The sequence below is a fragment of the Arenibacter lacus genome (assembly GCF_008711145.1).
Classification (GTDB): domain Bacteria; phylum Bacteroidota; class Bacteroidia; order Flavobacteriales; family Flavobacteriaceae; genus Arenibacter; species Arenibacter amylolyticus.
The window spans coordinates 1-53369 of sequence record NZ_VVIN01000022.1; the positions used below are offsets into that span (position 1 = coordinate 1).

At 40.5% G+C, this 53369-nt stretch carries 52 protein-coding genes and 1 pseudogene; 22 read left to right on the plus strand and 31 right to left on the minus strand.

Annotated elements, in window-relative coordinates; all coding sequences use genetic code 11:
• Positions 1-297 precede the first annotated feature (297 nt).
• The 3 genes from F1E73_RS08385 to dnaA are packed head-to-tail and all read right to left on the minus strand — an operon-like array spanning position 298 to position 2926.
• On the minus strand, positions 298-1020 hold the full coding sequence (locus F1E73_RS08385; RefSeq protein ID WP_086478034.1) for an SAM-dependent methyltransferase: 723 nt from the start codon (positions 1018-1020) through the stop codon (positions 298-300).
• On the minus strand, positions 1021-1488 hold the full coding sequence (locus F1E73_RS08390; RefSeq protein ID WP_086478035.1) for a low molecular weight protein-tyrosine-phosphatase: 468 nt from the start codon (positions 1486-1488) through the stop codon (positions 1021-1023). It lies immediately after the preceding gene.
• 13 nt (positions 1489-1501) lie between these two features.
• On the minus strand, positions 1502-2926 hold the full coding sequence (gene dnaA, locus F1E73_RS08395; protein WP_086478036.1) for a chromosomal replication initiator protein DnaA: 1425 nt from the start codon (positions 2924-2926) through the stop codon (positions 1502-1504).
• Between the two features lie 199 nt (positions 2927-3125).
• On the opposite strand from dnaA, the gene F1E73_RS08400 reads away from it, so the two are divergent.
• Entirely contained in the window at positions 3126-3524 is a 399-nt protein-coding gene (locus F1E73_RS08400; RefSeq protein WP_086478037.1) for an acyl-CoA thioesterase, read from the plus strand.
• On the opposite strand, the gene F1E73_RS08405 is transcribed toward F1E73_RS08400, so the two are convergent.
• Genes F1E73_RS08405 through ribD form a run of 4 tightly spaced genes read right to left on the minus strand, consistent with a single transcriptional unit; the run spans position 3513 to position 6649 of the window.
• Positions 3513-4127, minus strand: a complete 615-nt coding sequence (locus F1E73_RS08405; protein ID WP_086478038.1) for an IMPACT family protein — start codon at positions 4125-4127, stop codon at positions 3513-3515. The genes F1E73_RS08400 and F1E73_RS08405 overlap by 12 nt on opposite strands.
• An 8-nt stretch (positions 4128-4135) precedes the next feature.
• The gene (locus F1E73_RS08410) at positions 4136-5005 is read right to left on the minus strand and encodes an EamA family transporter (RefSeq protein WP_150451657.1); all 870 of its coding nucleotides are present in this window, start codon (positions 5003-5005) and stop codon (positions 4136-4138) included.
• The gene (locus F1E73_RS08415; RefSeq protein ID WP_086478040.1) at positions 5005-5607 is read right to left on the minus strand and encodes an HAD family hydrolase; all 603 of its coding nucleotides are present in this window, start codon (positions 5605-5607) and stop codon (positions 5005-5007) included. The genes F1E73_RS08410 and F1E73_RS08415 overlap by 1 nt, the downstream gene beginning before the upstream one ends.
• Positions 5600-6649 carry a bifunctional diaminohydroxyphosphoribosylaminopyrimidine deaminase/5-amino-6-(5-phosphoribosylamino)uracil reductase RibD gene (gene ribD, locus F1E73_RS08420; protein WP_150451658.1) on the minus strand — a complete coding sequence of 350 codons (1050 nt, stop codon included), beginning with the start codon at positions 6647-6649 and terminating at the stop codon, positions 5600-5602. The genes F1E73_RS08415 and ribD overlap by 8 nt, the downstream gene beginning before the upstream one ends.
• 154 nt (positions 6650-6803) lie before the next feature.
• Here ribD and prmC point away from each other — a divergent pair, with 154 nt between their 5' ends.
• From prmC to F1E73_RS08440, 4 genes are all read left to right on the plus strand, one after another.
• Positions 6804-7655, plus strand: coding sequence for a peptide chain release factor N(5)-glutamine methyltransferase (prmC, locus tag F1E73_RS08425; protein WP_150451659.1), 852 nt, complete (start codon positions 6804-6806; stop codon positions 7653-7655).
• Between the two features lie 182 nt (positions 7656-7837).
• A complete protein-coding gene (gene ligA, locus F1E73_RS08430) occupies positions 7838-9835 on the plus strand; it encodes an NAD-dependent DNA ligase LigA (RefSeq protein ID WP_150451660.1) in 1998 nt (665 codons plus the stop codon).
• Between the two features lie 10 nt (positions 9836-9845).
• Positions 9846-10679, plus strand: coding sequence for a fumarylacetoacetate hydrolase family protein (locus F1E73_RS08435; RefSeq protein WP_150451661.1), 834 nt, complete (start codon positions 9846-9848; stop codon positions 10677-10679).
• A gap of 17 nt (positions 10680-10696) precedes the next feature.
• Positions 10697-11005, plus strand: coding sequence for a hypothetical protein (locus tag F1E73_RS08440; protein WP_086478045.1), 309 nt, complete (start codon positions 10697-10699; stop codon positions 11003-11005).
• Positions 11006-11137: 132 nt separating this feature from the next.
• Here the strand turns inward: F1E73_RS08440 and F1E73_RS08445 are convergent, their stop codons facing one another.
• The 7 genes and pseudogenes from F1E73_RS08445 to F1E73_RS08475 all read right to left on the minus strand — a co-directional run bounded on the left by F1E73_RS08445 (position 11138) and on the right by F1E73_RS08475 (position 18587).
• Positions 11138-11740, minus strand: coding sequence for an NIPSNAP family protein (locus F1E73_RS08445; RefSeq protein WP_223883394.1), 603 nt, complete (start codon positions 11738-11740; stop codon positions 11138-11140).
• 148 nt (positions 11741-11888) lie between these two features.
• A pseudogene (locus F1E73_RS08450) lies at positions 11889-12921 on the minus strand (IS1595 family transposase).
• A 174-nt stretch (positions 12922-13095) separates the two neighbouring features.
• On the minus strand, positions 13096-15420 hold the full coding sequence (locus F1E73_RS08455) for an FdhF/YdeP family oxidoreductase (protein WP_150451663.1): 2325 nt from the start codon (positions 15418-15420) through the stop codon (positions 13096-13098).
• An 82-nt stretch (positions 15421-15502) separates the two neighbouring features.
• Positions 15503-15868 (minus strand): DUF7009 family protein, encoded by a 366-nt coding sequence (locus F1E73_RS08460; RefSeq protein WP_150451664.1) that lies wholly within the window; start codon positions 15866-15868, stop codon positions 15503-15505.
• Between the two features lie 67 nt (positions 15869-15935).
• A complete protein-coding gene (gene fdhD / locus F1E73_RS08465) occupies positions 15936-16769 on the minus strand; it encodes a formate dehydrogenase accessory sulfurtransferase FdhD (RefSeq protein WP_150451665.1) in 834 nt (277 codons plus the stop codon).
• A gap of 139 nt (positions 16770-16908) precedes the next feature.
• A complete protein-coding gene (locus F1E73_RS08470; RefSeq protein ID WP_150451666.1) occupies positions 16909-17820 on the minus strand; it encodes a bifunctional metallophosphatase/5'-nucleotidase in 912 nt (303 codons plus the stop codon).
• A gap of 2 nt (positions 17821-17822) precedes the next feature.
• Positions 17823-18587, minus strand: coding sequence for a 5'-nucleotidase C-terminal domain-containing protein (locus F1E73_RS08475; RefSeq protein ID WP_150451667.1), 765 nt, complete (start codon positions 18585-18587; stop codon positions 17823-17825).
• Between the two features lie 72 nt (positions 18588-18659).
• Between F1E73_RS08475 and F1E73_RS08480 the strand changes: the two genes are divergently transcribed.
• The 13 genes from F1E73_RS08480 to F1E73_RS08540 all read left to right on the plus strand — a co-directional run bounded on the left by F1E73_RS08480 (position 18660) and on the right by F1E73_RS08540 (position 31670).
• Positions 18660-19193, plus strand: coding sequence for a DUF6913 domain-containing protein (locus F1E73_RS08480; protein ID WP_150451668.1), 534 nt, complete (start codon positions 18660-18662; stop codon positions 19191-19193).
• Between the two features lie 2 nt (positions 19194-19195).
• Entirely contained in the window at positions 19196-20086 is an 891-nt protein-coding gene (gene dapA / locus F1E73_RS08485; protein WP_086478052.1) for a 4-hydroxy-tetrahydrodipicolinate synthase, read from the plus strand.
• A 408-nt stretch (positions 20087-20494) separates the two neighbouring features.
• Positions 20495-21304, plus strand: a complete 810-nt coding sequence (locus tag F1E73_RS08490) for an outer membrane protein assembly factor BamD (RefSeq protein WP_223883395.1) — start codon at positions 20495-20497, stop codon at positions 21302-21304.
• A gap of 13 nt (positions 21305-21317) precedes the next feature.
• The gene (locus F1E73_RS08495) at positions 21318-21650 is read left to right on the plus strand and encodes a DNA-directed RNA polymerase subunit omega (protein ID WP_086478055.1); all 333 of its coding nucleotides are present in this window, start codon (positions 21318-21320) and stop codon (positions 21648-21650) included.
• A gap of 3 nt (positions 21651-21653) precedes the next feature.
• Complete coding sequence (gene coaBC, locus F1E73_RS08500; protein WP_150451669.1) at positions 21654-22859, plus strand: bifunctional phosphopantothenoylcysteine decarboxylase/phosphopantothenate--cysteine ligase CoaBC; 1206 nt, start codon at positions 21654-21656, stop codon at positions 22857-22859.
• Positions 22852-23739 carry a type IX secretion system protein PorD gene (gene porD, locus F1E73_RS08505; protein WP_086478057.1) on the plus strand — a complete coding sequence of 296 codons (888 nt, stop codon included), beginning with the start codon at positions 22852-22854 and terminating at the stop codon, positions 23737-23739. Before coaBC ends, porD begins: the two co-directional genes overlap by 8 nt.
• A gap of 165 nt (positions 23740-23904) precedes the next feature.
• Positions 23905-25557 (plus strand): DNA repair protein RecN, encoded by a 1653-nt coding sequence (recN, locus tag F1E73_RS08510; RefSeq protein WP_150451670.1) that lies wholly within the window; start codon positions 23905-23907, stop codon positions 25555-25557.
• Positions 25558-25778: 221 nt separating this feature from the next.
• The gene (locus F1E73_RS08515) at positions 25779-26591 is read left to right on the plus strand and encodes an enoyl-ACP reductase FabI (RefSeq protein WP_086478059.1); all 813 of its coding nucleotides are present in this window, start codon (positions 25779-25781) and stop codon (positions 26589-26591) included.
• Between the two features lie 151 nt (positions 26592-26742).
• Positions 26743-27750 (plus strand): glycosyltransferase, encoded by a 1008-nt coding sequence (locus tag F1E73_RS08520; protein WP_086478060.1) that lies wholly within the window; start codon positions 26743-26745, stop codon positions 27748-27750.
• A 57-nt stretch (positions 27751-27807) separates the two neighbouring features.
• A complete protein-coding gene (locus F1E73_RS08525) occupies positions 27808-28710 on the plus strand; it encodes a YbbR-like domain-containing protein (RefSeq protein WP_150451671.1) in 903 nt (300 codons plus the stop codon).
• Complete coding sequence (gene coaE / locus F1E73_RS08530; RefSeq protein WP_150451672.1) at positions 28707-29294, plus strand: dephospho-CoA kinase; 588 nt, start codon at positions 28707-28709, stop codon at positions 29292-29294. The genes F1E73_RS08525 and coaE overlap by 4 nt, the downstream gene beginning before the upstream one ends.
• 79 nt (positions 29295-29373) lie before the next feature.
• On the plus strand, positions 29374-30948 hold the full coding sequence (locus F1E73_RS08535; protein ID WP_086478063.1) for a sensor histidine kinase: 1575 nt from the start codon (positions 29374-29376) through the stop codon (positions 30946-30948).
• 8 nt (positions 30949-30956) lie between these two features.
• Positions 30957-31670 (plus strand): response regulator transcription factor, encoded by a 714-nt coding sequence (locus F1E73_RS08540; RefSeq protein WP_150451684.1) that lies wholly within the window; start codon positions 30957-30959, stop codon positions 31668-31670.
• A gap of 47 nt (positions 31671-31717) precedes the next feature.
• Here the strand turns inward: F1E73_RS08540 and F1E73_RS08545 are convergent, their stop codons facing one another.
• The 7 genes from F1E73_RS08545 to F1E73_RS08575 form a co-directional block, all read right to left on the minus strand.
• On the minus strand, positions 31718-32215 hold the full coding sequence (locus F1E73_RS08545; RefSeq protein WP_086478064.1) for a gluconokinase: 498 nt from the start codon (positions 32213-32215) through the stop codon (positions 31718-31720).
• Positions 32212-33123 carry a tRNA (adenosine(37)-N6)-dimethylallyltransferase MiaA gene (miaA, locus tag F1E73_RS08550; RefSeq protein WP_150451673.1) on the minus strand — a complete coding sequence of 304 codons (912 nt, stop codon included), beginning with the start codon at positions 33121-33123 and terminating at the stop codon, positions 32212-32214. The genes F1E73_RS08545 and miaA overlap by 4 nt, the downstream gene beginning before the upstream one ends.
• Before the next feature lie 2 nt (positions 33124-33125).
• The gene (locus F1E73_RS08555; RefSeq protein ID WP_086478066.1) at positions 33126-33959 is read right to left on the minus strand and encodes an ion transporter; all 834 of its coding nucleotides are present in this window, start codon (positions 33957-33959) and stop codon (positions 33126-33128) included.
• The gene (locus F1E73_RS08560; protein WP_150451674.1) at positions 33956-35323 is read right to left on the minus strand and encodes an exonuclease domain-containing protein; all 1368 of its coding nucleotides are present in this window, start codon (positions 35321-35323) and stop codon (positions 33956-33958) included. Before F1E73_RS08560 ends, F1E73_RS08555 begins: the two co-directional genes overlap by 4 nt.
• Before the next feature lie 65 nt (positions 35324-35388).
• The gene (locus F1E73_RS08565) at positions 35389-36042 is read right to left on the minus strand and encodes a YggS family pyridoxal phosphate-dependent enzyme (protein ID WP_150451675.1); all 654 of its coding nucleotides are present in this window, start codon (positions 36040-36042) and stop codon (positions 35389-35391) included.
• A gap of 46 nt (positions 36043-36088) precedes the next feature.
• Positions 36089-36976: a 3-hydroxybutyryl-CoA dehydrogenase gene (locus F1E73_RS08570; RefSeq protein ID WP_150451676.1), complete on the minus strand. Its 888-nt coding sequence runs from the start codon at positions 36974-36976 to the stop codon at positions 36089-36091.
• A gap of 64 nt (positions 36977-37040) precedes the next feature.
• Complete coding sequence (locus tag F1E73_RS08575) at positions 37041-38000, minus strand: Gfo/Idh/MocA family protein (RefSeq protein WP_086478070.1); 960 nt, start codon at positions 37998-38000, stop codon at positions 37041-37043.
• Positions 38001-38289: 289 nt separating this feature from the next.
• Between F1E73_RS08575 and F1E73_RS08580 the strand changes: the two genes are divergently transcribed.
• Positions 38290-38931 carry a protein-L-isoaspartate(D-aspartate) O-methyltransferase gene (locus tag F1E73_RS08580; RefSeq protein WP_150451677.1) on the plus strand — a complete coding sequence of 214 codons (642 nt, stop codon included), beginning with the start codon at positions 38290-38292 and terminating at the stop codon, positions 38929-38931.
• A gap of 54 nt (positions 38932-38985) precedes the next feature.
• Here the strand turns inward: F1E73_RS08580 and smpB are convergent, their stop codons facing one another.
• Positions 38986-39447 carry an SsrA-binding protein SmpB gene (gene smpB / locus F1E73_RS08585; RefSeq protein ID WP_086478072.1) on the minus strand — a complete coding sequence of 154 codons (462 nt, stop codon included), beginning with the start codon at positions 39445-39447 and terminating at the stop codon, positions 38986-38988.
• Between the two features lie 129 nt (positions 39448-39576).
• On the opposite strand from smpB, the gene F1E73_RS08590 reads away from it, so the two are divergent.
• Positions 39577-40326, plus strand: a complete 750-nt coding sequence (locus tag F1E73_RS08590; RefSeq protein ID WP_150451678.1) for a DUF6503 family protein — start codon at positions 39577-39579, stop codon at positions 40324-40326.
• On the opposite strand, the gene F1E73_RS08595 is transcribed toward F1E73_RS08590, so the two are convergent.
• The 3 genes from F1E73_RS08595 to clpB all read right to left on the minus strand — a co-directional run bounded on the left by F1E73_RS08595 (position 40323) and on the right by clpB (position 44501).
• On the minus strand, positions 40323-40853 hold the full coding sequence (locus tag F1E73_RS08595; RefSeq protein WP_150451679.1) for a SixA phosphatase family protein: 531 nt from the start codon (positions 40851-40853) through the stop codon (positions 40323-40325). The genes F1E73_RS08590 and F1E73_RS08595 overlap by 4 nt on opposite strands.
• A gap of 229 nt (positions 40854-41082) precedes the next feature.
• Entirely contained in the window at positions 41083-41679 is a 597-nt protein-coding gene (locus F1E73_RS08600; RefSeq protein WP_086478075.1) for a TetR/AcrR family transcriptional regulator, read from the minus strand.
• 206 nt (positions 41680-41885) lie between these two features.
• Positions 41886-44501 carry an ATP-dependent chaperone ClpB gene (gene clpB / locus F1E73_RS08605; RefSeq protein WP_150451680.1) on the minus strand — a complete coding sequence of 872 codons (2616 nt, stop codon included), beginning with the start codon at positions 44499-44501 and terminating at the stop codon, positions 41886-41888.
• A gap of 167 nt (positions 44502-44668) precedes the next feature.
• On the opposite strand from clpB, the gene ytxJ reads away from it, so the two are divergent.
• Positions 44669-45070: a bacillithiol system redox-active protein YtxJ gene (ytxJ, locus tag F1E73_RS08610; RefSeq protein ID WP_086478077.1), complete on the plus strand. Its 402-nt coding sequence runs from the start codon at positions 44669-44671 to the stop codon at positions 45068-45070.
• A 54-nt stretch (positions 45071-45124) separates the two neighbouring features.
• Here ytxJ and F1E73_RS08615 read toward each other — a convergent pair whose 3' ends face one another.
• Positions 45125-46312, minus strand: a complete 1188-nt coding sequence (locus tag F1E73_RS08615; RefSeq protein ID WP_150451681.1) for a hypothetical protein — start codon at positions 46310-46312, stop codon at positions 45125-45127.
• Positions 46313-46417: 105 nt separating this feature from the next.
• Positions 46418-47704, minus strand: coding sequence for a fumarylacetoacetase (gene fahA / locus F1E73_RS08620; RefSeq protein ID WP_086478079.1), 1287 nt, complete (start codon positions 47702-47704; stop codon positions 46418-46420).
• A 115-nt stretch (positions 47705-47819) separates the two neighbouring features.
• On the opposite strand from fahA, the gene glyA reads away from it, so the two are divergent.
• The gene (gene glyA / locus F1E73_RS08625) at positions 47820-49094 is read left to right on the plus strand and encodes a serine hydroxymethyltransferase (RefSeq protein ID WP_086478080.1); all 1275 of its coding nucleotides are present in this window, start codon (positions 47820-47822) and stop codon (positions 49092-49094) included.
• 79 nt (positions 49095-49173) lie between these two features.
• On the opposite strand, the gene F1E73_RS08630 is transcribed toward glyA, so the two are convergent.
• The 4 genes from F1E73_RS08630 to F1E73_RS17595 all read right to left on the minus strand — a co-directional run.
• Positions 49174-49842, minus strand: a complete 669-nt coding sequence (locus F1E73_RS08630; RefSeq protein ID WP_150451682.1) for a hypothetical protein — start codon at positions 49840-49842, stop codon at positions 49174-49176.
• A gap of 232 nt (positions 49843-50074) precedes the next feature.
• Positions 50075-50743: a response regulator gene (locus F1E73_RS08635; RefSeq protein WP_086478082.1), complete on the minus strand. Its 669-nt coding sequence runs from the start codon at positions 50741-50743 to the stop codon at positions 50075-50077.
• Between the two features lie 10 nt (positions 50744-50753).
• On the minus strand, positions 50754-52820 hold the full coding sequence (locus tag F1E73_RS08640; protein WP_150451683.1) for a tetratricopeptide repeat-containing sensor histidine kinase: 2067 nt from the start codon (positions 52818-52820) through the stop codon (positions 50754-50756).
• Between the two features lie 86 nt (positions 52821-52906).
• Positions 52907-53369 (minus strand): hypothetical protein (locus tag F1E73_RS17595; protein ID WP_191088998.1); only part of this gene is annotated, 463 nt, incomplete at its 5' end.

Consider the following 53369-nt stretch of genomic DNA (forward strand, 5'->3'; position numbering starts at 1 on the left):
AGGAATTCATGAATGCTGCGCATTTCAGCGATGGAAAAAAGTATTGAAAGGCCTGTTGAAAGGTGGATTATTGTTGTTGAGCTTACCTGATAATTTTGATTACACACAACTTTTGAGCTTGATCCTTTTTTTATGCGACTACCGCAATGTCTAAAATAGGAGCAATATGATTAGGTCTAAAAACGGCCATAGGCCTTTGAGAATATACCGCAGAGAGTATAAGAGGTTAAAGAATAGATTGTTAGTCTTATTCTTTTAAGTGGATATCTTAGCTAAGCTAAAAAAAATAGTGATGTCTTAAGCCTGAATGATAAAGATGGTTGGCCTTTTATGCAGGTCTACCGAAACCCCTTTCCATTCTGCAACTGTCTTGGTTGCAATAAATTCGGTTGGCAGGGTTAAATTACAGGCAACGCAGACTTTGGTATTTGGCGACAAGATTTTAATGAATTCGGCCAATAGCTTGTCATTTCTATAGGGCGTTTCAATAAAAATCTGTGCTTGCTCTCGTTCCCTAGATAACTTTTCAAACTTCTTAAGGCTTCCTTTTCGTTCACTTGCCTCAATAGGTAAGTAGCCATTGAATGCAAAGCTCTGCCCGTTAAGTCCACTAGCCATCAATGCCAATAGAATGGAAGAGGGGCCAACTAGTGGTACCACCTGAATCCCTTTTTGGTGGGCGATATTCACCAATTCTGCTCCAGGATCGGCAATTCCGGGGCAACCGGCTTCAGACAAAATACCTACGTCGTAACCTTCTAAACAGGGGTCTAAAAATGTCGGTAATAAGTGAGGCTCCGTATATTTATTGAGCAGGTTGATGTGTAGTCCTGGCTGAGATTTCTTAGCGCTTATTTTTTTTATAAAATGCCGAGCAGTTTTTTCGTTTTCCACTACATAGTGGTCAATTTGCTCTATAGTGCCCTTTACAGAGATTGGTAAAACCTCCAAGGGGGCATTATCCCCCAAGGTACTGGGGATTAAATATAATTTGCCGTGTATGTTGCCGTTAGCCGCCATTTAGACGGTATGTTTTAGATTCAATTCTTCGGCTAGTTGCTCACATGCCATATCTATTAGTTGGTATACATGTTCAAATCCATCGTCACCCCCGTAATACGGATCTGGAACTTCCTGATCTTCTGTTGGTAATTGATGCAATAGCAATTTTACCTTTTGTTTTTCACGGTCGTCTTGTGCCAAGGCAATTATATTTGCGTAGTTGTCCTTGTCCATGGCGAAAATATGGTCAAATCGCTTAAAATCTTCTGCGGTAAATTGCCTGCAACGTTGCATGCTGATGTCTATCCCATGCTTTTTTGCAACTGCAATAGATCGTGGATCTGGCTGTTTTCCAATGTGGTAATTGGCTGTCCCGGCAGAATCCACCAATACAGAATCAGTATCAACTTTCCCTTTTAAAATGCCTTCTGCAAGAGGAGATCTGCATATATTTCCTAAGCAAACCATCAGAATTTTCGTGCTCATAAAACAAATTTTTTTATGAAAGTTTCTTCGTTAAATCGTCTATATACTTTCTAAACTGCTTATCTGTTTCTCCTAAATTGTCTACCGTCTTGCAAGCGTGTAGCACGGTAGCATGGTCTCTCTTTCCAATTTGGGATCCAATACTTGCCAGGGAAGCCTTGGTGAATTTTTTGGCGAAGAACATAGCGAGCTGTCTTGCTTGAACAATATGGCGCTTGCGCGTTTTGGATTGTAGGGTGGCGACGTCCATTTCAAAGTAGTCTGAAACCACTTTTTGGATATAGTCTATAGAAACTTCACGCTTGGTGTTTTTCACAAACTTTTCAACCACCATCTGGGCCAGTTCCAAGGTAACTTCTTTTTTGTTAAAGGAAGATTGTGCAATCAAAGAGATGATGGCTCCTTCCAATTCCCGGATATTGGTTTTAATATGCTTAGCAACATAGTCTATAATATCCTCTGGCATTTCCACACCGTCCCGGTACAACTTATTCTTGAGAATGGATATTCTAGTTTCATAATCTGGGCTCTGTAGCTCTGCGGATAGTCCCCACTTAAAGCGCGATAATAAGCGTTGTTCTATGTCTTGCATATCTACAGGTGCCTTGTCTGAAGTAAGGATAACCTGCTTGCCATTTTGATGTAAATGGTTGAATATGTGGAAGAAAACATCTTGGGTTCCCGATTTTCCAGATAGGAATTGTACGTCATCTATAATAAGAACATCTATTAACTGATAGAAGTGAATAAAATCGTTCCTAGTATTTTTCTTTACCGATTCTATATACTGTTGCGTAAATTTTTCAGCCGATATATAAAGTACCGTTCTTTCCGGATACTTATCTTTAATTTCAACACCGATGGCATGGGCCAAATGGGTCTTTCCTAAACCTACGCCTCCAAAGACAAGCAAGGGGTTAAAAGAGGTGCCTCCTGGTTTATTGGCTACGGCCATCCCTGCAGATCTTGCAAGCCGGTTGGCATCACCCTCCAAAAAGTTATCGAAATTGTAATTTGGATTTAGCTGGGATTCAATTTTAATATTCCTGATTCCAGGAATCACAAACGGATTCTTAAGCTGAGGGTTTTTGGATTTTACGGCTACGTCCAACTCCTGTGGTTCTACATTGGACCTATTGGAGCTAGGGATTTTCTCCGTAAAAGGTTCCTTGTTGCCATAGGTGTTTTCCATTTTAATGATGTACACCAATTTAGCGGTCTCACCAAGTTCTTTGGTAAGCGCTACTTTTAGTAATTTTACGTAGTGCTCTTCCAGCCATTCATAGAAGAATTTGCTGGGAACTTGAATGCTCAACGCCTTGTCCGATAATTTTATCGGTTTAATAGGCTCAAACCAGGTTTTGAATGCCTGCGGTTGGATGTTGTCTTTTATGAAGTCCAAACAATTGATCCATACAGAATTTGCAGTAACACTCATTTTTAATAATTTCTTTATTTGGTTAGTGTAAAGTTTAATGTAAATGCGGAGGAAAACCCGCGGTTTCAAGTTAGGCAAATATGTGAACAATTATCCTAATAAAAAAATGGGAGTGGGGTTGATTATATCCTTTTTTTTCCCCATGTTGTGACCAAATTTTTGCCGAATATTAAATATATAGTTTTTTAGCCGATAAAACATGGGGATTAGTAAGTTTTCTTTTAGGGTTCGATATGGAGAGACAGATCAAATGGGAGTGGTGTACCACGGGAACTACCCGCAATACCTAGAGATGGGACGGGTTGAGTGGTTAAGGTCGATAGGCATTTCTTATAAAGAGATGGAAGAAAACGGAATTATATTGCCAGTAATTTCATTGCGCATAGATTATAAAAAATCGGCCTTATACGATGACCTGTTGACGGTTACTACAAGAATCCGTAAGAAGCCTCTGGTCAAAATTGAATTCGACTACGAAATACACAATGAAGCGAACGATTTATTGGTTGAAGCGCATACCGTTTTAGCTTTTATGGACTCCAAGGCAAACAAGCCTATGAAATGCCCAGATTTCATTTTGGAAAAGCTAAATTTCTAGACGTTTTATTTTTATTGGATGCATACCAAGAAACATTTTTTCTGTACGGTCGGCATTCTTTTTTCTAACTGATACCACAATCTGGCAATCCATTTCCATTTTTTGGGATACAATTTCTAATTGATTTTGTTTGATGGCACGCATTACCTTATCCATTTCTGGATAGTCAAAGGATAAAAGAAACTGCTGCTGTAATGTTTTCTCAATTATCTGAGCACTTTCCAGTGCCATTTGTGCTGCGGTACGGTAGGCAGTTATCAGTCCGCCTACACCAAGCTTGGTTCCCCCAAATATCCTAGCTACCACAATTAATACATTGGTGATTTCAAAAGATTGAATTTGGCCATAGATGGGCATCCCAGCAGAGTTGTTGGGTTCTCCATCATCATTAGCACGATATTTAAGATCCTCTATTCCCAATTGCCAGGCATAACAAAGGTGGTTGGCCGTGGGGTGTTTCTGTGCAAGTTCCTCCAAGATAGGCTTTACCTCCCGTTCGCTTAATATGGGGTAGGCGTATCCAAAAAATTTGCTTTTCCTTTCTTTAAAGATGATTTCCGGGCTGGGGGAACTTATCGTTTTATAGGTGTCTATTGTTGCCATAAAATAAATTAAAAATATGCTACTAATAGGATGCTGATTACAGCTAGCCCAATTCCTGTCCAATTTTTAATACTAACCTCTTCCTTAAAAAGCATGATGCCCAAAAGGGTGGTGATCATAACAATGGCTACATTGTTAATAGTAAAGATAGAGGCACTGTTCAGCGTTTCGTGCTGTAGAGCAGCCAATAGAAAATATATGGAAAAATAATTAGGTACTCCCAATGCAATCCCTCCTAGTATGTTTTTAGAGGTAAATTTCTTCTTATTCTTGTCCTGGGAGGGTTTTATTGCCACAAAAAGGAGTCCGGTAGTGGCTGCAAAAGCAAATACAGTTGCCGAAAACAGGGGGAATTCATCTTTGGGGATCCTTGTCTCTTCCAAAAATTTTATACTGCTATCTATGAGTCCAGATCCCAAAAATACTAGGACTGGCAATAGATAGGTGCTTTTTTTTGAAGGGGTGGACTTTGCCTTAGCAGAAGAAAAATAAACGGCTGCTAGGGCTATAGCGATTCCCACAACCTTTAAGGGTCTCAGCTTTTCATTATAAGCAACTACTCCTATAATCACCGGAATAACCAAGGACATTTTGGTAGCAACCGAAGCCACGGAAATACCGCTTCTTTGGGAGGTGGCTGCCATTAGGTTGAAGACCAGGATGAATAACACCCCCAAAATAAGAGTGCCCCAGAACCAAGGCTTACCTGGAATTTCAGTTAAAATCACCGATTTTGGAGAGAGAGAGAAGCCCACCAAGGATGCCACCAGGTAATTAACAACAATAGCGTAGGAGGTGTCTATGCCTGTTTTGGAGTACATTTTAAACACCACAAAAATGATGCTCGAAAATATGATGCTCAGCCCCAGGTCCCACATTACAGTCTGGTCTTGAGGTCTACTATGTCTTCCTTGCCCACTTGGAGGTGCCAGGTCTTTATACCTAGGGTAGCTGCTGCTTCTGTATTCTCTAGCGTGTCATCTATAAAAAGGGTCTCGTTGGCCTGTAGGTTGTTCTGGTCTAATACAAACTCATAAATTTCCTCATTAGGCTTTCTAAGTTGTATCTCATGGGATAAATAAAACTGCTCAAAACAATTTTTAAATCTGTTAAAGCGATCCTTTCCCATAATTTCTTCTACATGCGGAATGTGTAGGGCATTGGTATTACTCAAAAGAAAAAGTCTATATTTTTTCTGAGCAGCCAATTCTTCTATGAAATTAAGTCTGTACGCTGGAAAGTCCTTAAGCATGGAATTCCAAATTGCGGTAATCTCTTCGGGAGAAAGCTGATTGAATTCGGACTGAAGTTGGGTGATGAATTCTGCTGAACTGATCTTCCCAACTTCAAACTCTTCGTTTAAACGAAAGTACTTAGGTGGAAAGGTTTCCATGCCTTGATCTACGAACGCATTAAATACAACCTGCTTGTCTAGGTTGATAAAGATATCGCCAAAATCGAAAATAATATTTTTAATCATGCTCTATAATAGTTAGGGTATCGCTCAGTACAGGGATGCTTTTTACTATTCGCCCTTGTATGGACGGGGATTTTAATCCGGTTCCAAAGTGGGAGCTACCTGTAAAAATGCGGGCTTCGTCCCATAAATTGGCATCAATAAAACTTTGTAAGGTCTTGGCGCCTCCTTCTATAATTACACTTAGTATTTGGTGCTTATGGAGGAGGGTGCAGACTTGCTGTGCCAAATTACCATTAAAATCCAACTCCTCATAATAAATGCCCTTTTTGGGATTCTTAGGGAGTTTACTAGTAATTACAATGGTCTTAACGGAAGTATCCAACACATGGAAATCGCTTGGAATCTTTAATTCGCGATCCAAAACAATCCTTACCGGATCTATTCCTTTCCAGTGCCGTAGGTTTAAACGAGGGTTGTCCTTTATTACTGTTTGGGTGCCGGCCATGATAGCCTGTTCCTCTGCGCGCCATTGATGTACCAATTGTTGGGAACGGGCATTGCTAATCCAGAATGGCTCAGGGTTTTGGGATCTTTTCTCCTCTTGGGGGGCTATAAATCCGTCTCGGGTCTGGGCCCATTTTAAAATTATGTACGGACGTAATTTACTGTGGAAGGTTAAGAATCGCTTGTGGTGTTCCCTGCACTCTTTCTCTAAAACCCCAATTAGCACTTCGCATCCAGCTTGTTTTAATTTTTCCACGCCCTTCCCAGCCACTTTTGTATGTGGGTCCAGTACGCCAATGACTACTTTGGGGATTTTGTGTTTTATTATAAGGTTTGCACAGGGAGGGGTTTTCCCTTGGTGGGAGCAGGGCTCTAAGCTAACGTATAGGGTAGCCTCCCCTAAAAGCGACTGGTCCTTAACGGAGTTTATTGCGTTTACCTCTGCATGGGGTCCACCGTAGGGGCTGGTGTAGCCCTCACCAATTATTTTTTGGTTGTGCACAATTACACTGCCCACCATGGGGTTGGGAAAGGTGGTGCCAAGACCATTTTTGGCCAGTTGTATACACCTCAAAATGTATTTTTCATGTATCTTCACTCCGCAAAAATAGCACAATATTGGTAGACTATAGAAAAGAAGGAAGCTAGTACTTTCAATAGGAAAAAGCAATGGTAGGTTTAAAAATATTCAGACCATTGAGTCTCACGCTATTGTTTTACAACAACCGATATTAGGATATTAACACATACCAATGCAATTAAAAGAAATTAAGAATATTTATCATAAGGAACTAGATGCGCTTTATCCAAAAGAAGAGGTAGATAGTTTTTTCTACTTAACTATTGAGCATTATTTGGGTCTGGAACGTTTTGTTCTGGCATTAGAGCCTAATATGACCATAACTAAGGAGGAGGAAGGGCAGTTGTTTAATGTCTTGAGCCAATTAAAACTGCAGCGGCCTATTCAATATATATTAGGAAGCACCCAATTTTGTGACTTAGACTTTGTGGTAAATGAACATGTACTGATACCCCGCCCGGAAACAGAAGAGTTGATCTACTGGATTTTGGATGAGCTACGCCAGGAGGAAAAGGAGCGGAGTGTTTTAGATATCGGGACAGGGAGCGGATGTATTGCCATCTCCTTATCTAAATTCCTCCCTAAAGCCAGCGTGCAGGGATTGGATAATTCCAAAGAAGCACTAAAGGTAGCTCGGGAAAACGCTAAGGGTAATAAGGTAAAAGTTGATTTTTTGGAATTTGATGCCCTTGCTTTAGATGATTTTGAAGGAAAATTTGATGTGATAGTTTCTAACCCGCCTTATGTAAGGGAATCCGAAAAAAGTGCCATGAACCATAATGTGTTAGACTATGAACCGGATACAGCCCTATTTGTGTCCGACGAAAATCCGTTGTTGTTTTATAAAAGTATTGTTAGGTTTGCCCGCCGCCACTTGCACCCAGGCGGAATGTTGTTTTTGGAGATCAACCAATATCTTGGGAAAGAAACCAAACATCTTATGGAAACAGCTGGTTTTTCGGAAATTGAGCTGAGGGAAGATGTCTATGGAAACCAAAGATTGTTAAAGGGGACATGGTCTTAAATCGGTCAGGAACTATAAGGTTTAGGGGGTGGGTAGGTAGAGGAATTTTACTGGATCGAGTCCCTAGAATACAAAAGTAGCAATAAGAACTTGGAAGGTAGATGGTAGTTGTAAAGCACATCCAAATTAAGTTGGCATAGCCAGCGATCCCTGCCAAATTAGATAATAAAGAAAAGTTATAAATGGAAATTAAGAAGCAAATAGAGCAATTGCGAAAGGAATTGAATCAACATAACTATAATTATTATGTGCTGGACAATGCCACCATATCAGATTATGATTTTGATATGAAGCTAAAGGAGTTGCAAGCTCTTGAAAAAAAGCATCCAGAATATTACGATCCCAATTCCCCAAGCTTGCGAGTAGGGGGTGCCGTCACCAAGAATTTTATGACGGTGGTGCACGGTCAGCGCATGTATTCCTTGGATAATTCCTACTCCAAAGAAGACTTGGAAGATTGGGAAAAGAGAATTCAGAGGATTCTGGGAGACGTGGAAGTAGCGTATACCTGTGAGCTTAAGTACGATGGGGCGTCTATCAGTCTCACCTATGAAGATGGAAAGCTGGTTAGGGGCTTAACCAGGGGAGATGGAATACAAGGAGACGACGTTACCAATAACATAAAAACCATTAGGTCTGTACCTCTGCAGTTACAGGGGGATTATCCTAAAAAATTTGATATCCGAGGAGAGATAGTATTGCCTTTTGAGGGCTTTGCACAAATGAATGAAGAGCGAATCCAAAATGGGGAGGAGCCTTATATGAATCCGAGAAATACTGCTGCGGGAAGCTTAAAATTACAGGACAGTGCTTTGGTGGCAGAACGTCCCTTGGAATGTCTTTTATATAGTATTGTAGGGGAAGACCTGGGGTTGGAATCTCAATTTGAAATGTTGGAGAAAGCTAGGAGCTGGGGGTTTAAAGTACCAACCGTGGCCAAACTTTGTAAATCTATAGATCAGGTCCTTCAATTTGTGGAGTATTGGGATGTGCATAGACATCAGCTACCTTATGAAACTGATGGGGTAGTGGTAAAGGTAAACAGCCTACAACATCAAGAAGAGTTGGGCTATACCTCCAAATCCCCACGTTGGGCGATGGCGTACAAATTTAAAGCCGAACAGGTTTCAACCACTTTGGAAGAGATCACTTATCAGGTTGGGCGTACAGGGGCTATTACTCCGGTGGCCAATTTAGAGCCGGTACTATTAGCCGGTACTACGGTAAAGAGAGCCTCTTTACACAATGCCGATCAAATTGAAAAATTTGATATTCGGGTTGGGGATACTGTTTTTGTGGAAAAGGGAGGGGAGATTATTCCCAAGATTATAGGAGTGGATTTCACCAAAAGACCCTTGGATTCTCAACCCACTAAGTATATAGATCAGTGTCCGGAATGCGGTACCCACTTAGAGCGTGTAGCGGGGGATGCCAAACATTTCTGCCCTAATGAATACGGTTGTCCCCCACAGATAACAGGACGTATTCAGCATTTTATTTCCCGCAAGGCGATGGATATTGAGGGGTTGGGTGCCGAGACGGTAGAATTGTTATTTAGAGAGGGGCTAATCCGGAATTATGCCGATCTCTACAGTCTTACCAAAGAACAAATACTACCCTTGGAACGGATGGCAGAAAAATCTGCTGAAAACTTGATAAAGGGAGTGGCAGAATCGGTTCAAATTCCGTTTGAAAGGGTGCTTTTTGCCCTTGGCATACGGTTTGTTGGAGAAACAGTGGCCAAAAAACTAGCCAAAGCCTATAAGAGTATAGACGCTTTGCAGAATGCCACCAAGGAAGAATTGATGCAGGTAGATGAGATTGGACAGCGTATCGCAGAAAGTGTGGTAGACTTTTTTGGAAATGAGGTCAATTTGGAGATTATTTCTAGATTGAAAGCGGTAGGGTTACAACTGGAAATTTCCGAAGATTTGCTGCTCAATCAATCCGATCTTTTTAATGGGATGACTTTTGTTGTCTCGGGAGTATTTGAAAATGTTAGTAGAAACGAGCTAAAAAAACTAATTGAGGATAATGGAGGCAAGGTAGGTTCCAGTATTTCCTCAAAAACTTCTTATCTTGTTGCAGGTGATAAAATGGGACCCAGTAAAAGGACTAAGGCAGAGAGTGTTGGGGTTCCTATTATTTCTGAAAGCGATTTTATGGCTATGTTGAACTAATATACTGCGTATGAGGATTTTTAAAACAAACAGTGGCATCCTAGTCCAAAAAGAGGAAAAACACTATCTCTTAGAGACAGATTGGGATTCCTTCCTTTGTAATGATGCTGTTTATGCGGACACTCTTAAGCGCATCAATCAAATGACGCCTCTAACTAGTGATACTTCCGAGCTAACAATAAAACCATTGCCACCGGTGGGTAAACAGGAAATCTGGGCCTCGGGAGTAACCTATTTTAGCAGTAGGGAGGCGCGGATGGAGGAATCCAAGGATGCTGGTGGGGGCGACTTCTATGACAGGGTTTACCATGCGGAAAGACCCGAGTTGTTTTTTAAAAGTGCTCCGTACCGTGCGGTGGGACATGGGGACCAGGTGCGTATCCGAAAGGATTCTAAATGGAACGTGCCCGAACCCGAACTCACCCTGGTGATCACTCCAAATGCAAGGATAGTGGGCTATACCATAGGTAACGATATGAGTTCTAGGGATATTGAAGGGGAAAACCCCCTATACCTGCCCCAAGCTAAAAGTTATGATGGTGCTGCGGCGGTAGGCCCCTGCATTCTGCTCACAGAGTCGCCCATAGGATCAGAAACCATTATTGAAATCCAAATAGTACGAAACAATGAGGAAGTTTTTAAAGGAAAAACCAAGCTGGGTCAGATGAAAAGAAAACCGGAGGACCTAGTGCATTACCTCTTTCGCGAAATGTCTTTTCCGCATGGTTGCCTATTAATGACAGGTACCGGGATAGTGCCCCCAGATTCTTTTAGTCTGCAACAGGGAGATCTTATCCATATTTCCATTGAGGGGATAGGGGTTCTCAGTAATATTGTTGCTTAAATATATTAGTTGTTAAGATGTCTAAACCTAAGAATTACGAAACGTTTGTAACCACTTTAGAAAGTAGTACCCCGCCTAGGGGATGGTCCGATGCGCTAAAGGCCATGTGGTTCGATTGTAAGGGGGACTGGGAAGCTTCCCATGATATTGCACAGGAAATGTATACTACTCACGGAAGCTGGATTCATGCCTACTTACATAGACAGGAAGGAGATAAGTTTAATGCAGGATATTGGTACCGACAGGCAGGTAGAGAGTTTCCAACTGTAAGTTTGAAGGAAGAACAACGGCAATTGGTGGAATATTTTCTAAATCAACAGCCATAGTAATTGCGGTATTGATCTAAAAGTAAAGTTTATTATATAAAATATAGGCCCTGGTTAATTCCATGGCCTATTTTTGATGATAGGTATCCATTCCCTTAATATAAGGGCACGGAAAAGCCATACAGAATAGGATTAATAATCGGAATATTCCGTAGGGTAGTAGAAGTGGGTAACATTTTTAGATACGTTATTTTGATATTTTGGGTCTACTTTTAATTGATTCCAAACGGGTGATTCAGAAAACGATTTCCAATGCGCATCCCTACTGGCTTTGTTTTTAAAGGTGGTCATGTACATAAGGTTGGGCATGTTGGCCCCGGACAAAACTTCCCCATAGAAAACGGCATTAAATCCTAAGTCGTTGAAAAGCGTTACTTCTCCACCCTCGTTAAGCATAGCCACTTTATTAATGTACTTAGCCTCGGTAGCAGACTCATAGCTTCTCAATTCGTATACACGGTCTTTGCGGGGTCCGGTTAAAGGGGTGGGGATCATCTTAGGCATATCTATAAATGCTTTCATAAGAATAGATTCAACCCTAGTGTAGGGCGGATTCTCATGAGGAGCATCTAAGAAATCTTTGGCAGCTACCATATAATCCTTGTCTTTTTGGAGTTCAGCATCCAAAATCTCCAATAGCTGAAGGCTTTTCATGGGTATCAAAACTTTAATACTACTGGGGTTTAAGGAATCGATTGTCCTAGGCTTAAAAACGCCTATGTTTTTTATGTTCAATCTTTTTAGGGCAGGTAATAAGGCTTCGCTTAGGTATTGGTCTGTCCTTTTCTCCTGTGCCTCAGTGTCTAAAAGATAGGTTTTAAGTTGGTAATACTCTTGTTGTTCTCCTTGTCCCCAAGTACTTATAGTAAATAGGGGCTCTAGTTTATGTTTGCGTTGATATTAGTTTTTCATACCTAGTGTCTATATTTCTGTATCTGGCATAGGTTCCAATGTCTTCAACGGTCTTGGGAACAAAGGCCTGGAGCATGTCCTTACTACCCTTGAGGTGCTCCTTTACCCTAAACCAATTCAGATACTGCTGAAGATATTTGGTCGAAACGCCCCAAAAAGTGCCGTCTATCCATTTCTTTAGTCTATTATGCGTGGAATTCACATGTTGTATATGGTAAACGCCTTGCTTTACACGTTGTTTTATAATTCCCTTCAGGGCATGGTGTTCCAGTTTTCGATCCATTGCAAAACCTTTGTAGATTACCGATGCATCACTGCACAATATCGCCTTTTCCGGTTTTATCCGACTTCCGATGGCATTTTCCAGATCGGTCTTTTTGATATAGCCCATAGTGGCCACGGTCAGGTCCATAACAGATTTCCTGTCCTGGGTCACGATGACGGCCACACGGTCCCTATCGATTCCTTTCTTTTTTAGTGAGCCCCCCTCGTTTTCTCGCGTTGCGACCGGTGACCTCCCTGCCCTTTTCAGAATTGAAGAAGAAGGTTTCATCGCTTTCGGTAATACCGGTGAAATCGTCCTTTCCCGTCTCCGAGAGCGAGGCCAATATCTTGTGCCTCCAGTCAAAAGCGGTCTTTTTATTGATACACAGAGCATCTTTGATCTTGTCCAGACTCTTCTCTTCTACCATAAGGGCCAAGTAGGCGTCTATCTTGTCCTTCTTGTGCAGCCCCGCCATCCAAGTGCCCGTATATTCGGTAAAGCTTCTCTTGCAGGACTTGCATTTATAGCGCTGTGCACCCTTGTCCTTTCCGAAACGGACATATTTGGTATGGCCACAGTGCGGGCACTCGCCCATCATATTGTCGAGAAGATGTCGGCGGGAGGCCTGTGCCATTGGACTTCCCGCAGTCACATCGTGCTTTTCGATATCCTTGAGCAATCTCCGCCTGTCCACCAGAGGAAGCGAAAGGATCTTTTGTTTTAATTCTTCTAGTTCCATACCTAAAGATACAAATAATAGCTATTGTAAACTAGAGCCTAAATAGGAGTAGTAAAATGGGAAGGTATGCTGCTTTGTTCATTAGATTGGTTTTTATTAAGATATTATTGCTCTACGTTGGAGAAATAAAATTTTTATGGGGGGCTTCCCAAATTGCCGGTCTACCTAAATTCATTAGTTGATTTCGCTTTCCTGGGATTTATGTTTTTTTACTTGGATAACCACGGACTTGGAGGTTGGGGTGTTGCTAAAGTCTGCAGTACTACCCACAGGCACCAGTACGTTGGCTTCCGGAAAATAGGTGGCACAGCATTTTTCGGGAATATTGTAGGATAAGACAATGAATTTTTTGGCAATCCTTTCCTTTCCGTCGTGATAGTTATATAAATCTACCAGTTCCTTGTTCTTAAGCTTACGGCTCTGAAGATCCTTCTCATTCATTAAAATGACCCTTCTTTCATGATAGATGCCTCTGTAGCGATCATTTAAACCATAAATGGTCGTATTAAATTGATCGTGGCTTCTAATGGTCATCATTAGAAGTTCTTTTTCTTCTAGGGAGACATACTCACTTTTGGAAATGCTAAACTTAGCTTTTCCAGTGGGGGTGTCATAGGAATTGTCCCTTGCGCAATTGGGTAAATAGAATCCAGCTGGCTGTCTCACTTGCTGATTGTAGTTGTTAAAACCGGGGATACAGGCTTCAATACTATCGCGTATATGGTCGTAATGCTGTAGGTAGCGATCCCAGTTTACCTTGGAATTGGGAAGGGTGGCCTTTGCTAAGCCACAAACAATTGCAGCTTCGCTCAGTAATTGGTCGGATACCGGGGGTAAACTTCCCATGGAGCTATGAACAATACCCATAGAGTTTTCTACACTAACAAATTGCAATTCCCCATTTTGGATATCCTTGTCCGTTCTTCCCAAACAGGGTAAAATTAGGGCTTCCTTTCCATGGATGAGGTGGCTGCGATTCAGTTTAGTGGATACTTGTACCGTTAGGGCACAGTTCTGCAGGGCTTGGGCGGTGTATAAGGTGTCTGGGGTAGCGGATAGAAAATTACCACCCATGGCAAAAAATACCTTGGCCTCTCCCTGGTGCATGGCCTTTATACTTTCTACGGTATCATACCCATTCTTCCGTGGCGGACTAAAATGAAATTCCTTCTCTAAATTGTCTAACAGGGATTTTGGTGGCTTTTCATAAATACCCATGGTCCTATCACCTTGTACATTGCTGTGCCCCCTTACCGGACAGGTTCCCGCACCTGGCTTCCCAATACTGCCTTTTAAAAGTAGCATGTTTACCAGCTCCTTAATGGTATTTACAGAATTTTTGTGTTGAGTAAGGCCCATCGCCCAACATACAATCATCTTAGGTTTGCAGGCTATAATGTCTGCCACCTTTTCTAATTCCCCAAGGGGAATTCCACACTGCGCTATTAGGTTCGATATGTCTAAGGATCTAATATGTGCAAGATAACTGTCTATTCCCTCTGTTTTTTTCTCGATGAAATCGTGGTCCAAAACCGAACCTGGGGCTTGGTCTTCCCTATTCAATAATAATTTGGTCAGTGCCTGTAATAAGGCCATGTCTCCATTTATCTTGACTTGCAGATAGATGTCTGTCAAGGAAGTGCTAATACCCAAAACCCCCTTAAGATGCTGTGGATTGTTAAAGTTGAGTAGTCCGGTTTCCAATAGCGGGTTGACCGATATTATGTAGGCGCCGTTTTTCTTAGCTTTCTCCAAGGCACTCAGCATTCTTGGGTGATTGGTACCCGGATTTTGTCCCAGTATTAAAATAAGGTCGGTTTCGTAAAAATCTTCCAGTTTTACGGAACCCTTTCCAATACCTAGGGTATCTGTTAGCGCCACCCCGCTGCTTTCGTGGCACATATTGCTGCAATCGGGCATATTATTAGTGCCATACTCACGTACAAAGAGTTGATAGAGAAAGGCAGCTTCATTGCTGGTTCTGCCAGAAGTGTAAAATATGGCCTCATCTGGATGGTTCAATGTATTTAGGTGATCGGCAATCTTCTTAAATGCATCTTCCCAACTAATCTCCTCATAATGATCTGCCCCTTGGGGCAAGAACATTGGCTGGGCCAAACGACCCTTTTTTCCAATTTCATAATCGGAGAGGGAAGCGAGGTAGGAAATACTGTTTTTCTTAAAAAATGAAGCGTCCAGTTTTTTGGTAGTGGCTTCCTCTGCAATGGCCTTTGCCCCGTTTTCGCAATATTCTGCCATGGGGCTCCTATCATCGTCTGGATCTGGCCACGCACACCCGGGACAGTCAAATCCAGATTTCTGGTTTAGATGGGCCAAGGCTTTTAGCCCCCTCCCAAGTCCCATCGCTCCAAATACGTGTTGGGCAGACGAAATAACCGCTGGTATCCCCGCTGCTGTTTTTTTTGGAGAGCCCGTTTTTAAGCCTGTTAGCTTTTCGGGTGGCTCCGGATTGGGGGGCTTGTTCTTGTCCTTCTTCATGATTATTTGGTTTATATTAAGGAAAATCCCAACCTTAATTTTTTGGGGTGCCTTTTATTGGTAGGGTGGTACTCAAGCGAGGTTATTTTGCAGCTGGGTTGGGGTAATTATCCGACTGATCTTCCAAGCGTTCGTCCAAACAGATAAAGTCTTTTTCTAACAGTAATTTAAGTGTTTGTCCATCGTTTAACATCATATTGTTTTCATAGCCAACCCTATCTGTTTCTGCCCATTTTTCATTTTCTATCATTGGAAATAGTAGGGTAATGGTGTTATTATGGAAGCTTGCCTCTAAGGCAGTGAGGTTCTCCACGGCTTTGATAGCATAGGTAAATTGAGTGCCATTGAATGCGGTGTGCTCTGCTATATAACCTAATTCTTGAAGAGCACTTACCTCCGACTTGGTTAATCTGTAGCGAATGGAATTTCCCCTTATTCTAATTTTCATTCATAATGGTTTTTGCAGGTATCTTATAAAATTAGGTTATAGAGAATTAGTAGCAAAACCTAGGGGGTTATATTTTAATACGCTTGGCCCCGTTATAAATATTATAGCGGTGCTCGTTTAGAAATCCAACTAAGGTCACATCGTGCTCAATTGCCATTTCTACAGCCAGACTGGAGGGTGCTCCAACAGCACATATGAAATGGATGCCGGCCATTACTGCTTTTTGTAGCAGTTCAAAACTTGCGCGCCCACTGAGAAACAAGAGGTGGTTGTCTAAGGGGAATTTGCTGGTTTGAAGACAGCTGCCAATAAGTTTGTCCAATGCATTATGCCTGCCTACATCTTCCCTTAGTCCAAGTAAATCTCCAGTAGGGTTAAAAAGAGCGGCAGCATGGATGCCTCCGGTACTATTAAAAATGATTTGTTGTTGATTTAAGGTGTGGGGGAAGCTATGAAGTAGTGTTTTGTCTACCTGAAAATTTGCGGAGGAAGGAGGGAGGAGAGATACCGTTTTTAGCGCCGCTAAGCTAGCCTTCCCGCATACACCACAACTACTACTGGTGTAAAAATGTCGTTCTAATTTACTGAGGTCAATGTTTTTGGAGTTGTTGAGGTATAGGTGTGCCTTATTATCCTCAAGGGTGATCTGATCTATTTGATCTTTAGAAGCTAAAATACCCTCAGTAAATAAGAATCCCACGGCAAGATCGGTGTCGTTTCCTGGCGTGCGCATGGTAATGGATATGTTTTTATTTAGGATTGGCGGATTTCCCTGTAAAACACTGATACGGATCTCCAAGGGCTCTTCCGAAGCTAGGATATCGGTAAATTCCGTCACCTTACTACCCTTTATTTTCAGGATGTTTTTCGTGATGGTCGATTTTTTACTGGCTTCATTCATAATAGGGCGTTTTAATTATTTCCATTCCTTGGTGCAGGGGATACGTTGTTTAAGACACAGGCAGAGTTGACCAAGGATTACACCCTTTCAAAAGAAAATTAGTTCCCCTAACTCACCTAGGTAAAATGCCAGAATCAATTTATACGGAAATGGATATCCCTTGGGTATTGGTTAGTTTTCCACTTTCGAAATAAAAATCTAATCGACCTAAATTAATACCAAAACAACCCACTTGGTTCACTAGCACCGGCAGGTCCTTCCTATTCTGCACTACGGTGGGTTTCTCCAAAAAAGTGTGAGTGTGCCCGCCTATGATTAAATCTATGTTTTCTGTGGCTGCTGCTAACTTTAGATCGTCTACTCTTTGCGAATTGGTATATTGATATCCTATATGTGATAGACATATAATTAGGTCGCAGTGTTCATTGTTCTTTAGCGTGTTACTTGCTTCCTGGGCCATTTCTATCGGATCTAAATAGACCGTTTCCTTATAGAGGTTCTTGGAAACTAGACCGTCCAAGGCAACTCCAAGTCCAAAAACACCAATTTTTATACCACCCCGACTAAAGGTCTTATACGGTTTTACTTGTCCGTCTAAAATAGTGTTGGAGAAATCGTAGTTGGCAGATAAAAAATCGAATTTTGCGTAGGGTAATTGAGCAGCAAAACCTTCCAAGCCATTATCAAATTCGTGGTTGCCAATGGTTGCCGCATCATACTGTAGCATACTCATTAATTTAAATTCCAACTCGCCACCGTAAAAGTTGAAATAGGGGGTGCCCTGAAAGATATCCCCGGCATCCAACAAAAGCGTATTGGGGTTTTCCTTTCTGATCTCTTCTACCAAGGTGGCTCTTTTGGCAACTCCACCTAAATTGGGAAAGCTAGAGTGGTTGGTAGGGAAGGGGTCTATATGGCTATGCACATCATTAGTGTGCAATATGGTGATATGTTTCGTTGTTTCTTGCTGGCAAGAATGTAACGTTAATCCGCCCATCCCTATAAAAGCGGAGGTAGCTGCGGTTCTGGATATAAAGTTTCTACGGTCCATTCTTAGTTTATTTGTATAAAACGGTCATCTATGGTGGCCTTTACGGTGTCTACTTTCATAAAATAATCAATCATTACCTTCCTCAGCATATAGTCTGTGTTTACAAGTGAAAGACGGTTTTTAAAGAAATCCATTCTATCACCCCCGTTGACTAAATAATCTGAAGTGGCTACAAAATAAGTCCTACCCTCATCAATGGGTTTTCCTTGTATACTAACTTTCTTCAAGAGGTTATTTTTATCCACAGCAATTTGGATTCCCGCAATGGGGTGGGGCACACTAGATTTAACAAGAAATTCTACCAATTCCTGTACCGTCTTCCCATCCAATTCCGCCACAAATACCGAGTTTTCAAATGGCATTACCTCATAGGCATTCCTAGCTGTAACATGCCCTTTAGAAATTATGGATCGGATGCCACCAAAATTTAGCAGTACAAAATCGATGTTTTTCCCCGTCCTGGAGGTGAATATGGGACCAACTTCTTGCATAACAATATCGGCCATCAAATTTCCCGCATTGGTGTTGTGTTTCCCCTCCATTTTGGTGAGGGTCTCTGGAGCATAGGCTAGTACGCTATCCAATACTTCATCTATTCTGTTTCGGTACGGGGTTATAAATTGTTCAATACTATCCTTGGGGGGTATAGATTGATTAATTTCTAACTGTTTTCCACTAATTGTGTTTAGTGTTGGCTCTGGCCGCTTACAGGCGTGAAGCGCACATATTGTTAGGAATATAACAAAATGTTTATTTTTTAAACTCATATAGTTCTTACCTTCGTGCTTTAAATTGCAATGATAATATTTACTTTTACATTCTTGATAATGTAAAAATACATGTTTTTAAAAAAGTTTAAGGATAATTTAAAAATTAGGGCTGCCCGTAAGTTTATTAAACGGGAATTGGAGTCCCCTTCAAACACCCCGAAAGGGCGTGTGGGGATAACAACCATAGGCTGTATAGTGAATTTGGACGAGTTTAAGGATGTGGAATCCTTTAATGAATTCGCAGAGGAATTTTCCCTGCCGCCAAATTCTGTGAAAGTGATAGGATATAAAGCAGTTGGCGATAATAATTCGCCCTTTGGTACACCTACATTTTCCGATGAGGACCTTGGGTTTAAGGCCAAAATTGAAAATAGTTATGCCTTGGAGTTCCTAGAAGGAGAGTACGATGTGCTGGTGAACTATTATACGAGGGAACAACTTCCATTGCGGTTGATGAGCGTAAAGACCAAAGCTAGATTAAAAGTAGGCTTTGGGGGAGTGGATGAAAAAATTAATGATTTGATATTGAATTCGCCCATAAACGATTTTCAAACCTTTAAAAAGGAAATGAGAAAATATTTAGGGGTACTAAATGAGATTTAACAATGGAACAATTAGTGGGTACGGGTGTTGCTTTGATTACTCCGTTTAAGGAAGATTTTACCATAGATACCGGGGCACTTACCAAGGTAGTGAATTATTGTATCGATGGGGGGGTAGATTATCTAGTGGTTTTAGGTACTACTGGGGAATCTGCGGTGCTTTCCAAAAAGGAAAAGGAGTTGGCAATCAATACCGTAGTAACGGCCAATGCAGGAAGGCTTCCGTTGGTGTTGGGGATTGGTGGCAATAATACAGCTGCCGTGGTAGAAGAGTTAAAAGAGACAGACCTTAAGGATTTTGATGCAATTTTGTCTGTATCCCCATATTATAGCAAGCCATCCCAAGAAGGAATTTATCAGCACTTTAAGGCTATTTCATTGGCCTCGCCCAAACCAATATTACTGTACAATGTGCCGGGAAGGACAGGGAGCAATATGTTGCCCGAAACTGTGTTAAGGTTGGCAAATGACTTTAATAATATTGTAGGGATCAAAGAGGCAAGTGGCGATATGTTGCAGGTTATGCAATTAATTAAGGACAAGCCTTCCAACTTTATGATTATCTCTGGGGACGATTTTACTGCCTTGCCTACTGTTTTGGCTGGTGGGTCTGGTGTAATATCCGTATTGGGACAGGGACTGCCCAAAGAATTCTCTAGGATGATTCGTTTTGGATTGGAGAATAAGGTGAAAGAAGCGTTTAATTTGCAATATGCCCTTTTAGATGGGATGGACCTGATCTTTAGGGAAGGGAACCCCGTGGGTATCAAAGCGATGTTAGAGCACTTAGGACAGGGGACTGCTGTAGTTCGTCTTCCTTTGGTGGAGGCAACGGCAAGCCTTAAAAAAAGCATCAATCGGTTTCTAAGCTCGGTCTTAAAAACAGTTGCCTAAAAATTCATAAAAGAAATAAATAAACCATCCGGTGTTAGGGTAGGGCTGAAAAGCCTTATGACAGCACCGGATTTTTTTTTATTCAGGGTATAGGGATTACCCTCTAAGCCTTTCTATTAAATAGATGAATGGCCAGAGTTATGGGCCGCTGGGCTTCCTCAAAGGAGGTGGAAGCAAAAATAAAGTTGCTTACCAGAGTTATAACAGTTTCATTAAACAACGACTTGTGAGCGTAGTTTGCAAAGGTTCAGGGGATGATTTTCTCCCTTGTTTTGGTGGGGTTGGAGCTATATATTTAAAACTTGTACAAATAAATTTGCCACAAGTGAGGAAGGAAGTTATTTTAGCGGGCTAATAATGTTTTTTATATCCGTTCTAAATCCTTAATTTTGCAGAATGTTTTTAAAAATGAAACGACTATTCCCCATTTTATTGTTGGCAGTAATCCTTGCTTCTTGTAGTGAGTACCAAAAAGTACTTAAAAACGAAGACGTAAAGGCAAAATATGAATTAGCGGAGAAATTCTATGATCAGGGTGATTATAGGAGGGCCAACCGCTTATTAGAGCAGATTGCACCTAAATACATAGGTAGGCCGCAGGGAGAACGGGTTATGTTTTTCCTGGCAGATTCCTATTTTCAGATCAAGGATTACAATATGGCGGGGTATCAGTTTGAGCGATTCCTGAAATCTTACCCAAAAAGTGACAAAGCTGCAGAGGCAGGTTTTTTAGGAGCAAAAAGTTATTTTGAGCTATCCCCTAGGTATTCTTTGGATCAAACCGACACCGATAAGGCATTGATTAAACTACAGAATTTTATCAACACCTATCCAGACTCGGAGTTTTTAGCGGAAGCCAATATTATGGCCCAGGAGCTTACTACCAAAAAGGAACGCAAAGAGTTTGAAATTGCCAAGCAGTTTAATACCATTGGTGAGTTTGACTATACCTTTTTAACCCCGGCAATAACTGCCTTCGATAATTTTATTACGGACAACCCGGGTTCTATGTATCGGGAAGATGCCCTGTATTACAAGTTCGATTCGGCTTCCACTTTGGCCTTCAATAGTTTTGATTACCTTAAAAAGGAACGTTTAAACAATGCCAAATCGGCTTATAATGCGTTGAAAAAACAATTTCCGGAGTCTAAGTATTTGAAGGATGCAGACAAGACCATGGAGAGAGTAGAAGAAGAATTACAAAATTATTCCAAATAAAATACCATCAGTTATGAATACAAATGATTTAAAAAGCTCCAAAGCGCCGGTTTCTACCGTAACTTACAATAGAAATGAATTTGATGCGCCCACCGGTAACATTTATGAGGCTATTTCTATTGCAGCAAAAAGAGCAGTGCAGATTAATGTAGAGATCAAAAAGGAACTTTTGGAGAAATTGGAAGAGTTTGCCACCTATAGTGATAGCTTGGAAGAAGTTTTTGAAAATAAGGAGCAGATAGAAGTTTCTAAATTTTACGAAAGATTGCCAAAGCCGCATGCCATTGCAGTAAGAGAGTGGTTAGACGATAAAATTTATTACAGGAATACAGAGAAAGACGTATAAAAGATGCTGAGCGGTAAAAATATACTTTTAGGGGTTACCGGAGGTATAGCTGCTTATAAGACCACCTTTTTAGTACGTTTACTTATTAAAGCTGGCGCTAACGTTAAAGTGATTTTAACGCATAGTGCCAGCTCTTTTGTTACGCCCCTAACCCTGGCTACGCTGTCTAAAAATCCGGTGCATTCCACATTTATTAATGAGGAAGATGGCAGTGTCTCATGGAACAATCATGTGGAACTAGGACTGTGGGCAGACCTTATGGTGATTGCGCCTGCTACGGCCAATACCATGTCTAAAATGGCACAGGGTACTTGTGATAACTTGTTGATGGCCACCTATATGTCGGCCAAATGTCCCGTTTACTTTGCTCCTGCGATGGATTTGGATATGTTTATCCATCCATCTACTACAGAAACGTTTAAGAAGTTAGCTTCCTTTGGCAATATTATGATTCCGGCTACCTCGGGTGAACTCGCTAGTGGACTAGTGGGGGAGGGCCGTATGGCAGAGCCAGAGGATATCGTGGAGTTTTTAGTAAAAGACCTCGTAAAAGGATTGCCGTTAAGAGGTAAGAAAGTGTTGATTACTGCCGGACCTACTTATGAGGCAATAGACCCGGTTAGGTTTATTGGAAATCATTCCTCAGGTCTCATGGGGTATCAGTTGGCTCAGAAAGCGGCCAATTTGGGGGCAGAAGTAGTATTGGTTTCTGGTCCTTCCCACCTCATTATTCAACATTCCCACATACAGCTTATAAAGGTCACTTCCGCGGAGGAAATGTTCCAAGAGGTGCATGCGGTATATCAAGAGATGGATATTGTGATCTGTGCGGCAGCCGTATCGGACTATAAACCAAAAATGGTGGCAGATCAAAAAATAAAAAAGAAGGACGAGGAGTTAAGTATTACCTTAGTCAAAAACAAGGACATCCTATTTTCCTTAGGGCAAAAGAAGAAAGAACAGTTTTTGGTAGGGTTTGCGTTAGAGACGGAAAACGAGGAGGAGCATGCTATAGGAAAACTGAAAAGGAAAAATTTAGATGCCATCATTTTAAACTCCCTAAATGATACCGGGGCGGGTTTTGGTAAACAGACCAACAAAATCTCCTATATAAATAAGAAATTGAATATTAAAACGTTTGGATTAAAGACCAAGGCAGAGGTCGCTAATGATATTTTAAACGAAATCATAAACCAACTCCATGCGTAACTATTCCCTTGTTATCCTTTTTTTACTTGTTTCCCTCGGTTTGGGGGCGCAGGAATTAAAATGTACGGTAACCCTTAATGCAGACCAGGTGGGGACTACCAATAAGCAAGTTTTTAAAACGCTAGAACGAGCCCTGAACGATTTTGTGAACAATACCAACTGGTCTAACAGGGAGTATAAAGAACAGGAAAGGGTGAATGCCCAAATGTTCATCACTATTACGGAGCATGAGTCTAATAGTTTTAAGGGGAATATACAGCTGCAATCTTCCCGTCCTGTATTTAATACTTCCTATCAAAGCCCTATTTTAAACTATAAAGACAATAACTTTAATTTTCAATACATAGAGTTTCAGCCATTGATATACAATGAAAATAATTTGGATAGCAACTTGGTGGCAATGATCTCTTATTATGTCTATATTATATTGGGCTTAGATGCCGATACTTTTTCCCTGGAAGGGGGCAGTGAGTATTTTAGAAAGGCCCAACAGATTGTGGCCCTTTCCCAAAGTAGTGGTGCACCGGGATGGAGCACAACGTCGGGGGATCGCGGAAGATTTGAACTTGTAGATAACCTGATGTCCAATTCCTATCGGGAATTTAGGGTTGCTATGTACAATTACCACAGAAAGGGATTAGATATCCTTGCAGATAATAACAGTACTGGGAAACAGGTAATTGCGGGTACCTTGCGATTGTTTGAAAACTTGGCCTCTAGGCATCCCAATGCATTGTTAACTCAAACCTTTTTTGATGCTAAGTCTCAGGAGATACAGGATATATTTTCCGATGGTCCAAGGGTAGATATGGTGCAGTTAAAGGAAACCTTAAATAAGATAGCTCCCTTATACTCGGCCACCTGGAATCAAATAAAATAGGATAATCATAATCCAATGGCCTATAATCGGTCTAATCATGGAGATCCTTTTCTTGGCGAAATCTCTAATTTTAATGGGTTATATTTCGATTGAATAAAAATAGTATCCACCCATTTTTTTCCAAAACAATATCAATTATCTTTACCTCAATAATACACTAGAACCTTGTTGACAAATCTTACCATAAAAAATTACGCTCTAATAGATCATCTAAACGTAAGCTTCTCTAATGGATTTACGATAATCACTGGTGAGACCGGTGCTGGTAAGTCTATTTTATTGGGAGGCTTGGCATTGGTATTGGGTAAAAGAGCCGACCTCTCCTCGCTTAAGGACAAGGAGAGTAAAAGTATTGTTGAAGCTGAATTTGATATTTCCAAATACAAGCTGGATTCCTTTTTTAAGGAATTTGACCTAGATTATGAGCGCAAAACCATCATTAGGCGCGAAATTTTGCCCAGTGGCAAATCGAGGGCCTTTGTAAACGATTCCCCCGTCACCCTAGATGTACTCTCTAGATTGGGGAATAGGTTGGTAGATGTTCACTCGCAACATCAAACCATGCAGTTGACGGAAAATGATTTTCAGTTGAAAACTATTGACGCCTTGGCCAATAATGAAAAGGCACTGCAGCAATATTCGGCCAAATTGATACAATATCAACGGAGCAAAAGGGAGCTGGAGCAGCTTTTGGAATTCCAGAGCAATGCTATTAAAGAGCATGAGTACAATAGCTTTTTGTTAGAAGAGTTGCAAGCGGCCCCTTTAAAGGAGGGGATCGTGGAAAGACTGGAGGAGGAGTACGAGCAATTGAACAACGTGGAGAGTATTATGGAGCAGCTGTCCCAAGGTCAGCAATTACTCCAGGACGAACAAGTAGGGCTAATTACCTTATTGTCTCAATTGAAGCAGGTTGCTAATAAACTGGGCAGTTTTGGAGAGCAATATGCCGAGGTAAATCAACGCATTAATTCCGTTTTTATAGAATTGGACGATATTTCCAATGAATTTGGAAACTTAAATGATAGGGTAGAGTCTAACCCCGAATTGTTGGAGGAAGTAAATACGAAACTTCAGCTGTTGTACAATCTTTTAAAGAAGCACAACGCACAGGACGTGCCAGAGTTATTGGAGATAAAGGCAGACTTAGAGGAAAAGGTATTGGCTACCGAGAATGTAGAAAATGATATTGAGGCCAAGCGAAAAGAGTTGCAAGCTTTAGAAGCTGAGCTAAATTCCATAGCCTCCAATATAAGCAAGAGCAGAGGTAAAACCTTGCCGAAACTAAAAAAACAACTAGAGGATACCTTGTCTGAACTGGGAATGGCTAGTGCCACCTTTAAAATTGAGATTCACCCATCCAAAGGATTTAATTCCACCGGAAAAGACGATTTAACCTTTCTTTTATCAGCTAATAAGGGCTCGGACTATGGGGAGCTTAAAAAAGTAGCCTCAGGTGGGGAACTTTCCAGGATTATGTTGGCCATTAAGGCAATTTTAGCAAAATATGAACATTTGCCTACCCTGATGTTCGATGAGATTGATACCGGGGTCTCTGGAGAGATTTCCAATAAAATGGGAGATATTATGCAGGAAATGAGTAAGGCCATGCAGATATTCTCTATTACCCATTTACCACAGGTAGCAGCGAAAGGCGCTCACCATTTTAAGGTGTATAAAGAGGAGGAATTAATGGGGACCCAAACCAAGATGAAGCGTTTATCTAAGGAGGAGCGGATTACAGAATTAGCAGAAATGTTGGGAGGAAAATCCATTTCCGAATCAGCACTTGCCCATGCGCAGCAGTTACTGAACTAAACTTATAAGTAGTATCCCTTTGGGTAGTGGATGTGGAGCGTTGTATTGGTGAAGCTTCCGATCCATCATGACCTACAGTTTTATAAAGAAAATAGTTCCGTTACTGACAGAGGAACTAAAATTTCCTTTACATTTTAAGCTAGAAGCGGGCCTTCAAAAATTAATGCCCCATTAATTTTTAATATCTTTGATCCACTTAAAATTCAAAAAGAAATAGAAGTATGTCATTTAACTTATTGAAGGGGAAAAGAGGAATAATCTTTGGGGCTTTGGATGAGAACTCCATTGCTTGGAAAACTGCAGAGACCGTACATGCAGAGGGTGGAACATTTGTGCTTACCAATGCACCAATTGCCATGAGAATGGGACGTATTAACGAGCTTGCCGAAAAAACAGGAGCTACTATTATTCCAGCCGATGCAACCAGTGAAGAAGATTTGGACAACTTGGTGACCAAGTCCATGGAAATTTTGGGAGGAAAGATAGATTTTGTGCTGCATGCCATCGGAATGTCCGTAAACGTACGCAAAGGAAGGTCTTATACCGATCAAAAATACGATTTCACTAGCAAGGGTTGGGATGTATCCGCGCTTTCCTTTCACAAGGTAATGCAAAGTTTGTACAAAGCAGATGCTATGAATGAGTGGGGAAGTATTGTTGCTCTTACCTATATGGCAGCCCAGCGTACCTTTCCGGATTATAATGATATGGCCGACAATAAAGCCTATTTAGAATCTATAGCTCGTAGTTTCGGTTACTTCTTTGGTAAGGATAAAAAGGTAAGAGTGAACACTATATCCCAGTCTCCTACACCCACTACAGCCGGACAGGGGGTAAAAGGGTTTAACAGCTTTATTAACTACGCCGAAAAAATGTCGCCCTTAGGCAACGCCACTGCCCAAGAGTGTGCAGAATATACGGTAACACTCTTCTCGGACTATACCAAAAAGGTAACAATGCAGAATTTGTTTCACGATGGAGGATTTTCCTCTACTGGGGTGAGCCAGGAAATAGTGGATCAATTTTCTGAATAAGTTAGATTAAATACATCGGCAATCCCTGCCCAAAAGGGAATGCTAAAACTATTATGTGGGAAAGAGATAGAAACAGGGAGGTGTTGCTTCCCTGTTTTTAACTTTGAAATAACTTTCTCTCCATTGGTTCCTTTTAACAAGTAGTAGAAAAATGAAGCTTTACTTTTCCTTTATCGTACCCGTATATAACCGACCTAATGAGGTGGATGAACTCTTGCAAAGCCTTTCGCTTTTAGATTATCAAGCACCCTTTGAGGTAGTGATAGTAGAGGATGGATCTACTATGAGTGCAGAGCAGGTAGTAGATGGGTATAGGAATAAACTGGATATTACTTACTTGAAGAAGGACAACTCCGGACCGGGTTCTTCCCGAAATTATGGGATGGAACGGGCCAAGGGGAATTACTTCATCGTCCTAGACTCAGACTGTATTATTCCACCCCAATATCTTGGATTGGTAGATGCTGCGCTTAATAAGGACTACGTGGATTGTTTTGGCGGCCCAGATGCTGCCCATACCTCTTTTAGCCAAGTGCAGAAAGCTATTAATTACGCGATGACCTCGGTACTTACTACTGGAGGAATTAGAGGGAGTAAGAAAGCGGTGGGGAAGTTTCAACCAAGGAGTTTTAATATGGGCATATCCAAACAGGCATTCGAGAAAACGCAGGGCTTTGGCAATATTCACCCGGGGGAAGACCCAGACCTAACCTTTAGGATTTGGGAAGCCGGATTTAAAACCAAACTCATCCCCGAAGCCTATGTGTACCATAAAAGAAGGATAGATTGGGGTAAGTTTTATACCCAGGTAAAGAAGTTTGGCATGGTAAGACCTATTTTGAATCAATGGTACCCAGATACCGCTAAAATAACCTACTGGTTCCCTAGCCTATTTAGTTTAGGGCTATTATGCTCATTTGTTTTAATGTTTTTTGGGTTTCTAACACCAATTGCCATTTATCTCTTGTACTTTGGTGTACTTTTTGTTCATTCTTATAAAGAGAACAAAAGTGTTAAAGTGGCGTTTTTATCCTTAATAGCGGTAACCATCCAGTTTTTTGGATATGGATTCGGATTTTTAAAGAATTCCCTGCTCCTAGCTTTTAGTGAAAAGGACCCTCAAATATTATTTCCCAAACTGTTTTTTAAAAACGCATAGAAATTGATTGATAACATAAAAAACGCACTGCAAAAGAGGAAAGTAAAACTTTTCTTGATGTTTTTTTTGGGCTCTAGCTTGGCTTGGTTCATCAGTAATTTGGCCGACCAATATACCAATGATGCTGTCTTTAAGCTGAGTTATCATAGTAATCCGGATAGTCTGTTGCTTAAAAAGGTATCCAAAGAAAACATTAGGGTAAGGTTAAAGGCCAGTGGCTTTCAGTTTTTAATGTTCGGTTTAAAAAATAAAAGGGTGCATGTAGACCTTTCTACCTTGGAGCAAAGGGGGCAAAAGTACTTTTTGTCGCCCAAGGCGTACAGGGGGCAAATAGAAAACCAGCTATCCAATTATATGCAAATTTTGGATATGGATCAGGATACCATGTTCTTTAATTTTCAAAAACTTATAAAAAAGAAGGTTCCAGTAGCCTCCAATATCTCCATCAAATTGGAACAACATCATTTATTGGATGGCGATATGGAAATAATTCCAGATTCCATTACAGTGATAGGACCCGAGAATGAGGTGAAGGAATTGAGTAATGTCCCTACAAAGGAACGCTCCTTTAATAATCTAATGGGACCTTTTACCAAAAAAGTAGATTTGAAGCTCCCTGCCGCCCTAAAGAATACCACTTTTTCTGCAGATCAGGTGGCAGTGGAAGGAGAGGTGTTCAGATTCTCAGAGCGCATACTCACTGTTCCCATCCTTATAAAGAATGTTCCCGAAGGAGTAGTGGTGCGTACGTTTCCCGAAACGGCCGAATTGCTGTGTAGAGATCGCATAGAGGTTTTAAAAGAATTGAAGGCAAGCGATTTTGAAGTAAGTGCGGATTATGCCCAATTTAAAGGAGAAGGGGATAATATATTGGATCTTGAAATAACCAAGAAGATAGATTCCGTTAATGTGGTGCGGTTAAAAGAAGATAAGGTAGAGTTTATTTTGATGAAGCAATGAGAATAGTAGGCCTAACAGGAGGAATTGGTAGTGGCAAATCTACGGTAGCGGCCATGTTCCGGGAGCTAGGAGTACCTGTGTACAATTCGGATACAGAAGCAAAGTGGCTTATGGGTAATTCCGAATCCTTAAAACAGCAGATTATAGCTCTTTTAGGAGAAGGTAGTTATAAGGATGGCGCACTAAATCGGGCTTATATATCCCAAAGGGTTTTTAAGAACGGCGAGTTGCTGAAGGACTTAAATAAAATAGTACATCCTGCAGTGGCTCAGCATTTTAAAGAATGGGCGCAACAACAGAATTCAGCCTATGTAATACAAGAGGCTGCGATTATATTTGAAAATGGAAACCAGGGCCGCTATGATCAAATTATTCTGGTGACGGCCCCTCTGGAGAGTCGCGTTAATAGAGTGGTAAAAAGGGACGGAGTTAGTCCAGAACAAGTCATGGAAAGGGTAGAGAACCAATGGGAAGATGCCAAAAAAGCTCCGCTTTCCCATTTTGTAATAAACAATATAGATCTTAAAAGCACTGCGTCTCAAGTAGCGGAAATACATGGAAAATTGCTTAAGGCCAGGGCTTAAGGGCAAAACTTTAACATATTTGTTAAGGTTTGGTTAAACGTACAATCCGCTAAATGTTAAATTTATAATTTTACTGTTAATGAATAAGAGGTTATTTGGTCTTTTGGTTGTCTTGATGAGCCTTTCCCTTATTGGGATTATTTTTGTTCAAAGCTATTGGATCAACAAATCGGTAGAAGACAAGGAAGAACAGTTTTCCAATACGGTGACCCAAATTCTTAATAGGGTTGTAGAGAATATAGAAAAGAGGGAAGTACAGGACTATCTTAATGAGTTTTATAAATTAAAGGATAGTATTGGGAAGCCTAAGGCTACCCACCTTAAGAATTTCTTTTTCTTTGACAGGGATATCAACTCCAACGAAATCCGGTTTTATTCCCATGGTATCCTGGAGGAAGATTACAATATGGCTTCTAAGTTCTTTGATATTGGGTTTGACACTACTACCTTTAAGAACATTACCAGTATAAGGCGTACGGAAATTTATAAGGAGGATTTTGGACTGGATGGGAGGCAATATTCCCTAACCCCAGTGCAAAAGCTAGAGAAAATTGGTGGACTCTCCTCTATAGATAGGGCTGCCATGGACGATAGTTTTCGGGAAATGGCTAAATCCAGGTCCATAGACAATAGGGTGACCAAACAGGAGATAGAGTTGTTCCTTAGTAGGGAACTTAAAAATAGGGGCATAGATATTGATTATGAATATGGGGTGTATAGCAGGGGATTGCCTACAAAACTAAGGTCCGATCAATTTAAATTTTCTGAGACCACTTTATACAAGGCACCTTTGTTTAAGGATAGTGAGGGAAGTACCAATTATTCATTGTTGCTAACCTTTCCAAAAAAGAAGCGTTTTTTAATCCAGTCCATATTAGGAATGGCGGTCTTGTCCTTGGTGTTTACCTTGATTATTGTAATAGCCTATTCTAGCGCTATATATCAGTTGATAAAGCAAAAGCAGATTTCAGAAATCAAGTCCGATTTTATCAACAATATGACTCACGAGTTTAAAACGCCCATTGCCACCATTAATTTGGCGGTAGAAGCAATTAGGAACCCTAAGATAATTGTGGATGAAGAGAAGGTGTTGCGATACCTACAAATGATAAGGGACGAAAATAAAAGAATGCATGCACAAGTAGAAAATGTTCTTAGGATTTCTAAGTTGGAGAAAAACCAATTGGATATTTCTAAGGATAGGGCAGATGTACATGAGATTATAGAAGATGCCATTACCCATGTAGAACTGATTGTAGGAGATAGAGGTGGTTATATCAACACCCATTTAGAAGCAGAACGCAGTGAAGTATTGGCCAGTGAAATGCATTTTACCAATGTTATTGTCAATATTTTGGACAATGCGATAAAGTATTCCACAGACGCTCCTAAAATAGATGTGTTTACGGAGATTATTGGAAACAATATAATTATAAAGATAAAAGACCAAGGAGCGGGTATGAGTAAGGTGGTCCTAAAAAAGGTTTTCGAAAAGTTCTATAGAGAGCATACCGGGGACATACACAATGTTAAGGGCCACGGTTTAGGACTAGCTTACGTGAAAAAAATAGTAGATGATCACCAGGGTGAGGTTTATGCCGAAAGTGAAAAAGGGAAAGGAACAACTTTCTTTATTAAACTCCCCTTAATTTAAAAATTATGATGGAAACAGCAAATAAGAAAATACTACTAGTAGAGGACGATCCAAATTTCGGAATTGTCCTAAAGGATTATTTGGCCATGAACGATTTTGACGTTACGTTGGCGAAAAATGGTATGGAAGGCTTTGAAAAATTCAAGAAAGACAATTTTGACGTTTGTATTCTTGATGTTATGATGCCTTACAAGGACGGTTTTACGCTGGCAAAAGAAATCAGGGAAAAGAACGAGAACGTACCCATTGTTTTCTTAACGGCCAAAACCATGAAGGAAGATGTGCTTAAAGGATATAAGGCAGGTGCCGATGACTATCTAAATAAGCCCTTCGACTCTGAGGTCTTACTGATGAAATTAAAGGCTATTATACAACGGAAATCTACCAATTCCTTGGCAGATAGTAAGCAATTTGAATTTACTATCGGAGGATTCCAGTTAAATTCTAAATTGAGATTCTTAAAGTATAAGGATGAGGAAGCCATAAAACTTTCCCCTAAGGAAAATGAATTGCTAAGACTATTAGCACTTCACGAGAACGATTTAATGCCGCGAGAATTGGCACTTACTAAAATTTGGAGGGACGATAACTACTTTACTTCTCGAAGTATGGACGTTTACATCGCGAAACTGCGCAAGTACCTGAAAAGGGACGAAACAGTGGAAATATTGAATATCCACGGAGAAGGGTTTAGGCTGGTTGTAAAAACAGACGAAGTCTAGAATATAAATAGGATAAAAAAGCACTGGGTTTCCGGTGCTTTTTTTGTTTAGTTCAGTTTCCTTATAATTTCCGAGACTATTTCTTTTGGACTTGCTGCTACGGATATCGTTAAAGCTTCGGTAGGGGCCTCAAAAGTATCCCACTGTGATTGCAGCAGGCTAGCGGGCATAAAATGTCCTTTTCGTTGTTTTAAACGCTCTGAAATTAGTTGGAAACTTCCTTCCAAGGAGATCCATACCACTTGAGATTCAATATCCTTTTGTAAAATATTTCTATAGGATTCCTTTAAGGCCGAGCAGCTTATGATGCATCCATCCTCCCTATGCTCCTTTGCCAATTGGTTTAAGCGTAAGAGCCAATCCATGCGGTCCTCATCGGTTAGGGGGTGACCACTGGCCATTTTTTGGACGTTACTCTGGGGGTGATATTCATCGCCCTCTAAAAATGGGAGTTTAAGTTCCTTGGCAAGTAAGCCGGCAATGGTAGATTTCCCCGTGCCAGAAACCCCAATCACAAATAGTATGTTTTTTTTATGGACGCTCATCCTTTTGCAATTTCTAGTTCTAACCTTTGAAGCACCTCCTTTGGATTATACTTATAGTTAATCCATAGGATATCCTCCCTTTTTCGCAACCAAGTAAGTTGCCGTTTAGCAAATCTTCTCGTGTTTTTCTTAATTTCCTCAATGGCGTCTTCCAATTTAAGTTCTCCATCCATATAGCGGAATAATTCCCGATAGCCAACCGTTTGCAAGGCGTTTAAGGCACTATATGGTTTTAGGGAGGCTACCTCTTCCAAGAGGCCATTTGAAACCATAAGATCTACCCGCTGGTTAATTCTATCGTATAAGATGGTTCTATCGGCTTCTATTCCTAGGGTGATGGTGCGGAAACTCCTTGGTTCCTTTTCTTTGTTTAAAAAAGAGGAGTAGGGCTGTCCACTTCCAATGCAGATTTCCAAGGCCCGTATTAGTCGATGCGGATTGTTCAAATCTACCTTATCGTAATAAGACCTATCCAGTTTTTTTAGTTGCTCCTGTAAGTGCATAATTCCTTTGGAGAGCAATTCCTCGTTCAATTGAGTGCGAATGGAGGGATCTACACTTGGAAAATAATCCAGGCCCTTTGTGACGGCATCGGTATAGAGTCCGCTTCCACCCACCATTACCACCACATTATTTTTTATGAACAGTTCTTCTAATTTTTCCAAGGCCTCTCGCTCAAAATCCCCTACCGAGTAATCTTCGTGAATGCCCCTATGTTGTATAAAATGGTGCGGCGCTTGATTTAGTTCATCTTCTGACGGCACTGCGGTTCCAATAGACATCTCACGGAAAAATTGACGGGAATCTGCAGAGATTATTTCGGTTCCAAAAGACTTTGCGAGGGTAATGGCCAAGGCGGTCTTGCCTATGGCTGTAGGCCCTACTACAGAGATCAGTATTTTATCCATGCTTAATCATCTCTTAATTTAAAACCGCATTGTCTGCAATAATAGGCGTCATTTAGCAATACATCTGCTCCGCAGTTTTGGCAGGCCCTACCTTGGTCCATCTTTTTCTTGTCCGAGATGTTAGATGCGTACTCTGCGGATACAATTCCCGTAGGCACGGCTATAATTCCATAACCGATGATCATGATCATGGTTGCAATAAATTGCCCCAGAGGGGTCTGGGGTGAAATATCCCCGTATCCTACCGTGGTTAAGGTCACTACCGTCCAATAAATACTGTGAGGAATACTAGAGTAGCCGTTTTGGGGGCCTTCTACAATGTACATAACCGTCCCTAAGATGACCGATATAATGATGACGAAAAACACAAAAACAAATATCTTGGTCTTGCTGGCGCTTAAGGCCCGGATTAGTTTATTGGATTCTCCAACAAATCGAACCAGTTTTAGAATCCTAAATATTCGCAGTAGCCGCAGTATTCTAAATGCTGTAATAAATTGAGAGCCCACTAGAAGCAAGGAAAGGTATTTGGGGATGGTAGATAGAAAATCCACCACACCAAAGAAGCTGAAAATATATTTTTTAGGGCGATTAATGGTAATGATGCGTAGAATATACTCTATAGTAAAAAGTATTGTGACCACCCATTCCGAAATATTTAAGAATGCATGATACTTCTTATCTATATTGGGAACGCTCTCTAACATTACAATGATTACACTGTAGACAATTAGGCCCAACAGGATAAGATCAAAAAGTCTACCCGCCTTGGTATGCGTCCCATAGATAACTTCATGAAGTTTTGATTTCCAATTTTTTAATCGTTCCTCTTTCACGTGTCTAGTTCAATAATTTTAATAGCTTTCTTTTTTCTAAGGTAAGAGGTAATGATATGTTTGGTATTTTCATTGTGGTCCATAGGGGTGATTATGGATTCTAAAATAGGGTTGTTATTAATTTGATGGTGTAAGCTAAAATAGCCCAATCCTTTAAAAATACCATTTTTAATTAGAATACCGCAACGTTCTCCCGTTTCCCTTCCCTTTTCCAAGATTAGGATGTCCTTGCAAGGGAGGTTGTATTTCTTGATGCTTTCCTCTACCCGATGGTTGTAGCTATCTACTTCCTCTTTTTCAATACAGGCTCCCTGGCATTGGCCTTCCATATAGTGGGAGCATGCCTTTTTGGCCTGTGACAGTCCGTTAATTTTGTTGCAGAGTTGAAATTCGTCCCTTAACGTATAAAGGAAGTTTTCCGCTCCCTGTTGGCTGTTAAAGGTGGCGATAGGTGTTTTTTTTGGATCTACCTTTTGGGCAGACAAGGAAAGATACCCTCGGTCCGTCTTGCTTTTATAGATTGCATGGGAGAACAAGCGTCTTTTATAACTGGCATTGTACTTTGGTTTATTGCGAACCAGTTCGCTGTTTTCTTTCAACATTGCTGCCAATTCATTCCCTGTTCTTTCGTAGGTGACCTTCTTGGTTTCTTTTTGGATTTTTCTTGCTCTGGTACCGCTGTTGGTAAAATATTGATTGATTCGTTTTTTAATATCGGAGCTTCTTCCCAAAAGGATAATTTCCCTGTCTTTATTATGCATATAAAATACGCCAATACTAGAGGGAAGGGATTCCACAATATCTAACTGCCTTGGGGAAAGTTCTCCCAAGGATTCATTGCGCAAAACGTTTTTCACTATGGTTTTGTCCAAGTCTTTGGATAAAAGTAATTTAAAGAGTTGTAGGGTGGCTAAGGCATCCCCATTGGCCCTATGCCGATCGCTTACGGGTATCCCTAAGGAACGAACCAATTTACCCAGACTATAGGAGGGTGCATCCGGGAGTAGCTGTTTGGACAGCTCTACCGTACACAGGGTTTTACGTTCAAAATTGTATCCCAGTCGCCTAAATTCGGTGCGTAAAATTCTATAGTCAAATTGGGCATTATGGGCCACAATAACTGCGTCCTCGGTAATTTCCACGATGCGTTTTGCAACTTCATGGAACTTTGGGGCCGTCCGTAACATAGTATTGTTTATACCAGTTAAATTCGCCACAAATGGCTGAATCTCCCTTTCGGGGTTGATTAAACTGATAAAGCGATCTACCACCTTATGTCCATCAAACTTATGAATGGCAATTTCTGTTATTCCTTCCTCATTGTACTTTCCTCCGGTGGTCTCTATATCTAATACTACGTACATGTATTGCTTCTAATTCTCTAATAAACAAAGATAGGTATTCTGGCGCCTTAGCCTTGGGATAAAATTTAATTTCTAGCGCCAAAAATACTGCTTCCTAGACGTACCATGGTACTACCTTCTTCGATGGCAATTTTATAATCCCCGCTCATACCCATAGAGATTTCCTTTAGGTTGGGAAGATAGGTCTTTGCGCGATCAAAAAGTTTCTTAAGGGTACGGAATTCTTTGCTTATTTGTTGGGTGTCTACCGTAAAGGTGGCCATTCCCATTAATCCCTTTATTTCTATATGCTCCAAACTTTCTAGGTTCCCTGAGGAAATAAGATCTATCAATTCGTTTTCGTCAAAGCCAAACTTGGAGGATTCTTCGGCAATATGTACCTGTAGCAAACAGGGAATCACTCGGTCGTTTTGCTTGGCGCGCTTATTTATTTCTTTAAGGAGCCTTAGGCTATCCACGCCATGTACCAAGGATACATACGGGGCCATATATTTTACTTTGTTCCGTTGGAGATGTCCAATCATGTGCCATTCGATATCCTTGGGAAGGGATTCCCATTTTTCCGTCATCTCCTGCACTTTATTCTCACCAAAGATGCGATGCCCCGCATCATAAGCCTCCTGGATATCGGCCACAGATTTGGTTTTGGTCACAGCCACTAAAGTTACATGGGCTGGCAAGGACTCCTTTATTTTTATGAGATTGCTTTTTATGGACATATATATCTAATTGATCTAAAGTGTTTTTAATTATTGAATAGTCTGCTTAACTAAATTGATGGGATACCACTTCCGCCTTTTTAGAGGTTGAGTAATCATAAAATCCTTCGCCTGATTTTACCCCTAGTTTGCCTGCCATAACCATATTTACCAATAAGGGGCTTGGGGCATATTTCGGATTTTTAAAGCCGTTGAACATCACATTTAAAATGGAAAGACAGACATCCAACCCGATAAAATCTGCCAGTTGCAAGGGGCCCATGGGATGTGCCATCCCTAATTTCATAACCGTATCTATCTCTATTACCCCCGCCACCTTATGGTGAAGGGTTTCTATGGCTTCATTAATCATAGGCATTAGTATTCTATTGGCAACAAAACCGGGATAGTCATTTACTTCCGTTGGGGTCTTTCCAAGTTTTTTAGAAAGCTCCATAACTGTAGTAGTCACACTATCTGAGGTACTGTATCCCCTAATAACTTCTACCAGCTTCATAATGGGAACTGGATTCATAAAGTGCATACCTATCACCTTATCTGCCCTATTGGTGGCTGCCGCTATTTGTGTGATGGAAATAGAAGAGGTGTTGGTAGCTAAAATGGTATCTGGAGGGCATAGTTGGTCTAGATCGGTAAATATTTTGAGTTTGAGATCGGTGTTTTCCGTCGCCGCCTCAATTACCAACTGAACATCCTTTACCCCCTCGGATAAAACCGTAAAGGTGGTGATATTGGATAGGGTCAAATCCTTATCGGCCTCCGTAATGGTTTCCTTGGCGATCATTCGATCTAAATTTTTACCAATGGTTGCCAACCCTTTTTCCAAGGACTCCGAAGCGATATCTATCAGGTTGGTGGTATATCCCTGTTGGGCAAATACATGGGCAATGCCATTCCCCATTGTACCCGCACCTATGACTGCTATTTTCATCATTGATCGTGTTTAAAGTTTGTAAATTAAACTACAGCATAGCTGTTTTATGGGAGGTGATAAGGTATTAAAACGATTTAATCACCTGTAGTGCTACCTTTAGGGCTTGGAAACCTTGCTCCAAGGTTACTTCTGGAGTTGTGTTATTGTTTATGGCATCTGCAAATGCTTCTAGCTCATCCAAAATAGCATTATTTACCGGAACGGTGGGGTTTTCAAAATATATTTGTTTTTTCACCCCTTCGGCGTTCTGTAAAATCATATCAAAATCCCCGGGCTTTTCCGGCGCATCTTTCATCCTAACCACTTCTACCTTCTTCTCTAGAAAATCGACAGAGATATAGGCATCCCGTTGAAAAAATCGGGACTTTCTCATATTCTTCAGGGATATTCTGCTAGCCGTAAGGTTGGCAACACATCCATTCTCAAATTCTATCCTTGCATTGGCAATATCGGGGGAGTTGCTAATTACAGATACTCCACTGGCATTGATTTGTTTCACCTCGGAATCTACAACACTCAGAATAGCATCAATATCATGAATCATTAAATCCAATACCACTGGCACATCGGTTCCTCGAGGATTAAATTCTGCCAAGCGGTGGGTCTCGATAAACATGGGGTTGTTTATCTTATCCTTTACCGACATAAATGCAGGATTAAATCGTTCTACATGGCCTACCTGTCCTTTTATACCCTGCTTTTTTTCTAGCTCTAAAAGGGTCTCGGCCTCTTCCAAGGTGTTGGTAATTGGTTTTTCTATAAAAACGTGTTTACCCTTTTCCATCGCCTTTTTTGCACATTCAAAATGGGAGAGGGTAGGGGTTACGATGTCTACCACATCTACAGCATCGATTAATTTATTGATGTTATCAAAGAAAACATACCCAAACTCTGCAGCCACCTGCTTGCCATTGATTGCATCCGGGTCATAAAACCCGACCAGATTATATTTTGGGGATTCATTGAGTAATCTAAGGTGTATTTTTCCTAAATGTCCTGCTCCCAGGACGCCAACGTTAAGCATAGTGTTGTTTTTGTTCAAAAATAAGGATAGTTTATAAGTTATGCTGCTACAAAACAAAAAATAGGCCCTCCCTCCCCATTTTTAGTGTCATTTGAAGAAATTGCTGACAAGGGATAATATTGGAATTGGTTGCCATGAGCCGCCTAGATAAATTATTTATAGTATCTTTATTTTTAAGATGGGCTGATCACCAACAAGTTGCTTGGCAACGGGTGTCCCAAAGCCAAATTGCTCCATTTAATTGGGTTTTCTTTTATAACTTTACAGGCCAAAATCAAAGTCAATTACATTGAAAGATACGTTAAAACATCGCGGTATGCGTAATCAGCTTGCCGAAGTTCTTATAGAAAAGGGAATTGTGGATTCTGCGGTGTTGAATGCCATCCGTTCCATACCCAGACATTTGTTTCTAGACAGTAGTTTTGAAGATCATGCCTACCAGGATAAAGCATTTCCTATTGGGGCAGATCAAACCATTTCACAGCCCTATACCGTGGCTTTTCAAACTGAATTATTGCAGGTAGAACCCAATCATAAAATTCTCGAAATTGGGACCGGAAGTGGATATCAGACAGCTGTTCTACTAAAGCTTAAGGCGAGGGTTTATACCATAGAACGACAATTGGAGCTTTTTAAGAAAACCAACCTGTTTTTTAATAAAATGGGTTATAGGCCCAAGAGTTACATTTTTGGGGACGGTTATAAGGGGATGCCCGAAAAGGCCCCCTTTGATGGGATTATTGTTACGGCAGGTGCTCCTTTTGTGCCCAATCCCTTACTGGCACAGCTTAAAATTGGAGGCAGATTGGTGATTCCAGTAGGAGTGGATGAACAAATAATGACCTTGTTCGTTAGAAAGTCGGCCAAGGAATTTGAAAAAACAGAACTGGGTTCTTTCCGATTTGTGCCCTTGTTAGAAGATAAAAATTAAGGCTGCTTACATTCATAAGCAGCCTTATTGGCTTTGGTGACTATACCTTTTGTCTCAATTATTGAAGCTCTTTTTAATCCGATCTAAATCTCTTTTGTTATCCCGGTCTTTGATGGTTTCGCGCTTGTCATAAAGTTTCTTACCCCGTGCCAAAGCAATATTTACTTTTGCCAGACCTCGGTCATTAAGAAAAAGATTTAGGGGAACTATGGTGAGTCCGCTATTTTTCACCTCTCGCTCTAACTTTTTTAGCTCTCCACGGTTAAGAAGCAACTTGCGTTCTGCTTTGGGGCGGTGGTTGTAGTGGGTCCCATGCGAATATTCGTCTACTTGCATATTAATCACAAACAATTCACTCCTATCATTAAATTCACAAAAGCTCTCAGATATAGAGGCCTTGCCTTCTCGGATAGACTTTATCTCGGTGCCCGATAATACGATGCCTGCAGTGTAGGTATCCAACAACTCATAATCAAACCGAGCCCTTCTGTTTTTGATATTTATTTTCTTCTGCATATAGCTACAAAAATAGAAACAATTATTCAATTTATCTGCTTAGATGGGGATCTACTATTCTTAATAATGCTATTTCCTTTAGTATTTCTGTAATGTTTTTCCCATTTTTACGATTAATCAAGAAAACATATGATCAGAGTATTGTATTTCGCCGCATGGGCGCTTTTAGTTGGGGCATGTAAGGAACAACCGAAAGATGTGCTTACGGCCCAGGAAATAGTGGATAGGTCTATCGCCATTAGTGGTGGGGAGAAGTACAGCAACAGTACTATTTCCTTTTCTTTTCGAGATATGGACTATAGCTCTACTTGGGAGAACAACAAGCGAAAATTAAGTAGGACTGGGGTAAAAGATTCCGTTCCATTTACGGATGTCTTGCTAAATTATAAGTTTAAACGTAGGCAGGGCGATAGCGTGCTAAAGCTTTCCGATTCATTGGCCAATATTTACTCTAATTCATTGAATTCCGTGCATTATTTTGTACATCTTCCCTATGGCTTAAATGACCCGGCCGTGAATAAGGAACTATTGGGAGAAACTACCGTAAAGGACGCGCCTTATTATAAAATCAAGATTACCTTTGATGAGGAAGGTGGGGGCGACGATTTTGAGGATGTATATGTATATTGGATCCATAAGAATACCTTTAAGGTAGATTACCTGGCGTACCAATTTCATGTGAATGGCGGAGGAATTAGGTTTAGGGCAGCTTACAATGAGCGTGTTATAAACGGAATTCGTTTTGTGGATTATGAAAATTATAAGGCAGACCCAGAAAGTGTATCCATATACGATACGGACAAATTGTACGAGAAAGGTGACTTAGAGTTACTCTCAAAAATTATCTCGGAAAATGTAATGGTTCAACCAACAGATTAATCCATTTTTAATCGGATATCAGTAGCTACCCCATCTATGATGCGTACTATAAACAAGCTCGAATTGTCATAATCTTCCATGGATTGATACTTTTCTTCGCCCAAAAGGCCATTTACAAATTGAGGGATGGTATTACTGTGCCCCACAATAAGGACATTCTTATCTAGATTAAGGTTTTTAAATTCCTCTATATTAACGGCATGGGGATCGTAGTATTGGGGTGTAATATCCTTTTTTATGGCAGTTGGGGCTGCCGTCATGGAAGTCCGCTTATATTTGGAGGTATATATAGCGTCCAATGCCACATTATCCAATATCTCTGCCCAACGCATGGCGCGACCCAAACCCGATTGGTTTAATTCGGGATCTTTGTCCTCAGGTCTACTTCGATCCTTTTCGGCGTGTCGTATAAAGTAAAAGGTAGAAATATGGTTGTTGACAACTTGTTCCACTTCCTTGGGATCTTCCTTACATCCCAAAAAACCTAAGGTTAATACTAGTATCAATAGTAACTTTATGCCCTTCATAATCTATTCTGATTTAGGTAATTCTCATTGGTATTATGGTAACTGAAAAAATGGGGAAATAGTATGTATCCACGAGGGTTTTTGTGCATTGCGGTATGTTTCAAAGTAATCAACGATTTTTTGTGGACTCCCTTTTGTGATAAAGCATCAAGATCTTTCTGAAGCATACCTGAAAAATGACATTCAGATTATTAAAAATGCTTGGCTGCTTCGGCAAATTCCAATTCGGTTATTTCTTTATTTCCCTTGTGATTAATTGGTCCAAGTAAGCTACCGTATTGATCAAGTATTTTCGATCATCGGTAATGGTAGCCATGGTAACGGCGCCTTGTATCATGGTAAATAGTTGTTTTGAAAATTGCAAGGGGGTTACTGGTAGTCTAATTTCATTATTGTTTACTCCATTTTCCAAAACCAAAGCAATCTTACCTTCAATGTTTTTTATAGTTTCCTTGGTGGCAGCTAAGAGTAGGTTGTTGTTATTTTTGGCATCTATACCTACATTTACCAAGGGGCAACCTCCTAGGGATTCCGTAAACTCATCGTAAGTGCGATAAAAATTAGTGAACACCAAAATTTTCTCCAAGGCAGATCCCTCAGTATTTAATTGTTCATCCAATTTGGAGAGTAGTTTCTTGCTATTGTACTCAAAAGAGGCCAAGGCGAGAGATTCCTTGTTTTCAAAATTTCCGTACAAAGCACCCTTGGTGAGTCCGGTTGCCTCTGTAAGATCGCTCATACTAGTGGCAACATACCCTAGTTTATTAAAGATGGGTGCTACGGTTTCAATAATGTAAGCGGTGGTCCTTTCTGCTTTAGTAGACATGTCCTAACAGTTTTAAGCTAATATAGAATATTTTTATACTGTAAGGTATATAATGTTTGTGAATAAAACCAATTTCGCTTTAAAATTATTATGGGATATTACATAGGAGGGAAGGAATATGCTAAATGCCACTAATGCTGTGCCTGTGTCTTCTTGAATAAAAAAGCGCTCCATAGTTAAATGGAGCGCTTTTGAGGAAAATTAATTTACGATTTTCCCAGCTTTTTGGCAAGGTCTTTTTCATTTCTAAATACCAGCTTATCGTCAAAGTTATCCATAAGGACCACACTGCCTGGTCCTATATTACCGCTAAGGAGTTCTTTGGAAATGTTGTTTAACACCTCTTTTTGAATTACTCTCTTAATGGGGCGCGCTCCATATTGCGGATCGTACCCTCTATTAGCTAAATACTGGATAGCTTCCTCCGTGGCATCGAGGGTTATTTGTTGCTCCTCTACCATTTGTTTTAATTGATCTAATTGTAAAATCACAATTTTCTTGATATCCTCCTTGCTCAAAGGTGTAAACATGATTATATCGTCTATTCGGTTCAAGAATTCTGGACGAATGGTTTTCCGTAGGAGTCCCAGAACCTCTACCCTTGCGGCTTCGGTGGCACTATAGATATCGGAATTATCCTCGAATTTCTCTTGGATAATGTGACTTCCCATATTACTGGTCATTATTATGATCGTGTTCTTAAAATCGGCAACCCTTCCTTTATTATCTGTAAGGCGACCTTCATCCAAAACCTGTAGTAGTATGTTAAAGGTATCGGGATGTGCTTTTTCAATTTCATCCAATAATACCACGGAGTAGGGTCTTCTCCGTACCGCCTCGGTTAATTGCCCTCCCTCTTCGTAACCAACATATCCCGGAGGTGCACCTACCAGTCTACTCACCGCATGCCTTTCCTGATATTCGCTCATATCTATACGGGTCATGGCGTTTTCGTCATCAAAAAGGTAGGCTGCTAACGTTTTGGCCAGTTCCGTTTTACCAACTCCTGTGGTTCCCAAAAACAGGAAGGAGCCAATAGGTTTCTTATGGTCTTGGAGTCCGGCGCGACTCCTTCTAATGGCGTCCGATACTGCTTCTATTGCTTCTTGCTGACCAACTACCCGTTTGTGGAGCACCCCTTCTAGGTTTAAGAGTTTCTCGCGCTCACTTTGCAGCATTTTAGTAACTGGGATACCCGTCCATTTAGCCACTACCTCGGCTATATCCTCATAGGTAACTTCTTCCTTAATCAAGGTTTCCCCGAGTTGTTGCTGTTCTAGATCGGCTTGGAGTTTCTCTAGCTTTTCCTGGGCCTCTTTAATTTTTCCGTATCTAATCTCAGCTACTTTTCCGTAATCTCCATTTCTTTCTGCCCTTTCGGCTTCCACCTTGTAGTTTTCAATATCCTTCTTTGTTTGTTGGATATCATCAACCACGGCCTTCTCGCTCTCCCATTTGGCATAGATTTCGTTTCGTTCTTCCTTGATATTGGCCAAGTCTATGTTCAGTGCTTTTAGTTTAGAGGTGTCGTCTTCCCTTTTAATGGCCTCCATCTCAATTTCTAACTGCATTATTTTACGATCTAGGACATCCAATTCCTCGGGCTTGGAGTTTATTTCCATCCGTAGTTTTGAAGCGGCCTCATCCATTAGGTCTATTGCCTTATCGGGAAGGAAACGGTTGGTAATATAGCGCTGCGATAATTCCACGGCTGCAATAACTGCCTCGTCCTTGATTCGGACCTTGTGGTGGGTCTCGTATTTTTCTTTAATACCTCGCAAGATAGAAATGGCACTTTCAGTATCTGGCTCGTCTACCACTACCTTTTGGAATCTTCGTTCCAAGGCTTTGTCTTTCTCAAAATATTTTTGATACTCATCCAGGGTGGTAGCCCCTATAGCTCTTAATTCGCCCCGTGCTAGTGCCGGTTTTAGAATATTAGCCGCGTCCATGGCCCCTTGCCCGCCTCCGGCGCCTACTAGGGTATGGATTTCATCTATAAATAATATAATGTTCCCGTCCGAGGTAGTAACTTCCTTAATCACTGCCTTTAGCCGCTCCTCAAATTCCCCTTTGTATTTAGCACCTGCAATGAGGGCTCCCATATCCAGGGAAAAGATGGTTTTGTCTTTTAGATTCTCCGGGATGTCGCCCTGTACAATTCTATGCGCAAGCCCTTCGGCTATAGCGGTTTTACCAACACCTGGTTCCCCTACCAGCATGGGATTGTTTTTGGTTCTTCTAGATAAAATCTGTAATACCCTTCTTATTTCCTCGTCCCTGCCAATTACGGGATCTAAATTGCCACTATCTGCCAGTTCATTTAGGTTTTTGGCATATTTGTTTAGGGAATTATAGGTGTCCTCCGCACTTTGGGAAGTAACCTTTCCTCCTTTGCGCAACTCATTGATTGCGGCAGTGAGGTCTTTTTCGGTTACCCCTTGGTCCTTTAGGACCTGTGCAATCTTACTTTTAGATTTAAAAATGGCCAACAGTAAATGCTCAATGGATACATATTCATCTTCCATCTTTTTTGCAATAATGCCCGCCTCGTTTAGGGTTTTCCCTGCTTCCCTAGAAACCATAATCTCCCCTCCGGAGACTTTTGGAAAACTTTCCAGTTCCTTATCTAGAATTTGCTTCAGCATGGAAATGTTGACGTTTAATTTCTTCAGAATAAACGGAAGTACATTCTCCTCTACTTCAGAAATAGCCTTAAATATATGTTCGTTTTCTATTTGTTGGTGCCCAAAGCCTTGCGCAATTTGTTGCGCTTGCTGTATGGCCTCTTGCGATTTTATGGTGAAATTATTAAAGTTCATATAGCTGTTTTTTATGTCTTGTTATTGTGTATTTTTGATGTGATTAAGGCAACAACCTTACCATATTCAATTTAAGACAAAATGTCGCTTTGCTGGAGGAATTTTAAGACAAAAAGACATAGTGTAAGGAAGTTAGCAAATGTTCGACCGATTCATAAAATTACAAAATGGGAATATTAAACAGGTTATTTGGGAAGGATAATAATTTGGAAGACAATAATAAGGAAGAAAATCAGGTGCCATGGATACCCTTAACTTCTGTGGATCAGCTTTCGGAAATTAAAGAAAAGTCGGGCAAGAAGACCCAAGTGATTTTTAAGCATTCCACTACCTGCGGAATTAGTAGGATGGTTATGAACGGATTTAATGCATCCTATAATCTTTCTAGTGATCAAGTAGATTTATATTACCTAGATCTTCAAAGTTATAGATCTGTTTCCAATGAAGTAGCAGCATTATTTCAACTAAGACATGAATCGCCCCAACTATTAGTCATTAAGGAGGGGGTAGTGGTGGCGCATGATTCGCATGGAGGAATTTCCCAACTAGATTTAGCGGAATTTGTTTAACCCTAGAAGCTAACTTTATGCATCTAGGGTTTTGGAAGGGAGTGATAGAGTTGTTTAATTAAAGCGATGCCTGTTCAGGATTCCCTTTAATTTGAACTTTAGATCTTCCCCGGCATCATACACCATTTCCTCATTAGTAGGGAAGGGGACGGAAGAGTTGGACAAGAGGGTAAGTAGTTTGTCTTCTAAGGCCCTTTTATCACCCTCATGCGTTGCGTAATAGTGGCTAAACACAAACTCACTGACTAGTGGGTAGGAGTTTAACTGCTGTTTGCTATGAAGGTCTACAAAACGAACGTTTCCTCTAAGTTGCACCTTTTTAAATTGGTTGAACTGATAGAAATCGCAGCGAACGGTTTTAAACTTATCTACTTTAATCTTATTGCCTAGACTATCCTTTACCACATTCCCCTCCGAGTTAAGTGCGTATTTATAACCGTCTTTAATTAACTTCTCTCGCTGTATCTGTTTTTCGGTAATCTGTTCTGGACTAATGTTAATATCCGTAAAGGCAAGTTCCATTTCATAATCATAAGGAACGTTATCTTGAGTGTTGGTATGGTAAACCGTCCATATATCGTTTAGGCCGTAGGTATTAAAGTTTAATAGTTCGGCTTCTAGTCTAGCGGGAATAATTTGCTCGGAATCATTGATCATAATTACATTCACATAATCTATTCCCTTGCGGTGGGCTTCTTCCAATTTTAGCTTAACGTCCCTAAAATTCGGATTAATTTGGTTTAAATAAGTGAAGTCTGCATAGGCTTTTCTATAGTCTTGCTTAGAGTTTCCCGTTTGTAAAAGTGTATTGGCATTTGCATAAAGATAGTTAGAGAGCTTCTTTTTTGCGTTGAGTATATCGTTGTCATAACTTTTAAAGCTAAACCTAGCTTGTCTATTTTCATCATAAAGTTGTAAGGGAAGCAATGGTCTTATGCGTTCTTGCATGGCTTTTAATCCCTCATACCCGTTATAAATGGCTTCCAGATTTGCCGGGTTGTTTTCCTTCTTTAAGAAGGCAATATGTTGTAATTCGCGCTCAGCATTCTTTTTAAAAGCCTCTTCCAATAAAAGGATATAGGGTTGATGGCTTTTCTTAGACTTATTCTCCCTTAGGTTTTTTAAGGCGTTGGTGATAGCAGCGTTATAATTGCCTACGTTGATATCTGCCTGGGTTTTTTTCACCCCGCTACAGGAAAGGAAAAATATGGTAAGTAAGGGCAACAGAATAACTCTCTTCATAATTTGATCGTTCTAATTTTTGCAATGAATGATTTGGCTAGGACCAAAACTCTTAATTACTGAAACGCAAATGAAGAGAAAATCGTACAAATACGAATAAAATTTTTATTGTTTATGTTGGTAAGTCGGTAATAGCTTGGTAGCCACTTCCCCAAACCCGATGCGTACGTTATTCTTTTCGCAATAACCACGCATGGTAACGGTGTCATGGTCCTCAATAAACTTTCTGGTGGAGCCATCCTTCAGTTGTAAGGGTTTTTCTCCACGCCAGGTAAGCTCTAGCATAGAACCATAACTATCAGGTGTAGGTCCAGATACGGTTCCGCTTCCCATCATATCCCCACTATTAATCTTACAGCCATTTACCGTATGGTGGGCTAATTGTTGTGCCATGGTCCAATACATATACTTAAAGTTAGACTTGGCTACTATGGTTTCACTGCCATTATCTGGGGTTATGGATACTTCCAAATTTATGTCTACCCCCTTGTTGTTTGGGTGTCTTAAGTAGGGTAGGGGGAGTGGATTTTGTTCAGGACTGGGCACTCTAAAAGGCTCCAAAGCATCCATGGTAACAATCCAAGGAGATATGGAGGAAGCAAAACTTTTGGCTAAAAACGGGCCTAAGGGTACATATTCCCATTTTTGAATATCCCGGGCACTCCAGTCGTTAAACAGTACCATTCCAAAGATATAATCTTCTGCATCCTCTATGGGAATAGGTTCTCCCAATGCGTTGGCATCGGTAGTAATAAATGCCATCTCCAACTCAAAATCCACCAATTTGGAGGGGCCAAATACGGGCTGCTCTGCCCCTTTTGGAAGCGTTTGTCCCGAAGGTCTTCTTATAGCGGTGCCGCTGGGTACAATAGTAGAGCTTCTGCCGTGGTAGCCCACAGGAAGGTGGAGCCAATTGGGTAACAAAGCATTTTCCGGGTCCCGAAACATCTTGCCTACATTGGTGGCATGTTCTTTAGAGGAATAAAAGTCGGTATAATCGCCAATCTGTACAGGTAGTTGCATTTCTATCTCGTCCATAGTAAATAGCACAACACTTTTATGGTCCTCGTTGCCCTGCAAGGCCTTGTTGTTGATATCAAAAATTTCGCTGATCCTGTTCCTTACCAAGCGCCATGTTTTTTTCCCGTCGGAAATAAAGTCGTTAAGCGTGTCCTGTAAAAATATATCATTGTTTAACGGAATGCCTTTAAAATAGCCCAATTGGTGCAGTGCACCCAGATCAATAGCGTAATCGCCAATTCTGGTGCCTATGGTTATGATATCGTCTCGGGTTAAAAAGACACCAAAGGGAATATTCTGGATTGGAAAATCGGAATTGGGCGGTACTGGTAGCCACGTTTTCTTTGCAGGGTCGTTGGTTTTAAGAGGCATATACAGGCTTGTTAATTAATGTTGAATAAATATCTATATCAAATATATTGTTTTCTTCCAATTAACGCGATGCAATTTGTATTTTTGCGCTTTATTTAATTGAATCTTTAACAGTATGCAACGGGATAATTTAATTTTTGAACTAATTGAGGAGGAAAGGGAACGCCAAATTGATGGAATAGAACTTATCGCTTCGGAAAATTTTGTAAGTCCACAAGTAATGGAAGCGGCTGGGTCCGTACTTACCAACAAATATGCTGAAGGTTACCCTGGTAAGCGATATTATGGTGGATGTGAAGTAGTGGACGAAGTAGAGGAAATTGCCAGGAACAGGGCAAAGGAGTTGTTTGGTGCGGCTTATGCCAACGTACAGCCCCATTCTGGTTCTCAGGCGAACGCCTCTGTATACCACGCTTGTTTACAGCCGGGCGATACCATTCTTGGTTTTGACCTCTCTCATGGGGGGCATTTAACCCATGGTTCTCCCGTAAACTTTTCGGGTAGATTGTACAATCCTGTGTTTTACGGGGTAGATAAGGAAACCGGTAAATTGGATTATGACAAAATTCAGGAAATCGCTACCAAGGAAAAGCCGAAAATGATTATTGCTGGAGCCTCTGCTTACTCCATGGATATGGATTTTAAAAGGTTTAGAGAGATTGCAGATAGTGTTGGGGCACTTTTATTAGCAGATATTTCGCATCCTGCCGGACTCATTGCTAAAGGAATTCTTAGTGATCCCATTCCACATTGCCATATTGTAACCACTACTACCCACAAAACTTTGCGTGGTCCTAGGGGAGGACTTATTTTGATGGGAGAGGATTTTGATAACCCCTTCGGAATTAAATTAAAAAATGGGAAGCTTAGAAAGATGTCTGCTTTGTTAGACTTAGCGGTATTCCCAGGAAACCAAGGAGGACCCTTAATGCATGTTATTGCTGCAAAAGCTGTAGCTTTTGGAGAAGCCCTTACGGACGATTTCTTGCATTATATGTTGCAGGTTAAAAAGAACGCTGCTGCCATGGCCAATGCCTTTGTAGAAAAGGGATATAAGATTATTTCTGGAGGTACGGAAAACCATATGATGTTGATAGACCTAAGAAGTAAGGATATAACTGGTAAGGATGCAGAAAACCTATTGGTAAAAGCCGATATCACCGTGAATAAAAACATGGTTCCTTTTGATGATAAATCTCCCTTTGTAACTTCAGGGATTCGTATTGGTACCGCTGCAATTACTACCAGAGGACTTAAGGAAGAGCATATGCCGGTAATCGTAGGACTAATTGATCAGGTATTGACCAATCCCGAAGATGAGGCAGTTATCCAATCTGTTAAGGAGAAAGTAAACGAATTGATGCATAACCGAGAGCTGTTTGTAGCTTAAGGATAAGTAATAAATAAGCAAAAAGCCAGCACTTTTAAGTGTTGGCTTTTTTTTGCTGTAGAGTGAAATTAATATCCGGCTAGAAAATCTGCACGTCCCCTTTTATCAGTTTTTGGGTAGATAGGTCGTAAACTGCTGCCTTTTCTGCACTGCCAAAGTACATCCCCCAATAGTAAAAATAGTCGCTTGGTTGAGGTGTGTTGTTAACCTTTACACCTAAAGACTGGGGTAGGGGATTCGGATCCGGTTGCTCAAATACAGGAATGAAAATTTCATAAGGCGTATCTGATAGCCCCTTTGTATAATAAATTGTATGCTTGTCTAATTCGTTGGCAATTTCTTCTAACTGATGCACAATACTTTGTTCGTAAATCCTACTAATTAGGATGTTGGTATCCGTTAAGACTATAGAAAGCTCACTGATATCCATGGAAAATTCGTTTACCTCCAGTAAATCAGAGTACGCCTCATGGAATAAGGTGGTTTTCTTGGGGTTTTGTTTTGGCGTATCTTCAGGCAATCCATTTGGGTATTGTAAAAAATAGAGCGCTTCTGAAAGACTAAAATTGCAACTGAATTCGATGCTTAAGTGGGCGTCGTTCTCCCGTTGCCAATAACTGCTGATATTTATATTGGCATAAAAGTCTTTTTCCAAGCGTTTTCTAAATTTTTCTAAGCCTACTATATGGGTACTGGCATTGCAAACCTTTTTTCGGTTGTTAAGAAAATCATCGTTTTGTATTGGCATCCCTAGAGCGATTTGGTGAAACTAAACTCCAAATTTAAGTTTAAGTCTTATTCACCATTGAACTAAAACCTTATAAAAAGTAAGGTTTCCGTCTATTTTGGATGCATTCATCGAAAATTTATCGGTTAAAATACACTATATAGGAATCGCCTAGGGTTCCACAAAGGCTGGCTAAGCTAGTGCAAATCAGGGATTAATGCTTGTTGGCTCTATGCTGACAGGTGGGTTTTATCTAGAGGAAACCCCTGATTTTTGCTTCCGTAATGAGTGCAAGGTCATTTTGCTTTTCTACCCCAAAAATTACCTTGAGCTGTCTTTTCCTATTCTCAATACCCGCTAGCGATAGATTTATGTGGTTCACCATATCCTTTGTTCTGGTGCCGATAGATACGTGATAGAGAATTTTTTTATCATTATCGTCCAAAGTCTCGTCATGAGATACTTTTTTTCGAATGGCCACTAGTGCTTTCTGACTGTAATAGGGTGGATTGGTAATAACCCCCTTAACCATGGCTAAAAGTGATTTTTGATCTACTTCTGACTTCACCATGTATCCGTCCGGATTTACATTTTTTAGGATGCTATTAATCCGGTAATTATCGCTGAAGGACGACATAAAGACTACCTTGGTATCGGGGACGACTTTTCGGGCTAAAATTCCCAAATCTTCTCCAGTATAAGGTTCTTCCAAATGAGTTTCTGTTAACTGTATGTCCAGTAAGAGTAGGTCGTACTTAAAAGATCGTGCAGAATCCTCAATCTTTTGTTTACCAATTTCATAGGTGTTAGCAGTTTCAACCTTTACGGTAAATTCTTCGAATTCAGCGGCTTCCAATAGGAATTTATAACCAGTAGTGATCATTTCATGATCGTCTATCGCTAAGATTCTTAAAGTCTTCATTCTTTATAAGTTATGCAGATTTGGGAGCTGCAGGTTTATTTACTTGGTAGGGGATGGTTACGGTTACCGTTGTTCCCTTGCCAAGTTGACTATCTATGGAATAAGTTCCGTTTAGTTTTTCTAATCGGGATCTCATATTTTTTAGGCCTATTCCTTTTTTTCCTTTTTTCACATTAAAACCAATACCGTCATCTGTAATAGCGATTTTTAGTTGCTTTTCATCCTTTTCAAAAACAACCGAAACCGAGCTTGCCTGTGCATGCTTTCTACAGTTTTGCAAGCTCTCTTGTACAATACGGTAAATGTTAATCTTCAATTCTGCCGTTAACTGGTCCCAATCTATGCTATCATCATACTTAAATTGACATTGCATATTAGAGGAATCCCTTACGGTTTGAAGCAACTCCTCAATGGAGGTGATAAAGTTATGTATTTTTTCTTGGGAAGCTTTGCTTAATTCATGAGAAATGGTTCTAATTTCTTCTTCCAGTTGCTGCAGCTTCTCTAATAGTTCTGTTCTTTTTAAAACGGAGGCTTCATCGGTTTTATTATTGAGGCCCATAAGTATTAGTCGTATTCCGAACATTTGACCTAAAATGCCGTCGTGTAATTCCTCGGAGACTCTCTTCTTTTCTAACAGCTTACCTTCCTCCATTTTGGTGCTTTGGGCTAGTAAAAGATTAAATATTTCCTGATTGGTCTTTTGCTGTGCCTGCTCAAACTTTAGTTTCTGGTTTCTTTTTCTCTGATAGAATATTAGTAAAAGGAGTACCGCCATAACCAGGGTCCCTGCGGCGATCCCGATCCATAATTGTCGCTGCCGGGCCAATAGAGCATTCTGCTCAATAAATTGATCTGTCTCAAACCTAATCCTGGTAAACTTATTCTGAATGGTTCGTTCTTCGTGTATTAGGCTATCATTAAGCTTTATGTATTCTTGGGTGTAATGGGTAGCATTTATTGGATCTATTCTACCTAGTAAGGCCAATATTTCCAAGGTTCTAAGATTGCTGCTGCTTTGTTTTGCATTTTCTTTACCAATTAATGCATATTTTAAAGCGTTAATACTATCGCCGTGTTGTAAATAATGATCTGCAAGCTGGTATTGTACAAGGGCCATTCCTCGGGTATCATGTAGGCTATCCTTTATTTTTAACACCTCATTAAAAATATCTACTACCTGCAAGGTATCGCCCAGCTTACTTTTACTATCGGCATAGTTAGAGAGCGCAGTGGCATAACTCTTTAAATTCTTAGTTTTTATACTATCGGCAGTAATTACCTTTTCAAAATATTCTAGGGCTTTCTGGTGGTTTCCAAGCACTTGATAAACAGTACCTATATTGTTGTAGATTTCAAGATTTCCAGTACTATTGGGGGCAGCTTTGTTTAAGTAAAATAAGGCCTCGTCATAATAGTTTAATGCTCGCTCGTATTCTTTTAAAGCATTGCTCACAGAACCGAGATTGGTGTAGCAATAATATAAATTTAGGTATTTATCTAGCGGTTTAAACAGCTCAATGGCTTTCACCGTGTTTATTTCGCTTCCTATATAATCCTTTATCACAGATTGAATGGTGGCCATATTGTACAACATCCTACCACTTTGGTAAGGATTGCCTAGTGCCGAAAATATTTGTTGAGCTTTTGAATAGTGGTAAAAGGCGCTGTCTACTACGCTGTAGTCATCAAAAAAAGTGGCCAAATCCCAATGGTTATTGGCCAGAGAGGTAGAATCTCCCATGCGCTTGGTGTATTGGAGCGCTAGTTTACTGGACTTCCTAAACTTTAGGGAGTCATTTTTTAGTAAGTAATTATAAGAGATGTCGGTAAAATAATTTGCCTTTAGGGAGTCGTTTTTCGCTTTTAAAGCCAACGCAAAGGCTTTGTCTAAATTGCTTTGGTGCTGGGAAATAGCAGCGCTATTGGCCTTAGATATATAAAACAAGACACTATCTGTTGGTTGTGAGTGCGCTTGCTCAGTAATGGATTTCTTGGAATAGCTACAACTATAAAGCGTGTAAAGAATTAATAACGCTAATGAAATAAAATACCTACATTTTATTCTTTCTTCCATATAGCGTGCAAGATAAAAAAAAAGCCCTTAACAAAACTGTTTAGGACTTTTTTAAAATTTTAAGCAGGTATATATTATGCTACAGTTTAGCTAAGTGGGTCTCTTCTGTCCTTGATGATGATGTCCCTGTCGGTTGCTACGGCATTGTCAAAATTGATTGCTTCAAAGTTGATATTCTGTCCGTCCTCTTTTGTTCTTCTATCCTTGATGATGATGTCCCTATCGGTTGCTACGGCATTGTCAAAATTGATTGCTTCAAAGTTGAAATCCTGACCGTCCTCTTTTGTTCTTCTGTCCTTGATGATGATGTCCCTGTCGGTTGCTACAGCATTGTCAAAATTGATTGCTTCAAAGTTGAAATCCTGTCCGTCCTCTTTTGTTCTTCTATCCTTGATGATGATGTCCCTATCGGTTGCTACGGCATTGTCAAAATTGATTGCTTCAAAGTTGATATTCTGACCGTCCTCTTTTGTTCTTCTATCCTTGATGATGATATCCCTGTCGGTTGCTACGGCATTGTCAAAACTGATTGCTTCAAAGTTGAAATCC

Bases quoted from the DNA above. Each gene is read 5' to 3' on its own strand.
- F1E73_RS08385 (WP_086478034.1), bottom strand. From the start codon at position 1,020: ATGGCGGCTAACGGCAACATACACGGCAAATTATATTTAATCCCCAGT.
- F1E73_RS08390 (WP_086478035.1), bottom strand. From the start codon at position 1,488: ATGAGCACGAAAATTCTGATGGTTTGCTTAGGAAATATATGCAGATCT.
- dnaA (WP_086478036.1), bottom strand. From the start codon at position 2,926: ATGAGTGTTACTGCAAATTCTGTATGGATCAATTGTTTGGACTTCATA.
- F1E73_RS08400 (WP_086478037.1), top strand. From the start codon at position 3,126: ATGGGGATTAGTAAGTTTTCTTTTAGGGTTCGATATGGAGAGACAGAT.
- F1E73_RS08405 (WP_086478038.1), bottom strand. From the start codon at position 4,127: ATGGCAACAATAGACACCTATAAAACGATAAGTTCCCCCAGCCCGGAA.
- F1E73_RS08410 (WP_150451657.1), bottom strand. From the start codon at position 5,005: ATGTGGGACCTGGGGCTGAGCATCATATTTTCGAGCATCATTTTTGTG.
- F1E73_RS08415 (WP_086478040.1), bottom strand. From the start codon at position 5,607: ATGATTAAAAATATTATTTTCGATTTTGGCGATATCTTTATCAACCTA.
- prmC (WP_150451659.1), top strand. From the start codon at position 6,804: ATGCAATTAAAAGAAATTAAGAATATTTATCATAAGGAACTAGATGCG.
- ligA (WP_150451660.1), top strand. From the start codon at position 7,838: ATGGAAATTAAGAAGCAAATAGAGCAATTGCGAAAGGAATTGAATCAA.
- F1E73_RS08435 (WP_150451661.1), top strand. From the start codon at position 9,846: ATGAGGATTTTTAAAACAAACAGTGGCATCCTAGTCCAAAAAGAGGAA.
- F1E73_RS08440 (WP_086478045.1), top strand. From the start codon at position 10,697: ATGTCTAAACCTAAGAATTACGAAACGTTTGTAACCACTTTAGAAAGT.
- F1E73_RS08455 (WP_150451663.1), bottom strand. From the start codon at position 15,420: ATGAAGAAGGACAAGAACAAGCCCCCCAATCCGGAGCCACCCGAAAAG.
- F1E73_RS08460 (WP_150451664.1), bottom strand. From the start codon at position 15,868: ATGAAAATTAGAATAAGGGGAAATTCCATTCGCTACAGATTAACCAAG.
- fdhD (WP_150451665.1), bottom strand. From the start codon at position 16,769: ATGAATGAAGCCAGTAAAAAATCGACCATCACGAAAAACATCCTGAAA.
- F1E73_RS08470 (WP_150451666.1), bottom strand. From the start codon at position 17,820: ATGGACCGTAGAAACTTTATATCCAGAACCGCAGCTACCTCCGCTTTT.
- F1E73_RS08475 (WP_150451667.1), bottom strand. From the start codon at position 18,587: ATGAGTTTAAAAAATAAACATTTTGTTATATTCCTAACAATATGTGCG.
- F1E73_RS08480 (WP_150451668.1), top strand. From the start codon at position 18,660: ATGTTTTTAAAAAAGTTTAAGGATAATTTAAAAATTAGGGCTGCCCGT.
- dapA (WP_086478052.1), top strand. From the start codon at position 19,196: ATGGAACAATTAGTGGGTACGGGTGTTGCTTTGATTACTCCGTTTAAG.
- F1E73_RS08490 (WP_223883395.1), top strand. From the start codon at position 20,495: ATGAAACGACTATTCCCCATTTTATTGTTGGCAGTAATCCTTGCTTCT.
- F1E73_RS08495 (WP_086478055.1), top strand. From the start codon at position 21,318: ATGAATACAAATGATTTAAAAAGCTCCAAAGCGCCGGTTTCTACCGTA.
- coaBC (WP_150451669.1), top strand. From the start codon at position 21,654: ATGCTGAGCGGTAAAAATATACTTTTAGGGGTTACCGGAGGTATAGCT.
- porD (WP_086478057.1), top strand. From the start codon at position 22,852: ATGCGTAACTATTCCCTTGTTATCCTTTTTTTACTTGTTTCCCTCGGT.
- F1E73_RS08515 (WP_086478059.1), top strand. From the start codon at position 25,779: ATGTCATTTAACTTATTGAAGGGGAAAAGAGGAATAATCTTTGGGGCT.
- F1E73_RS08520 (WP_086478060.1), top strand. From the start codon at position 26,743: ATGAAGCTTTACTTTTCCTTTATCGTACCCGTATATAACCGACCTAAT.
- F1E73_RS08525 (WP_150451671.1), top strand. From the start codon at position 27,808: ATGTTTTTTTTGGGCTCTAGCTTGGCTTGGTTCATCAGTAATTTGGCC.
- coaE (WP_150451672.1), top strand. From the start codon at position 28,707: ATGAGAATAGTAGGCCTAACAGGAGGAATTGGTAGTGGCAAATCTACG.
- F1E73_RS08535 (WP_086478063.1), top strand. From the start codon at position 29,374: ATGAATAAGAGGTTATTTGGTCTTTTGGTTGTCTTGATGAGCCTTTCC.
- F1E73_RS08540 (WP_150451684.1), top strand. From the start codon at position 30,957: ATGGAAACAGCAAATAAGAAAATACTACTAGTAGAGGACGATCCAAAT.
- F1E73_RS08545 (WP_086478064.1), bottom strand. From the start codon at position 32,215: ATGAGCGTCCATAAAAAAAACATACTATTTGTGATTGGGGTTTCTGGC.
- miaA (WP_150451673.1), bottom strand. From the start codon at position 33,123: ATGGATAAAATACTGATCTCTGTAGTAGGGCCTACAGCCATAGGCAAG.
- F1E73_RS08560 (WP_150451674.1), bottom strand. From the start codon at position 35,323: ATGTACGTAGTATTAGATATAGAGACCACCGGAGGAAAGTACAATGAG.
- F1E73_RS08565 (WP_150451675.1), bottom strand. From the start codon at position 36,042: ATGTCCATAAAAAGCAATCTCATAAAAATAAAGGAGTCCTTGCCAGCC.
- F1E73_RS08570 (WP_150451676.1), bottom strand. From the start codon at position 36,976: ATGATGAAAATAGCAGTCATAGGTGCGGGTACAATGGGGAATGGCATT.
- F1E73_RS08575 (WP_086478070.1), bottom strand. From the start codon at position 38,000: ATGCTTAACGTTGGCGTCCTGGGAGCAGGACATTTAGGAAAAATACAC.
- smpB (WP_086478072.1), bottom strand. From the start codon at position 39,447: ATGCAGAAGAAAATAAATATCAAAAACAGAAGGGCTCGGTTTGATTAT.
- F1E73_RS08590 (WP_150451678.1), top strand. From the start codon at position 39,577: ATGATCAGAGTATTGTATTTCGCCGCATGGGCGCTTTTAGTTGGGGCA.
- F1E73_RS08595 (WP_150451679.1), bottom strand. From the start codon at position 40,853: ATGAAGGGCATAAAGTTACTATTGATACTAGTATTAACCTTAGGTTTT.
- F1E73_RS08600 (WP_086478075.1), bottom strand. From the start codon at position 41,679: ATGTCTACTAAAGCAGAAAGGACCACCGCTTACATTATTGAAACCGTA.
- clpB (WP_150451680.1), bottom strand. From the start codon at position 44,501: ATGAACTTTAATAATTTCACCATAAAATCGCAAGAGGCCATACAGCAA.
- ytxJ (WP_086478077.1), top strand. From the start codon at position 44,669: ATGGGAATATTAAACAGGTTATTTGGGAAGGATAATAATTTGGAAGAC.
- F1E73_RS08615 (WP_150451681.1), bottom strand. From the start codon at position 46,312: ATGAAGAGAGTTATTCTGTTGCCCTTACTTACCATATTTTTCCTTTCC.
- fahA (WP_086478079.1), bottom strand. From the start codon at position 47,704: ATGCCTCTTAAAACCAACGACCCTGCAAAGAAAACGTGGCTACCAGTA.
- glyA (WP_086478080.1), top strand. From the start codon at position 47,820: ATGCAACGGGATAATTTAATTTTTGAACTAATTGAGGAGGAAAGGGAA.
- F1E73_RS08630 (WP_150451682.1), bottom strand. From the start codon at position 49,842: ATGCCAATACAAAACGATGATTTTCTTAACAACCGAAAAAAGGTTTGC.
- F1E73_RS08635 (WP_086478082.1), bottom strand. From the start codon at position 50,743: ATGAAGACTTTAAGAATCTTAGCGATAGACGATCATGAAATGATCACT.
- F1E73_RS08640 (WP_150451683.1), bottom strand. From the start codon at position 52,820: ATGGAAGAAAGAATAAAATGTAGGTATTTTATTTCATTAGCGTTATTA.